The organism is Corynebacterium sp. HMSC064H12 (genome assembly GCF_001809925.1).
Lineage (GTDB): Bacteria > Actinomycetota > Actinomycetes > Mycobacteriales > Mycobacteriaceae > Corynebacterium > Corynebacterium jeikeium_D.
This window is the reverse complement of the sequence record NZ_KV799338.1, coordinates 1-45,047: the sequence shown is the minus strand read 5'-3', so window position 1 is coordinate 45,047 and position 45,047 is coordinate 1. Positions and strand designations below refer to the sequence as shown.

Here is a 45,047-nt window from a genome sequence, read left to right as displayed (position 1 = left end):
GATGCAATGACCGCCTGACCCTACCGCCCGAAAATTGGCTTGAAAGTGTCATAAACTCGCACAGTTTCATATGTGCAGCCCGTGTTCATATGTGCAGCCCGCGATTTTTGAGATCGCTGCGGAATCCGAAGTTGGGTAGGGGAGGGACAAAGGCAGGGCGGGGACACTGCGGCGCCTGGAATCGGTGCGGTCGGCTGCGGGGCGTCATGCAGTAATTGGTTTAACCAAAATCCACCGATAGTTGTTTTTCTACGATTTTCTAGAATTTTTAGCGTGAAATTACAAGGTTGTGGTGCGTCTGTGTACAACATCTTGTGCGCCAGAGATCTCCGAACAGGGAATACCATGGTTGTGAGTACTACATCTAGTATGACTAGAGTTTTCTAGGCACCAAGTGTAGTGTTTTCGATGTCGAGCCAAGGAGAGCTAAAAGGACCTGTCTGCCACCCGTACTCGGTTTCTCATGAACCCTGGGAGCTTTCGGTCATTCAACCAATCCGCTGATTCCTCGGCCGCTTCCGTTGTTTGTACGAAGTCGATCCGATTCATTGGTCTTACCCAAAGCCAGAAAGTTTGTGAGAGTCATGGTTACCGTTTACAGCAAGCCTGCATGTGTCCAGTGCCGCGCTACCACTCGTGCCCTCGATAAGGCTGGAATTGCCTACGATATCGTCGACATCACCATGGACGATGAGGCTCGGGACTACGTCATGGCTCTCGGTCACCTCCAGGCGCCGGTCGTTGACACTGGCACTGAGACCTGGTCGGGTTTCCGTCCGGATCGCATCAAGGCTCTCCAGGCAGCGTAAGAATCACACACCTCTCCGCAGATTTCGTTGACCACCCGGGAAGCGAAGATTGCGGGGGTTTGCGATGTAAAGGGTGAAGCTCTCATGCTGGTGGTGTATTTCTCCTCGGCGACGGGGAATACACACAAGTTTGTTGAAAAGCTAGGTATCAAAAATGCCCGCATTCCCATCCGTCGTAATGAGCCGGAGCTTATCGTCGATGAGCCCTATGTCCTCATTTGTCCGACTTATGGTGGTGGCGTTTCCATCAGCGGTGGTAACTCAAGGCCAGTTCCTCCGCAGGTCATCAAATTTCTTAATAATGAGCACAACCGCTCTTTCATCCGAGGTGTGATTGCTGCCGGCAATCTCAACTTCGGTGAGGACTTCTGTAAAGCAGGGGATGTCATCTCCTACAAGTGCAAGGTTCCATATCTATATCGCTTCGAGCTGATGGGAACCGACCACGATGTGCGGCGAGTCCGAGAAGGGCTAGAGGAGTTCTTCCACGCTAGAGCCAGCGCCTAAGTTGGCAAGCCTCAGTGTCGAGGGAAGGGGCACTGAGGACAACCGGATGGATACGCTCGCGGAAGCCGTCGTAAAGCGGTGTGCGAGGAAAATAGCTAGATTGGATTGCTCTGGGCAGTGTTGGAACAGACCCTGTGCAGGCAAATGAATATTAAAGGAGTCAACGTGTCGGAAATGGGCAAGCAGGTCGCGGAGCCGGTGGGTGAGGACAAGCTGGATTACCACGCGCTCAATGCGCTGCTGAATCTGTACGGTGAAGACGGCAAGATTCAGTTCGATAAGGACCGCATGGCTGCGCGACAGTTCTTCTTGCAGCATGTCAATCAGAACACTGTGTTCTTCCATAACTTGCGGGAGAAGCTCGATTACCTGGTAGAGAACCATTACTACGAGGCTGAGGTTCTGGAGAAGTACGAATTTGAGGACGTCAAGGCGCTGTTCAAGCAGGCCTACGCCCACAAGTTCCGTTTTCAGACTTTCCTGGGTGCTTACAAGTACTACACCTCGTACACGCTGAAGACTTTCGACGGCAAGCGTTACTTGGAGCGCTACGAAGACCGTGTGTGCATGGTTGCTCTTACGCTTGCCGACGGCGACTTGGGGCTCGCGCAGCACCTGGTTGATGAGATCATCGCCGGACGCTTCCAGCCTGCTACTCCTACATTCCTCAACTCCGGTAAGGCCCAGCGCGGCGAGCCGGTGAGCTGCTTCCTGCTGCGTATCGAGGACAACATGGAGTCCATTGGCCGCGCCATCAACTCCTCGCTGCAGCTGTCCAAGCGCGGCGGTGGTGTGGCGCTGCTGCTGAGCAACCTGCGTGAACAGGGCGCTCCGATTAAGCACATCGAGAATCAGTCTTCCGGTGTCATCCCGGTTATGAAGCTGCTGGAGGACTCCTTCTCCTACGCTAACCAGCTGGGTGCTCGCCAGGGAGCAGGCGCTGTCTACCTGCACGCGCACCACCCGGACATCATGCGCTTCCTGGATACCAAGCGTGAGAACGCGGACGAGAAGATTCGCATCAAGTCGCTGTCGCTCGGCGTTGTCATTCCGGACATCACGTTCGAGCTGGCCAAGCGTAACGACGACATGTACCTCTTCAGCCCGTACGATGTCGAGCGTGTCTACGGTAAGCCGTTCGCGGACATTAGCATCACCGAGAATTACGCGGATATGGTCGAGGACCCGCGTATTCGTAAGCAGAAGATCAACGCGCGTCAGTTCTTCCAGACCATCGCTGAGATTCAGTTTGAGTCCGGCTACCCGTACATCATGTTCGAGGACACGGTTAACCGCGCGAACCCGATTGAGGGCCGCATTAACATGTCGAACCTCTGCTCGGAGATTCTGCAGGTCAACACCCCGTCGACCTACAATGCGGACCTGTCCTACGAGCACGTGGGTGAGGACATTTCCTGTAACCTCGGTTCGCTGAATATTGCGATGACCATGGACTCGCCGGACTTTGGTCGCACTGTCGAGACTGCCATCCGTGGCCTGACTGCGGTCAGTGAGCAGACTTCTATTGACTCGGTGCCATCGATTCGCAAGGGCAACGACGGATCTCACGCCATCGGCCTGGGGCAGATGAACCTGCACGGCTACCTTGGCCGCGAGAAGATTATGTACGGCTCGGAAGAGGGCCTGGACTTCACCAACGCCTACTTCGCAGCAGTGCTCTACGCAGTCCTGCGCGCATCCAACAAGATTGCTCGCGAGCGCGGTCAGAAGTTCGTCAACTTTGAGAACTCTGACTACGCCAGCGGCAAGTACTTCGATAACTTCGATCCGGCAGAGTTCCAGCCGAAGACTCAGCACGTCAAGGAGATCTTCGAGAACTCCACCGCGCACATTCCGGACGCTGAGGACTGGGCGCAACTGAAGGCCGACGTCATGGAGTACGGCCTGTTCAACCGTAACCTGCAGGCAGTGCCGCCGACCGGTTCGATTTCCTACATCAACAACTCGACCTCGTCGATTCACCCGATTGCATCTCAGATTGAGATTCGCAAGGAGGGCAAGATCGGTCGCGTATACTATCCGGCTCCGCACTTGGACAATGACAACCGTGAGTACTTCCAGGACGCCTACGAAATCGGCTACGAGAAGATCATTGACACTTACGCGGTCGCTACCAAGTATGTTGACCAGGGACTGTCGCTGACCTTGTTCTTCAAGGACACGGTGAGCACTCGTGACCTCAACCGTGCGCAGATTTACGCATGGCGCAAGGGTATTAAGACTCTGTACTACATCCGCCTGCGTCAGGTTGCGCTGGAGGGTACTGAGGTCGAGGGTTGCGTATCCTGCATGCTTTAAGCAAGCGTGCTTGAGGGCTAGGCATCTAGTGCTTCAGTTGTAGCGCATTGAAGGCGCGAGAATTTCCCCGAGTTTTGCCGGGAGATTCTCGCGCCTTTTTCGTCACTCCACCCAATTGGGAACAAATGTAAATATCACTATTGACGGTTGTAATCCAGGTAATTAACCTGGGCAGTGGTACACCAATGTTCGCATAATTTTCACCCACGGCTAGTGGGGGAAGGGGCTGGAAGCCATGTCCGATACCACTGGTAAGAGCACTCCACACATCAACCCAAAGGGTGCGCCGATTGCAGAAACCATTTTGTTGCCAGGTGACCCGCTGCGTGCCAAGTTCATTGCGGAGACCTATTTGGACGATGTCGTTCAGTTCAACAAAGTTCGCAACATGTTGGGCTTTACCGGCACCTACCAGGGGCAGGAAGTGTCCGTCATGGGATCCGGTATGGGCATTCCGTCTATCTCGCTGTACTCCTGGGAACTTATCCATGTTTTCGGCTGCAAGAAGCTGATTCGCGTCGGTTCCTGCGGCGCGTTGCAGCCGGAGCTGGACCTGTATGACGTGGTTATCGGCCAGACGGCATCGACGGACTCCAATTTTCTATCGCAGTACAACTTGCCGGGAACGTTCGCCCCGTCCGCATCTTTCCGTCTGATTGAAGATGTTCGCGATCGTGCCCGCGAGCAGGGCATCACTACACACGTCGGCAACATCTTGTCCAGCGATATTTTCTACAACTTCCAGGATGATGTGAACGACCGTTGGGCACGCATGGGTGTGCTGGCGGTGGAGATGGAATCTGCTGGCCTTTATGCCACCGCCGCCGAGGCCGGTGTGGAGGCCATGGGAATCTTCACTGTGTCGGACAACATCGTCACCGGTGGAAAGACCACTCCGGAAGAACGTGAGAAGGCCTTCACGACGATGATGGAGCTGGCATTGCCGCTGGCTCGACTCTAGTGTCCTGGTCCGCAATCAATTGGCTTGAAGTGTGAAATAGGTACAGTGCGATGAGCAATCCCGCCAGCAATACCAGCTTGAACGTGAATCCCCGTGAAAGCGCAGCGTCCAAGGCTGCCGCGCCAAACCCTAAGGCCGCAGTCCCGGTCTTGCTGTTTTCCTTTGTATTCTGTTTGGTCTTGGACAATGGCTTTAAGTTCATGACCAAGCCGATTGCGGAATCTCTGGACCTCAGTGTCTCCACGGCCAGTCTGCAGGCGACACTCGCCGGTATCTTGATTGGCATTGGAGCGGTGGTGTACGCCGCATTGGCGGACAGCATCAGTATCCGCAAATTGATGATTGTCGGTATCGGCTTCGTCGCCGTGGGCTCTCTACTGGGTTATTTCTTCCAGGGAGTATGGCCAATCGTGCTTACTGCCCGCATTATTCAAACTGCCGGCCTGGCGGCGGCTGAGACACTCTACGTCATCTATGTCACCAAGTACCTAAGCCCAGAAGATCAGAAAACCTACCTCGGCTTTTCCACCGCGGCCTTCCAAGCCGCGCTGCTGATTGGAACGTTGACCTCGGGAATCGTGGCTACCTACATTTCCTGGCCGGCTATGTTCCTGATTTCGCTCATTCTGATAGTTGCCATTCCGTTCCTGATCAAGACAGTTCCGGAGGAGCAGCAGCAGAAGAGTCACCTGGATATCTTTGGCCTGTTCCTCATCGCGGTCATCGCCACTGCGGTGATGCTGTTCATGCAGCAGTTCCAATGGTGGTGGCTGGTTGCCGCTGCGCTGGGCGTCGCGCTCTTTGTCTGGCACATCCGGACACATGACAACGCCGTGGTCAGCCCGTCGTTCTTTACCAATGCTCGCTACGTTTGCGCGCTGATTGTTGTGCTCGTGGTTTACATGGTCCAGTTGGGGTATTCGGCCATTCTGTTGCCGTATATGGTCGACGAGCTCTATGGCATCAACCTCGACGGTGCTGCCTATATCCTCGCGCCGGGCTACCTCTGCGCTGTCATCGTCGGTGTAATGTCTGGCAAGGTTGCCAAGTTCCTGCCCTCGAAGCAGGCCATTGTCGCGGCTATCAGCATCATCATCGTGGCGTTGCTCATCCCCGCAGTGCTGCCGGGGGCCGGTGTTGCCACGGTTATCGTCTCCATGATTCTGTTCCCATCAGGGTTCGCGCTCATGTATGCGCCGTTGGTCGCGACCGCACTGCAGAACATTCCTGCCGCCAAGTCCGGTGTTGCAATCGGTTTCTACAATCTGACGATCAACATTGCCGTACCGGTTGGCATCGCGTTAACGGCCATGCTTGTTGATTCTCGACCGGCCTTCTTCAGCACCCTCTCCATCGCGCAGTCTGAAGCAGAAGGGGTCTCCGCTACCATCGCTTGGTTGCTCGCGCTCATGGCTGTCGTAGGTTTGCTGGTGTACGTCATCTCCGACCGCATCATCAACGACACGGCGGAAAACCGAGAGAAGGTTCACGCCTAGGTTCGCGCAACATCTTGCGCTTGGTGCTTGACGACGGACATTGCGTCGTCAAGCACCTTGTTCTTTGTGTGACGTGGGGTTAGGGGAGGGGCACCGGGAACAAGACTCGGCAAGTGGGGCGATTTCTTCTAGGCCGCGTGCTTAATAATGCGGGTGTGGGTAAGCTGCTAAGGGTAGTGGCTCCTTTCATCGGGAGCCTGACGTTTTGTAGTGGGACAAGGCTGGAATAGCCACCGCTGCAGTCGCTGTTTGAACTCGTAAAGAGTGAAGGACGTTCCTTATATATAAGGTGTGTTCGAAAAACGGCAATATCAATGAAAAAGGGAGAGGTTTCCACGTGAGTTTCGATGATTGCCCACCCTCGACTCCGGCCCACCGTGAGAAGAATCCAGAGTCGCGTGCATGCCCAGTTGCGGCTATTGACTGGAACACGATTCCTGATGATAAGGATCTCGAGGTTTGGGATCGTCTGACCGGTAACTTCTGGTTGCCGGAAAAGGTGCCGCTGTCGAATGACATCAAGAGCTGGAATACGCTCAACGCACTGGAGCAGCGCACCACGATGCGCGTGTTCACTGGTCTGACCATGCTGGACACCATCCAGGGCACGGTAGGTGCAGTATCACTCATTCCAGATGCGCTGACTCCGCACGAGGAAGCTGTGTACACCAATATCGCCTTCATGGAATCGGTGCACGCAAAGAGCTACTCGTCGATTTTCCAGACGCTGGCGTCGACTCCTGAGATTCAGGATGCGTTCCGTTGGGGCGAGGAGAATGAGTACCTGCAGAAGAAGGCCAAGATTATCCTCGACTACTACGAGGGCGATAATCCGCAGAAGAAGAAGGTTGCTTCCACTTTGCTGGAGTCCTTCCTGTTCTACTCGGGCTTCTACCTGCCGATGTACTGGTCCAGCCACGCCAAGCTGACCAACACCGCGGACATTATTCGCCTAATCATTCGTGATGAGGCAGTTCACGGTTACTACATCGGTTACAAGTACCAGCGCAACCTGGAGCGTCTGACCCAGGCCGAACGTGACGAGCTGAAGGATTACACCTTCGACCTCATGTTTGATCTCTACGACAACGAGATTCAGTACACCGAAGAGATGTACGACGAACTCGGTTGGACCGAGGATGTCAAGCGTTTCTTGCGTTACAACGGCAACAAGGCTCTGAACAACTTGGGCTATGAGGGTATGTTCCCGGCCGACGAGACTCGCGTTTCGCCGTCGATCCTGTCGGCCCTGTCGCCGAATGCTGACGAAAACCACGACTTCTTCTCGGGTTCCGGCTCTTCCTACGTCATGGGTAAGGCTGAAGTAACCGAGGATGAGGACTGGGACTTCTAAAAGCACAGGTGTAGGGAACATTCCGCATCGAGCCTCACTCTGGTGACAGCACACACACGGGGGTAGTAGTCCTAGCCTCGACGGTTCCTGCTAAATAGGCGTTAGCCCAGGTTAAGACAATTCTCAGGAAACTAATAGTGTGCTTAGCTGAGTGGGGAAGTGAGCCGGAAAATCCCTTAGCCTTAACTTTTTCCAAGGTTCAGACTAGAATCTGGCACATAGCGGTAGGTGGGTTCGCCGTCGCGTACTCGCCTGCACTATTCTCACAAGGACAAAACTTAAAATCCCTGTAGTGAGTTACAGGAAATCTTCGCGTAGTAAGGAGGAAGAATGACTGCAGTAGCGCCTCGTCCAGATCATGGCGTTGTAGCGCCGGAACGGCCGCAGCCGTTCGGACATGAGCGTAAGGGCAGCTGGGCGTGGGAAATGCTGACCACGACCGACCACAAGAAGCTGGGCATCATGTACATCATTATGTCCTTCTCGTTCTTCTTTGTCGGCGGTCTGATGGCTCTGCTTATCCGTGCTGAGCTCTTCGCCCCAGGACTTCAGTTCCTTTCTAACGAGCAGTTCAACCAGATGTTCACCATGCACGGCACGGTGATGCTGCTTCTGTTCGGTACCCCGATTGTTTGGGGTTTTGCTAACTACATTCTGCCACTTCAGATTGGTGCTCCGGACGTGGCTTTCCCGCGTCTGAACGCTTTCGGCTTCTGGCTGACCACCATTGGTGGCATTCTGATGCTGTCGGGCTTCCTGACCCCGGGTGGTGCTGCTGACTTCGGTTGGACCATGTACTCCCCGCTGTCTGACCCGATTCACTCTCCGGGTGTCGGTTCTGACCTGTGGATTGTCGGTGTCGGTGTTGGTGGTGTCGGTACCATCGCTTCCGCCATTAACATGACCACCACTGTCCTGTGCCTCCGTGCACCAGGCATGACCATGTTCCGTATGCCAATCTTCACCTGGAACATCCTGGTTACCTCGATCCTGGCTCTGCTGATCTTCCCGATTCTGACTGCAGCTGCTCTTGGTGTTTTGTACGACCGTAAGCTGGGCGGTCACATTTACGACCCGGCAAACGGTGGCGCAATGCTGTGGCAGCACCTGTTCTGGTTCTTCGGTCACCCAGAGGTCTACGTCCTGCTGTTGCCGTTCGTGGGCATCATCACCGAGGTCGTTCCGGTCTTTTCCCGTAAGCCGCTGTTCGGCTACGCAGGTATGGTCTTCGCAACCCTGTCTATTGCAGGTCTGTCCATGGCTGTGTGGGCACACCACATGTTCGTGACCGGTGGCGTTCTGCTTCCGTTCTTCTCGTTCATGACCTTCCTGATTTCGGTCCCGACCGGTGTTAAGTTCATCAACTGGATGGGCACCATGTGGCGTGGCCACATGACCTTCGAGGCTCCGATGACTTTCGCTCTCGGCTTCATCGTGACCTTCCTGTTCGGTGGTTTGACCGGTATTATGCTGGCTTCCCCACCGCTGGACTTCCACGTCTCTGATACTTACTTCGTCGTGGCGCACTTCCACTACACCCTGTTCGGTACCCTGGTCTTCGCTTCCTACTCGGGCGTTTACTTCTGGTTCCCGAAGATGACTGGTCGTATGCTCGACGAGAAGCTGGCAAAGGTTCACTTCTGGCTGACCTTCATCGGCTTCAACCTGACCTTCCTGGTCCAGCACTGGCTGGGTAACGAGGGTATGCCGCGTCGTTACGCCGACTACCTCGAGACTGACGGTTTCACCACCCTGAACATGATCTCCACCGTTGGTGCGTTCATCCTGGGTCTGTCTGTTATCCCGTTTGTCTGGAACGTCTTCAAGTCCTGGCGCTACGGTGAGGTCGTCACTGTTGATGACCCGTGGGGTTACGGTAACTCCCTCGAGTGGGCTACTTCTTGCCCGCCGCCGCGCCACAACTTCACCTCGATGCCGCGCATCCGCTCGGAGCGCCCGGCGTTCGAGCTGCACTACCCGCACATGGTTGAGCGTCAGCGCGCAGAGGCCCACGTTGGTCGTCAGCTCTAAGAGCTAGTGGCTACATGGCTGATGCAACTCTGAGTTAATAACTACGCGAAGCTAAGGCCCCATCACGGTTCTCCGTGATGGGGCCTTAGTCTTGTCTTTGAGAGTCTTTCCTAGGGAAGAGGCAGTAAGAGAGCGCAGTAAGAGCAGGGGGGGGCGCAGGGAGCGCCAGAAGGGCAAGAGAGCAAGGCGATGGCTAGCGCCTGTCGCTGGCCACCCACTGAAGTGCGGAATCCCGCAATGCGATGAGCACTCTGCCGGGGCTTCATGCGATACTGGATTGGTGAATGAACAGGTAATTACCTCTCCCAGTCAGTCCGCAGATACCGATGCCTTGTCGGTTTCGTTAGCACCGGGACTAGCTCCGGTGCTTATTACCGCTGTTGGCCGAGACCGCCCGGGTGTCTCGGCATCCTTCTTCCGTGTGCTCGCGGCCCACGGAGTTCAGATTCTTGATGTGGAGCAGTCGGTGTTCCGCTCTAATTTGAGTCTCGGTGCGCTTGTTGGCGTCACAGAAGAGAAGGTCGGCGTTCTGCGTGAGGGGCTCATTGAAACACTGAAGCCTCACGGCATGACAGTCAGTTTCCAGCTTGATGCCCCGATTGAGCGCAGCGATGGATCTACCCACGCACTTGTCGTATTGGGTAATCCGGTCAATGCTGAGGATATTTCCCGTATCGGCCGTACTCTCGCAGATTACGGTGCAAACATCGATTCCATTCGCGGTATTGCCGACTACCCAGTTACTGGCCTGGAGCTGCTTGTCTCTATTCCGGACCCGAAGCCGGGTGCGGGCATTCCGCTGCGTAAGGCGCTGGCCGAGCTTGCACAGGACCAGGACATTGACATCGCAATTGAACGCGCAGGTTTGCAGCGCCGATCCAAGCGCTTGATTTGCTTCGATGTGGACTCCACTTTGATTACCGGTGAGGTCATTGAGATGCTGGCCGCCCACGCTGGTCGCGAGGCGGAGGTTGCAGCGGTTACAGAGCGCGCTATGCGCGGTGAGCTGGACTTCGCCGAGTCACTGCATGAGCGAGTTAAGGCTCTGGCTGGCCTGCCGGTCAGCGTCCTAGAGGAAGTCACTAACTCCATCGAGCTGACTCCAGGCGCCCGCACCACGATCCGCACGCTGAAGCGCCTCGGTTACAAGTGTGGTGCTGTCTCCGGTGGCTTTATCCAGATCTTGGAGCCGCTGGCAAAGGATCTCGGTCTGGACTTTTACAAGGCGAATACCCTCGAGGTCGAGGACGGAAAGCTGACTGGACGCGTGGTCGGCGATGTCGTCGATAGGCAGGAGAAGGCCCGCAGCCTCAAGACGTTCGCCGCAGAGTCGGGATTTCAGATGCATCAGACCGTTGCGGTCGGCGATGGGGCCAATGACATCGATATGTTGTCGGTCGCAGGCCTTGGTATTGCTTTCAATGCCAAGCCGGCGCTAAAGGAAATCGCTGACACGTCCGTCAACGTTCCATTCATGGACTCGATTCTGTTCATGCTGGGCATTTCCCGCGATGAAATCGACGATGCCGACCGCGAAGATGGCACCTTCCGCCGCGTGCCGTTGGAGCAGTAGTGCAACGCGAGGATCACAAGAATCCAGCTGTCACGGACGCATCATCGGTACCGGAGTGGTTCCGTATCGCCCATAACCTCCTGCCGCAACCCGATAGGGAAGACCACGGCGAGGATGTGCCGTGGGCAATGGCTATTGTGCTTGAGGTTCCGAAGAAGGAACGCCCCTCGCGCACTGCGCTGCTCCGCGCTGCCGCGATGGCTGTTGTTGCTTGTTGCCTGGACGAACGCGCAGGCGATGACACTTCTGCCTATCAACAAGGTCTGGCGTCTTGGTACGGTGCGCGCATCCGCAAGCTCACACGTCGCGCTCGCAATATCGGCTGGCAACGCGCTCAGCTTGCACCGGGTGTCACCGTGGACGTCGACGGCGCGCAAGCTCGCGCACTAGTGCCAACTCCTGTCGACGAAACCTACCCGGAGATTGCCAAACTACAAATTTCCGGCACCGATTTGCCTTACGACGACCCGGAGAACACATCTCCCGGCGCCCCGGGCGACCATGAGAGCGCTGACACCTTTGCTCCGCCAGTGATTTGGGTGGACAAAAACCTGAATATGTCCGTAGGAAAGGTGGCCGCGCAAGTTGGACACGGCTCAATGCTCTATGCGGCCAGTCTGTCGGTCGAGGACGCTTGGGCGTGGGCGCAAAGTGGTTATGCGTTAGATGTGAAAGAAGTACCGCGGGAGCAGTGGCCAGCGCCAGAGCTCCGCGCGGTTGAGGTTCAGGATGCCGGGTTTACCGAGATTGCTCCCGGTTCAGTCACCGTGGCGGTGACCCCTGGGGCAGTAACTCACGACTGAGCGCGTGCTGCCTCCATGGCCTTGAGATCCTTGCGCAGAATCTTGCCCGTCGCCGACTTCGGGATTTCATCCATGAACTCGACTGCTCGCACCTTCTTGTACGGTGCGACGCGGTCGGCGACGTAGTCCATAATCTCGTCTTCAGTCACCTGCTCGCCCGCCTTGATGACGACGTAAGCCTTAGGAATCTCCTCGCCGTCGGAGCGAACGACACCACTGCAGGCGGCATCGGCAATATCCGGGTGGCTGAGCAGCACGGACTCGAGCTCGGCCGGCGGAACCTGGTAGCCCTTGTACTTAATCAGTTCCTTGAAGCGGTCGACGATGTACACATTCCCGTGTTCGTCGAGTTCCGCAACGTCGCCGGTACGCAGCCAACCGTCGACAAGCGTCTCTGCCGTCGCCTTCGGGTTGTTGAGGTAGCCCTTCATCACCTGTGGACCATGAATCCATAGCTCACCTGCCTCCGAGCGCCCCTCGGCGGGAACCGGGATTTCCTCAAAGCTGTCGGAGTCGAGGTTGACAATCTTGTACTGAGTGTTGGGGACTGCGCGACCGATCGAGTCCAGCGGACTATCGTGGCCGATGCGGATGTGGGCTGCTGGCGAGGACTCGGTCATGCCGAAGCCCTGTGCGACCACGCAGTCAAGGCGCTTTTCCACCTGTTCCGCGAGGTCAAGTTGGAGAGAAGCGGCACCCGAGAAGATTGTCTCCAGGCTGGACAAGTCAAAGGAATCGACAGCTGGGTGCTTGGCCAGGCCCACAGCTACAGGTGGTGCGATGAACGCGAACTTCACCTTGTGCTCGGCGATGATGGACAGGAAATCGACGAGGTCGAACTTGCCCATGGTGTACTGCGTCGTGCGGCGCCACAGGCACAGATTCAGCAGCGCAGTCAGGCCGTAGATGTGGAAAAACGGCAGGATAGTGACAGCCGGGGTGTCCTCGGTCAGCGCGTTGACTGTAGCTCCACCCGCCTGAGCGACGTTGGCCACCAAGTTGCGGTGAGTGAGCTGGACGCCCTTCGGTACACCGGTGGTTCCCGAGGAAAACGGAATCACGGCAACGTCATCGGGTGATACGTCGACGTCCGGGGCGCCGTGCCCCTCGGCAAGCAGCTCGCCCATGCCGTGGAGGCCCGTCAGGCCGATAATCATCTCTTCCGGCAGACCAGCAGCCTCAGCGCCGTGGGCGCCAGCCCAACCGATTGAGGAGGTCGTTAGCATCATCTTCGCGTCAGACATCCGGAGTTGGTTTTCAATGTCCTCCGCAGTTGCCAGCGATGCGACCGTCGTGCAGACAGCCCCCGCGCGTAGGACACCGTGAAGAGCGACCGCGAAGGTTGTCGAGTTGGGGCAGTGGAGAGCCACAACGTCGCCCTTCTTAATCCCACGTGCTGCCAGCGCACCCGCAAACTTCTCAATGCTGGCCTTCAGATCACCGAAGGTGACCTCGGAGCCTGAGTCAACGATTGCAAGCTTGTCCTGGTGACGTGGCTCAATTTCTCCGAAGAGGAACTCAAAGAGTGAGGTCTCCGGGATGTCGATGTCGGGGAGGTTGCTGGAAAGGGGCATGCAGGAAATCGCCTTTCTAATCTCGTGCACGGCTGCCAAGTGTCCTGCTTCATTAGCTCGGGCACTGTAGCAGTGCTGTGTTTCACATCACAATAATGTATTGGATAGAAAAGCGTGGGATTTTTTCCAGAAACTATGCCTAATCCAGCGTCACCTCGTGAGCCCAGACAGCCCCCTCTGAATCAGCTTTGGGTCAGCCGCTGCAACGCTCCAGCCGCAATATCCAGGTTGGTCGTCCGCCAGAAGTCAGGCATCGACGCGGCAATCCAGGAACCATAGCGTGCAGTAGCCAACCGTGAATCCAGTACCGCAACAACCCCGCGGTCATCGACTTGGCGTAGCAGACGACCAGAACCCTGCGCCATCAGCAGCGCTGCATGTGTCGCTGAGACCTCCATAAAACCGTTTCGGCCAGCGGCATTAGCCGCATCGGAGCGCGCGGACAAAAGCGGGTCGTCGGGGCGGGGGAACGGGATGCGATCGATGATGACACACGATAGCGATGGGCCAGGAACATCGACGCCTTGCCACAGCGTCAGCGTGCCAAACAAGCATGTCTGCGGATTAGCTGCGAAGCGATCAACCAGAGCACCGATAGAGTCATCGCCTTGGCACAGCACGTCGTAAGGCAGGCGCTTGCGCATTTCCTCCGCCGCTGCCTCGGCGCCTCGGCGAGAAGAAAACAGCCCGAGCGTTCGCCCACCAGCGGCGCGGATGAGGCGCTCCATGATCGCGAACTGCTCCGGTGTGGCGCCGTCGCGTCCAGGTCGTGGCAGGTCGCGTGCGACGTAGAGGATGCCAGATTTCTGCGGGTCAAAGGGCGTGCCGACGTCCAAGCCATCCCACCCACCGGAGGGAAGCCCCCAAGCGGCGGCCATGGCATCGAACTTGCCGCCAAGAGCAAGTGTTGCTGAGGTCAAAACGACGGTGGATTCGCCGAAGAGGCGTTCGCGAAGCAGTGCTGCGATGGACAGGGGAGCGACATAAACTGTCTTGTTCTCGCCAAGCCATACGACATCGTCGCTACTGAACTCTAGAATTCGCACGACTGTGTCGTGCATATTTTCCACGGCAGCGCGGACGGTCTGGCGCTCAGTGTTGTCAGAGTCAGAACTCGAACCACCGGAGCCCGACCCGCCAGAGCTGCCTGAACTAGAGGTGCCTAGCGTGGTCTGTAGTTGCCACAGGCTATCGCGGAGCGAAGTTAGCGCCGCTCCAAGCTCACCGGGAATTTCTTCGAGTGCGCCGCTGTAGGCGTCGGCAAGCAATGCGACGGTCTCGCCGAGTAGATCCGTGGCATCGGTGACATCATCCACCTGCTCTGCGGCTCCGAATTTGCGGGCGCGCCGGGCCATCATGGTGATACCGGCAGGGGAGAGCTCGTCGGTGGCAACAGAGGTGATTCGACCGTCGAGCTCGTGAGCCTCGTCAATGACAACGCAGTCGTGCTGCGGCAAAATCATGGCGTCGGAGAGCGCATCGATGGCCAACAGTGCGTGATTGGTGACAACGATGTCAACGTTGGAGGCCTCGCGGCGGGCTTGTTCGGCGAAACACTCCTCGCCGAAAGGGCAGGAAATGGCACCGACGCATTCGCGAGCCGTGACGGAGACCTGCCGCCAGGCTTCGTTGGAAACGCCCTTGTCCAGGCTGTCGCGGTCGCCGGTGTCGGTGTCATTGGCCCACTCGCGTAGCCGCATGACCTCGGCAGCGGTTCGGCTGAGCTGCGCTTCGCTGAGGAGGGCAGTGGGGCCAACGGCGTCACCTGAGCTGGCCTGCTCGGATTCATCACCGTCCATGACGGGATCTTTGATGACATTTCCGACCTTGGACTTGCACAGGTAGTTCGAGCGGCCCTTGAGGATTGCGAAGGTTGGCGTGCGGGACAAGTGTGGCTCTAGCGAACTGACTAGCCGCGGCAAGTCGCGTTCGACCAGCTGGCGTTGCAGCGCAATGGTCGCCGTGGAAACGATTACAGACTCGTCGGACTCCATTGCTTGCACAATGGCAGGCACCAGGTAGGCCAGCGACTTACCCGTACCGGTGCCTGCCTGTACCGCTAGGTGCCGCTCGCGCGCAAAGGCGGAGGCCACCGACCGGGACATTTTGACCTGATTCGGTCGAGTCGTTCCGCCGAGTCCCTTCACTGCCGCATCGAGAAGAGCTTCGATGCTATCCGCGTTATGGACGCTGGCTCTCGGTGAAGCTAGCTCGTCAACATCGTCAAAGTCCTCAAAGTCGTCCGATAGCTCAGCAAAATCTGCGTGCCCGATACTGTCCGACACAGTTCCCCCGCCGCCTAAACGCCGTGAAAACGGACGGACAGTACCGGCTCGTCACGGGAAAGTGCAAGTCCCTCCCACGGGAGGCTGACCAGCGCTTTAACCAAGTGATCGCGGGACTCCTCCAAGGTCGGTAGACCATCGACGACCTCGCCATCGCGCATCATCGGAATGGTCAGATCGCGGTAGTGCAGGTTGCCCACATCCAGGATTTCTGAGCCGAGCGGGAAAGCGATTTCCTCCACGGCGGTACCGGAACGACGGCAGGTACGAATAGCCGCCTTCACGCCACCGTGGCTTCGCTTGTCCAACGAGCGCTTGGCGACGGGCACCCCATCAACTTCGACCATCTTGTAGACCAGGCCCGCAGTCGGTGCGCCGGAGCCAGTGACTACAGAGGTGCCCACGCCGTAGACATCGACCGGCTCTGCCCTCAGCGCCGCAATGGCGAACTCGTCGAGGTCAGAGGACACTACGATGTTGGTGTTGTGCGCCCCCAGCGAGTCGAGCTGCTGACGCACCTGGCGAGCGAGAACTCCGAGGTCGCCGGAGTCAATACGTACACCGCCGAGTTCCGGACCCGCGACCTCAATAGCCGTATTGACGCCCTCGGTGATGTCGTAGGTATCCACCAACAAAGTGGTGTCGGTTCCCAGTGTGTCAATCTGAGCCTTGAAGGCCGCAGCCTCGTTCGTCGTGCCATCTGGGTTGGTGTGCAACAGAGTCCACGCGTGCGCAGCGGTACCGGAAGCTGGGATGTTGTACCGTGCCGCTGCCTCCAAGTTGGAGGTGGCGCTAAAACCTGCCAGGTAGGCGGCACGGGCAGCAGTCACAGCTGCTTCTTCATGAGTGCGACGCGAACCCATTTCAATAATCGGGCGCCCACCGGCAGCCGTGACCATTCGGGTTGCTGCCGAGGCGATGGCGGAGTCCGCATTGAGAATGGAGAGAATAACAGTCTCCAAAATGACGCACTCGGCGAAGGTGCCTCGCACCGTCAAAATGGGCGAGGCGGGGAAGTAGAGCTCTCCCTCGCGGTAGCCGTCGACTTGGCCACTGAAGGAATAGTTACGCAGGTAATCCAGCGTCCTGTCATCGAGGAAGTCCAGCGAAGCCAGCTGTTCCTCGGTGAAGCGGAAGTTGCGGATAGCATCCAACACACGCGCTGTACCAGCGACAACGCCATAGCGACGCTCATTCGGCAGGCGACGGCCAAACACCTCGAAGGCGACCTGGCGCTCGCCGGATCCGTCGGCAAGCGATGCCTGCAGCATCGTCAGCTCGTACTTATCGGTGAGAAGGGCGGTGGAGGAATGCTTATCAATCACGGTCAATAGTCTAGTCGGCTGAAGCGGGCCGGGGCAGTCGGTTCCGGCGAGCGCGCGCCACTCCGTACTATCCTGGTGCCTATGAGCATGCCAGCAGCAACACCGATGCCCACTATGGATGCCGATGTCGTGACGGAATCGAACCGACCCTGGCAGTGCATTGTGTGGGATGACCAGGTTAATTCGATGAGTTATGTCACCTACGTGTTTCAGATGCTCTTCGGCATGGACCGAAAGAAGGCGCACGCGCTAATGATGACGGTTCACACGGAGGGCAAGGCAATCGTGTCTTCCGGTGAGCGTGACAAGGTGGAGGCCGATGTGAAGAAGCTCCACAAGGCAGGCTTGTGGGCAACAATGGAGCAGGCTGACTAAGCCGATATTCGACAGCGGGAGAGAATTTACATGCGTCCTTGGAAGCGCAAGCGATCCCTTCTCGGCGGTGGCGTCAAGTACGTCACGGCTTTTGAAGGCACGGAGCGGGATTTGCTGCTGAATCTGGCTGCTACTGTGGCGGACTCGCTGATGGAGCGAGCCCGGTCGGCGCCGAAGGATGAGCTCGCGGAAATGACGGGAATGCCTGTCGGACACTCCGAAGCCCCATCCGATCCGAAGCTTGCGCGACTGTTGCCGGACTTCACCAAGCCGGGTGAGGAGAGCGTGGAGGGGGAAAACGCTTTCATGCGCCAGCTGCATGAATCGGAGATTGTAGAGAGCAAGCTCCATTCCCTGCGTGCGATTATCGATGCCCTGGAGCCCGCCGAGTCGGGGCAGGTATCCATTTCGGAAAGTGATGCCCATGCCTGGGTAGCGGGTATCAATGACTTACGTATTTACCTGCATGTTTCCATGGAGAACCTCAATGGCTCCATCGAACAGATTGAGCAGACCGACGCGATGTACCAGTGGCTGTCCTACAACCAAGAGTCACTGTTGGACCAGCTCATGGGTGAGTAGCGAATCCGAGCAAAACCCCGAAAAGATGCAGTAATCAACTGAGGTTAGCTGCCATGAACTGTGGTGAAAGGTGCCGTGGTCGACAATGAATTCTGAGATCTTCGCAATCAGCCCCACCGACATTCGACACCAAGCCAGCAGTGCTGCGCTGGGCACGAGCATCGACATCGGCGCAGGCTGTCTCGACTCCATCGACGGCATCTCCATCGGCCATGCTGCTGAGGGGGATACCGGAGTCACCGTCATCGCCGCTCCAGGCGGCGCTGTCGGCGCTGTCGATGTCCGCGGCGGCGGTCCGGGCACCCGCGAGACCGACCTGCTCGCACCGGAGAATACCGTCGAACGCGCCCACGCTGTCGTTTTGGCTGGCGGCTCCGCGTACGGCCTCGCAGCTGCCGACGGAGTTATGCGCGAACTGCGCGACCGCGGCATTGGCTTTGAGGTCACCCCAACTCGTCCGGATATCCTCGTGCCCATCGTTCCCGGTGCTGTCATCTTCGACTTGCTGTTGGGGGAGCCGACGCTGCCCACCGCTGCACTCGGGCGCGAGGCGTTGTCGCACGCGCTTGACGACGTCCCGGAGGGCACTCCCTCCGGCACAATAGGTGCCGGTGTTGGCGCTATGGCCGGGGCAATCAAGGGTGGTTTTGGACAAGCCCGTGTGACCTCCGCCGATGGTAAGTACTTTGTGGCTGCCGCAATGGTGGTCAACTCCTTTGGTGCGGTCATTGACCCGGAGGGACACCTTTACGGAATGCCCGCGGCTGCCGGTGCCAGCAAGGAGGCATTGGCCCAGCTGGACCAGGTTTTCGTCGGTAGAACCAAGATTCTCGCCGATGCGGCTGGCGACGGGGAATCGTCGGCAAGCACGCGAAACACAACGATTGGCACGTTGATAACCAATGCGCCGGTGACAACTGCGCAGTTGAAGCGGTTGGCGATGTGCGGTCATGATGGGCTGGCACGAGCGATTCGGCCGGCCCATGCGCCGATGGACGGTGACACGCTGTTTGCCCTCAGCTCGGCCGAGGCGGCGGATAGCGGAAACGCTGAACCCGTGGGCTCGGATGTGGTGGCCCTGTTGGCTGCGATGGCGGCCGATGCGGTGCAGATGGCTATTGTCGATGCCGTGATGAGTGCAACGGGACGCGCGGAAGTAGCCGCGCTGTCAGAGATGCTGGACAAGTAGTGAAGGAAGTTCGCCAATGAATCCGCAATGGAGCTCGGGACAACAGCAGAATTACCAGAACTATGCGCAGTACCCGATGGGCGGTCCCGTGCAGACGCGGCGGAATAATCAGATTGTTCCACAGGATCGCGACGGCGGGCTCGGGGCGGCCATCAGTACGGCTATTGGGTACCTGGCACTTATCTGGACGGTCTTTCTTGTCAACGAATTCATCTTTGGTGGGGCGCTGAACAACTTCGGTGTGCGCCCACGCGAAACCTCGACGCTGTGGGGAATTTTGACCGCACCGCTGCTGCACGCAGATTACGGGCACATTGTGGCGAACTCTCTGCCCGGGGCGTTGTTCGCCGGTTTGATTGCAATGTCGTCGAAGCGGCTATTTTGGCAGGTCACACTCTTGATTACGGTCGTTGGTGGCGGTCTGACATGGCTGGTCGGCGGTGTAAATACCGTCCACATCGGTGCGTCCGGCCTGATTTACGGCTGGCTGGCGTTTTTGGTGGTACGCGGTTTCGTGAATCGTCGGGTGATGCAGATTATTTTGGGCGTAATTCTGGCATCGATGTATTCGGGTCTTATCTGGGGAGTGCTGCCAACACAGATGGCTGTTAGTTGGCAGATGCACCTCTTCGGCGGGCTTGCGGGCATCTGGGCTGCGGTGATGTTTAAGCGTGGTCGTGCGCGTGGCTAAGAGTGCACGTGGTTAAGAGCCCGAGGTACGTGGCATCAGCTCCTGGCGGAATCGGCCTAGAATAGGAGCTTCGGTGTTTGACCAACGATATGAGGAGTCCAGATAGCGGTGGGAGCAGGAGCAGAAACTCAGGTAGTCAATCAGCTGACAGCGCAGGATAGCGGCTTCCCCGACCGAACAGCGCCGATTGGCATCTTCGACTCCGGCGTCGGTGGGCTGACAGTGGCACGTGCCATCATGGATCAGCTTCCGCACGAGTCGATTATGTACATCGGCGATACTGCCAACGGCCCTTACGGCCCGTTGCGCATCGCCGAGGTTCGTCAGCACGCGGAAGCGATTGCCGATGAACTGGTTGCACGCGGCTGCAAGATGATTGTCATTGCCTGCAACACTGCTTCGGCCGCATTTTTGCGTGATGCCCGCGAGCGCTACCCAGTCCCAGTAGTCGAGGTTATTCTGCCTGCTGTGCGCCGTGCGGTCTCGACCACCAGGAACGGAAAAGTCGGCGTAATCGGTACCTCCGCCACAATTCGCTCTCGTGCCTACCAAGATCTCTTTGATGCAGTGCCCGGCGTGGATGTCTCCGCGGTCGACTGCCCGCGATTCGTGGACTTTGTCGAGCGAGGAATCACCTCTGGTCGCCAGATTCTCGGACTTGCAGAGGGCTACCTCGCGCCATTGCAGGCCGATGGTGTAGACACCCTCGTTCTGGGCTGCACCCATTATCCGCTGCTGTCTGGTGTGATTCAGCTGGCTATGGGGGAGGACGTCGCCCTAGTGTCGTCGGCGGAGGAGACGTCGAAGGATGTTCTGCGCATCCTCACAAAGACCGACATGCTCGCTGACCCGGAGAGTAATCCGAACCCTGTGCGCACATTCGAATCCACTGGAGATCCGCAAGTTTTTGCATCCCTGGCAAAGCGCTTCCTTGGGCCGGGTATTAGCCAGGTCACTATGCATTCCCAAATGTGACCTTTCTTATTAAATCCAGACACTCCATTGGTTTTTTGCTCGTTTTTGATCAATTACATGGCAAGCTTGAAGTATGCGATTGAAGGTTCTGGGATGTACAGGCAGCATGGGTGGCCCATCGGCGCCAGCATCTGGCTACCTCATTGAGCTGGATAACGGTCGAACCTTTGTCATTGATTTGGGTCCCGGTGTCCTCGCCGAATTGCAGAAGATCTCTGATCCTGCAGCTTGTGATTTGTTACTAACTCATGTGCACCCAGACCACACTGCAGACATTCCAGGGCTGCTCGTCTGGCGTCGCTTCCACCCGACAGCCCCGGCGAGTTCCCGGAATCTCCTGGTTGGCCCCGGAGACATTCACGACCGGATAGGCACCATGTGCAAAGCACTGGGAAGTGAAGAAGATGCCAACCTGGAAGACACTTTTGATCAGGTTGTGAGTAACCCCGGTGAGCCACTGTTAGTCGGTGGGGACGAAGCGGACGGAGGCGCCGTCGTCACGCCGTATAACATGGTCCACCCGGTGCCAGCTGTTGGATATCGCATTGAAGCAGATGGTCTGACCATTGCGTACACCGGAGATACTGCGTGGACCGATGAATTGGTGGAGCTGGCGCGGGATGCGGATATCTTCATCTGCGAAGCCACATGGTGCAGCAACGAAGAGGGCACCCCACCGGACATGCACCTGACAGGCTTTGAGGCCGGAAAGGCAGCGACGCTGGCGGGGGTTAAGAAGCTGGTGCTGACTCACATTCCGCCATACGCCGACGGTGAAGAAGCACTACGTGCTGCGAAGAGTACCTTTGCCGGTGACGTTGAATTGGCCTACCTGGGCATGGAGCTAGGCGGCTAGTCACAGCGACTATCGGGTTTCCGTACAGCTGTCGCACCGCTTCCGCGCCGGGCGGTAGGGTAGTTGGCATGACTACAGCTAATTCCGATTTTCGCCGTGCCGATGGACGCGCGGTTGATGAAATGCGCAAGGTGACCATCACTCGCGGCTTCACCGACAATCCGGCCGGTTCTGTGCTGGTTACTTTCGGTAATACGCGTGTAATGTGCACCGCTTCCGTCGAACAGTCGGTGCCACGATTCAAGCGTGACTCCGGCGAGGGCTGGTTGACCGCTGAGTACTCCATGCTGCCGGCCTCTACCCACGAGCGCATGCCCCGCGAGTCAATGCGCGGCAAGGTCAAGGGTCGCACTCACGAGATTTCCCGTCTGATCGGTCGCTCCTTGCGAGCTGCTATCGACTTGAAGGAACTCGGTGAGAACACCATCAACATCGACTGTGATGTTCTGCAGGCGGATGGTGGTACCCGAACCGCTTCCATCACCGGTGCGTACGTCGCGCTGGCTGATGCCCTGACCTACCTGCATGCAGCGGGTGCAGTTCCGGGCACCCCGCTGAAGGCACCAGTCGCAGCTGTTTCGGTTGGCATTATTGATGGCCGTGTCTGCCTGGATCTGCCTTACGAGGAGGACTCTCGCGCTGAGGTCGACCTCAACGTGGTGATGACCGCAGAGGGTAAGTTCGTCGAAATCCAGGGCACTGGCGAGGAAGGCACCTTTGACCGAGGTCAGCTGAATGACATGCTCGACTCGGCGGAAAAGGGTCTGCGTGAGCTCGTTGCCCTGCAGCAGGAAGTTCTGCGTGCGCCGTACCCGGGTGAGCTGCCGTGAAGCTCCTCGTCGCTACCCGAAATTCTAAAAAACTAGTCGAGCTCGACCGCATCCTGCGTGCGGCGGGTATTGATTCGGTGGAACTTCTTTCGCTTAGCGACGTCCCGGAGTACCCAGAGCGCCCCGAAACCGGTCGCACTTTTGCGGACAACGCCTACATCAAGGCTTTCGATGGTGCGACACACACCGGCTACGCGTGCTTGGCAGACGATTCGGGGCTCAGCGTCGATGAGCTAAACGGCATGCCGGGTGTGCTCTCGGCGCGCTGGTCCGGCACTCACGGCGACGATGTCGCTAACTACGAGCTGCTGCTCGCCCAGATGGGGGACTGCCCAGATGAGCGTCGTACGGCGTCCTTCCGTACCGCCTGCGCGTTGGTCGTCCCCGGTGTCAAGGAGGTGCCGTCCGCGCTTGCCGACGGCGGTTTCCCAGCCGTCCTCGATGAAGCCGGTAATCTGCTGCTGGTTGTAGAGGGCCGCTGGCCTGGCGCCATTCTGCGCGAGCCTGTTGGGGACAATGGGTTCGGCTACGATCCGGTGTTCGCGCCCGCAGTTGGGGAGGGCAACGAAGCTGAGGGGGCCTTGTCTGCGGCACAAATGAGCGCCGAAGACAAGGACGCTTTTAGCCACAGGGGGCGTGCACTGCGTGCCTTGACTCCGGCGCTGAAAATTCTGGCTGAGGTTGAGGCTAAGGGGTAGCCCTCGGGCTGCCGAGAGCCCGCTACTTCAGCTGGAAAGCGGTCTCGACTTCCTCACGACGCTTCTTCTCGACGAAGAAGGAGAGGAACGGGACCACGCCACCGAGCGCGGTGATAATCCACTTTGCTGGTTCCCAGCGGGCCTTGGTACCCAGGTTTACGGTGGCAATGAGGAATGCCATGTAGCCGAAGCCGTGAATCTGGGCGGTGTAGAAGAACCACCGCGGCGCGTCGGCGGAGTTGTCGAGGATGAGGTACTTGTAAATCATCTCGGCACACAGCAAGAGCAGCATCACACCCGTGAAGTAGGCGGTGACGGAGAAGTACGTCAGTGCCTTCCTTACGCGCTCTTGACGATCTGGATTGATGTTGGTCACTAAAAGTCCTTTTCTCGAATAAGCAGTTATCGCCTAGGCGTTGGTGCCAGAATCCGTCGATTGTGTCTCATCCACACGCTGCACCTTTCGCGAGCCATCTGGGTTGGTCGGCAGGAATTCGTCTGGAATTTCCGTCATGACATCGTCTTTAGCCTCAAATGCGGCCTCGCTATTGCCGCTCAGGCGTTCGCGTTCGTACTCCATGTATTTGCGGTAGGCCCAAATAAAGAACAGGCCGAAAGCTGGCCACTGCAGTGCGTAGCCCAGGTTTTGGAATGAGCTGGTTGTGTTCCACCTGCTGAGCTGCCAGTAGGCGAGTGCAAGAGTGGCGCCGACTGCAAGAGCCAAGAAGATTAGTTGCACCACGCGGGTACGAGTGGGAATCTTCGCTGGCTTGTCAGTGGTATTGGAATGCTGTGAAGTGGACACATAACCACCATAGCTAGTCCGTGACCTGCCAAGCTAGCGCGCTCGCTGGATAGGCAGGGGATGGGACATTAGGAAATCTGCGGCAAACCCGTTAAAGTGTGTACAGTCCAAATGAGCTGTGAAAGTTCGTTGTGCCTGTAGGTGGCTAATAGGTAGTCCATGCTTACGGGGACTGTACGTAACTGTCACGGATTCGCGACGGGCGCCTGTGGCGGAATTGGCAGACGCGCTGGATTTAGGTTCCAGTGCCTTAGGGCGTGGGAGTTCAAGTCTCCCCAGGCGCACACATAAATACCCCGTGACTATGCAGGTCACGGGGTGTTTTCGTTCTCCAGCCCGCCAGATTTTTCGCCCTCATTACGCTGCGTGCCCAAAATCTGCCCCATTTCCCGCCCGAAGCTATTCCAAGGTCGCTAATCTCCCGTGCACGGTGTAGAACCATGACTATGAAAATTGTTGTCTGCGTCGTTTATCCCCGCTATCCGGATAACACTGAACCTCTCGGCGGGTTCGTCGAGTCCGAGGAGACCGCCCGCAAGATAGACGACTGGTGGCGTGCACAACCTGGCGACATGATTGGTACCTGGGAAGATTTCGAGGTCGAGGTCGAAAGCCGCGACCAGATTCTCTACGGGGTATTTAGTGGTACGCCCGCCCACAAGATTGACGAGCCAGACTACTACGACCCTATATGTCACGGGGTGTACACCGACCGTAAGGTGGCTGAACACGCAGCTAAGCCGGAGACAATGTGGGAGGCCAACAACTGCCCTCCTAAGTTTGTGCTTCCGTTCCGCCTGGGCTGGAAGTTTGACCGGTATTTCCCCGATGGAAAACCCTGGCCGCCAGACCGGTCGTAGACCTGCGACAGTATTCGCATCGATAAGGGGAACGCAAGACGGGGCAGCCGCACAGCGCGCGTGAGTACCATTCTGGGAAACCTCTGTCCGCTCATTCCACTGCGTAGGGCAATCGAATCTGTCGATACAATGACGCTGATCGAATCGTATCTTGAATCGTAAGGTGGAAGCAGGGAGGCAACATGAGCATCTCGATGCATCTGGATGAGTACATGGCGCGTCGTGGCATAGTTCCCGACGACACTGTGGTCAACGATGATCCCTGCGCAATCTTCGACGGCAAGGTCGAGCGCGATGGTAAGTCGCAGCAGGACCTTGAAGAGTCAGAGCGGCGCTTAGAAGAAGCGGAGTCCACAATTCTGGATATGCTAGGCGATTAATCGAGGAAAGATTGAGCGTTCTCGGCGCCCATTGACACGCATTCCGGGTGTGATGTTCATCACCGATTGGGCATAAATTGGCTCAGTCTTCCGGGCTTCATTTTCCACTGCCGGTGCTGACAGAGTGGTGAAGTGCAAGCAATTTCTCGACAGGGGAACACTGTTTTCTACCTGCGAAGTTCTTTCATTTTAGAAGCGTTGTACTCGCTGATTTCGCAGCCGTGTTCGGCCTCTCGTTTTGGGGTTGCAAATTATCTTCGCGTTGATGGCATCACAAAACCGCACGAGAAAAACATGATGGATTCCTCATGATTTATGGCATAGTGTCCTGGCAAGGATTTGGAAACAAAAGATGTTTTCATTTCGTACTCCACAAGACAAGGACCTCAGCCACGTGAAATACGAAAAACTCGCCACTTTGCAGACCAATGTCGTAACTGCTCCAGACCTGGGTACTTTTGCAGTCACTTTCGCCGGTCAATCGCAACCATGGCTGGACACTCTCTCCAGCGTCATGGCCAGTGGCAACTCAAAGAAACTACGGGAAGTTTTCACTCGCGCTGAGGAACTGCTCGCACCGCTTGACGACGATCTCATCGGCCAGCTTCCCGCAGGTTTCGACCCCTTCGGCTGGGCAATCTCACTCGTTACAGACGAGCCATTTACCGGAGATACAACCAACCCTGCGGTCAGCGTCCCGGGCATCGTCTTGGCACAGTTGGGCATTGTCGAGTTGCTGGAAAAGCAGGGAATTAATATCACCGAAGCGGTAGCGGTAACCGGTCATTCGCAAGGTGTTCTTGCCGCTGAGATTGTCGCTCGCCCAGAGAAGGCAGCAGAGCTTCTGGCGCTAGCTCGCCTCATCGGTGTGGCGTGTGCGCGCGGAAGCCGAGTAGCCGGATTTGGGCGCGCGCCGATGATGAGTATCTCTGGCCTGACGGTCGAGGAGTTGGAGCCTTTCCTCCCCCAGGGCTGTGTCATCGGTCTGAAGAATACGCAGACTACCAGCGTAGTTATCGGCAAGCAGGATGAACTAGACCAGCTGGCAGAGCAGCTCACAACGCAGCAGCCGAAGGGTCGGAAAGTCGAATGTACAGTTCTGCCAGTTAGTGGCGCATTCCATCACCCAGCGCTGGTACCTGCTGTGGCATGGGTAGTGGAGCGAGCTGAGCGCATTGGGCTAGATGCGGAAACGGCGGACCGGCTTGCGCGTGCAATCTTGGTTGACCCCAGTGACTGGAGCGCCGAGGTACGGGGGCTCATCGACCAAGGAGCAACCACCATTTTGGATTTGGGGCCGAACACAGGCGTCGTCAAGCTGACAGAACGTAACGCTGAAGGCTATGGCGTGGCGGTGATTCCTGCGGCGACAGCTGCGGGTAGGGGCGTCCTGTCTGAGAGCGACATTGAGCATCCGACATCGTGGCTGGAGTTTGCGCCGCGTCTGGTCACTGGAGACAAGCCCCGTGTCGAGACGAAGTTCACCAAGTTGACCGGGCGCTCGCCAATTCTGCTCGGCGGTATGACCCCGACAACCGTTGACCCTGAGATCGTGGCGGCTGCTGCGAATGCGGGGTTCTGGGCGGAGCTGGCCGGTGGCGGCCAAGTCACGCCGGAAATCTTCGAGGCTAATGTGGCGCGACTCTCCGATCTGCTCGAGGAGGGGCGCAGTGCACAGTTCAACACCATGTTTTTGGATCCGTACCTGTGGGGTTTGCACATTGGAAGCCGCCGTTTGCTCCCGCGCGCAGTGGCAGCGGGGCGACCGATTGATGGAGTCACCATCTCCGCGGGAATCCCCGAGGTGGACGAGGCAGTTGAGCTAGTAAAGCAGCTGCGTGAGGGCGGGATTCCGCATATCTCCTTCAAACCGGGCACAATCGCACAAATCGAGTCGGTGCTCGAAATTGCAGACACCTTGGCGCAGCAGGGCACACCGTATCCAATCATCATGCAGGTTGAAGGTGGGCGTGCCGGCGGCCACCATTCCTGGGAAGACCTCGATGACCTGCTAATTAACACCTACGCAAAGATCCGCAAGCGAGATGTGGTGCTTGCTGTTGGCGGCGGTATCGGCAAGCCAGAACAGGCCCGTGATTATCTGATGGGCACGTGGTCGACACGGTACGGATTGGCGCCGATGCCGGTCGATGCTGTCATCATCGGCACAGCTGCGATGGCAGCCAAGGAGTCGACCGCCTCTGAGTCCGTGAAACAGATGCTGGTCGACACCGTCGGCACTGACAACTGGATCCCCGCTGGTAGCGCCATGGATGGCATGGCGTCGGGACGCAGCCAGTTGGGCGCTGATATCCACGAAATTGATAACGCCGCAGCACGCGCAGGCAGATTGCTTGACGAAGTCGCAGGTGACCTCACTAAGGTCACCGAACGACGCGCAGAGATCATCGAGGCAATTAACGCCACCGCGAAGCCGTACTTCGGGGATGTCGTCACCATGACGTATGCCGAGGTGCTGAATCGCTATCTCGAATTGTGTGCGCCCGAAGGGACGTTCCTCGATCCAACGTGGTCGACGCGCTTTGTCGCACTCGTCGATCGCGTAGAGGCACGATTGAATGCAGTCGACGCGGGCACGTTTGACGCGCTTGCCGACGGCGACAGCTTGCGCACTCAGCCGCAGAATGAAATCTCGCGACTATCCGGCCTGCTGGATCTGGATACCCAGCTCCACCCAGCAGATGTCACCTTCTTTATCTCTGAGCTCTGCCGCACACCTGGCAAACCTGTGCCATTCGTTCCGGTTATCGATGATGAGGTTCGTCGCTGGTGGCGGTCGGACTCCCTATGGCAGGCGCATGACTCTCGCTACGATGCGGATCAAGTCTGCATCATCCCAGGGCCGCAGGCTGTTTCGGGCATTACCCGCGCGAATGAGCCAGTAGCGGAGATTCTGGGTCGGTTTGAAAAAGCTACTGCACAGGCATTGATGGATATCGGCTACCTGCCGGAGGCACCTGTTGACGCCCTCAGCCGGATGCTCGCAGCACCTGTGATTTGGTGGGCTGGTCGACAGCAGCCGAATCCGGCGCTGGCACTTGGCGCGGAACATGAGTGGGTATGTGTATCTGACGCAAGTGATGTCTCTCGTTCACAACGCCTGGAGCACCCAGGTACTGGTGCCATTTTGGAGACCATTGGAGTTGATGGCAGCAATGATGAGGGCGGGGAGGAGCTCGTCTGGGCACAGCTGACCGTTCCGCTGCCCGATGCTGCGGGGGAGAATACGCAACTGCGAATTCGCCTGTGCCAGAGTGCAGCGGTGGGCGCAGTGCCCGTCGTCAAGCATGAGGATGCGGCAGCCGCGATGCGGGAGCTGACGCGAATCGCGGCTGGCGGTGAGCTTGCAAACATCGTCGATGGGGTCGCGGAGTGGGAATCCGAGTGGGATCCGATGGCGATGGCTGACTACGATGCGGTCACTATTGCAGCTGCCGGCGATGAGTCGCAGGCGACGGTGCCGGACGCGTTGGTCGGGCATGCTTGGCCAGCGATTTTTGCGGCAGTCGCGCAGGCGCGTACTGAGACCGGCATTGATGTTGTTGAGGGCATGCTCGCGCTTGTTCACCTTGAGCATCACATTCGTATGATTGGGGCTCTGCCGCAGGAAACCACAACGTTGCGGATTAGCGCGCGTGTCGATGAGGTCGTTGATACGGACTTAGGGCGACTAGTTGTGGTGCGCGCGGAGGTTCGTGATGGCGATACGCTGCTCGCCACCTTGAGCGAACGGTTTGCCATTCGTGGCCGAAACGGCGGCGAGACAGCACGGACCAATACTGTGCCATTTCCAACGGTCACGGACACGCCACGGAGTTTCCGCGGTGCGTTGACCGTGGAAGCGCCTAAGGCGATGGAGCCATTTAGCTGTGTCACAGGCGATCGCAATCCTATCCACGTCGATTCCCGCGCGGCAGCGCTAGCTGGTCTACCAGGGGTTATTGTCCATGGAATGTGGCTGTCTGCAATGGCCGAGCATGCGGCTGTTGCCACGTCGGATGCCGGCATTGGCAATCGGGTGATTGAGTTCACGGCTACTATGCTGAGTCCGGTTCTACCTGGTCAGGAAGTGAAATTCTCTGTCGAACGCCGTGGTTTTGATGACCGTCCAGGCGCCGGTGAAGTCCGTGAAGTCACGGCCACAGTAGAGGGCGAGCTGGTACTGACTGCCACTGCTGTAATTGCCGCACCGACGACTGCATATGTCTTCCCTGGCCAGGGAATTCAATCACAGGGGATGGGGCTGTCTGCCCGGACTCGCAGCGTAGCGGCCCGCCGCGTGTGGGACCAGGCGGATGCGATGACCCGAGAGAAGCTTGGCTTTTCCGTACTGGCTATTGTTCGGGACAACCCGGTAGAGGTGGTTGTGGATGGTGTGCGCTATTTCCACCCAGAAGGTGTCCTGAATCTGACTCAGTTCACCCAGGTTGCGATGGCGACGTTGGGGCTGGCGCAGGTTGCGGAGCTCCGTGAAGCAGGGCTGCTGGATGAAACAGCTCACTTTGCGGGACACTCTGTCGGTGAGTACAACGCGCTGGCGGCTTTCGCTGGTGCGCTTGACGCAGATGCCGCGTTGGAGGTTGTCTACCGCCGCGGTTTGACCATGCATGAACTGGTCGAACGTGATGAGCAGGGGAGGTCCAACTATGGTTTGTGCGCCCTGCGTCCGGACAAGATCGGCGTACGCGAGGACGAGGTCACTGAGTTTGTTAATCGGTTGTCGCAGGAAACCGGTGAGTTCCTCGAAGTCGTAAATCTCAACCTGGCAGGCAAGCAGTACGCCGTCGCCGGCACCGTCGCGGGTCTTGCGGCACTGGCTGAACAGTGCGAGCGCCGCAGCTCGGACGGCAAGGGATACGTGCGTATCCCAGGTATTGATGTGCCATTCCACTCCAGTGTCCTACGCGACGGTGTGGATTCCTTCCGTAAACACTTGGAGCGGCTGCTGCCAGCGGAAATCACTCCAGAGCGCCTGGTGGGACGCTATATCCCGAATCTCACCGCGACCTCTTTTGAGCTGACTGAGAAGTTCGTCCGCCAGATGGCTGCAGTCGTCGACTCAGACATTTTGGAACACATCCTTGCCGACTTTGATACTGCCGCTGAAAACCCGGCGCGCCTGGCCCGCATGTTGCTGGTCGAGTTACTGGCCTGGCAATTCTGCTCACCGGTGAGGTGGATCGAAACGCAGGATCTGCTGCTTGAGGATCTCGGCGTCAGCCGCATTATTGAAGTTGGTGTAGGTACAGCGCCCACACTGGCAAACCTGGCTGCCCGCACCTGCCAGTTGCCCCGTCACCGAAGCCGTGACATTCGAGTACTCAATCTCGAACGTGATGCTGATGCAGTGTTTATGCGCGACCAAATTCAGCCGGAAAAGACTGAGCTCGAGTCGGAGGTGACACCGGAGCAGGACACGGCGCAGGCTCTATCTGGAGCAGCGGGAGAAACAGGAGCAGCAGGAGCAGCGGAGCCGGCAGTATCTGTCGACCAACTCGCGGCGACCGAACAGGCAACCACGATCACGAGTGCTGCCACTCCGGCTGCCGAAGTTGCTGATATCGCAGTCAGCCCGGCAGAAGCGTTGGAAGTTCTTATTTGCCAATGGACGAAGGTACGTCCCGACCAGCTCGGTGCCGCCGACTCCATTGAGACTCTGGTCGATGGAGTCTCATCTCGACGCAATCAACTGCTGCTCGATCTCGGAGTCGAATTCGACCTCGGTTCAATCGAAGGGGCCGCAGATGCGGAACTGGCTGATCTAAAGGACAAGATTGATAGCTTGGCCAGTGGATATTCCGCATTCGGCCCGATTCTCTCCGAAGCCATTGCCGACAGTATTCGCCGGATTACCGGTCCTGCCGGTGCAGGCGCGAATTACATCGATGACTATGTGGCCGATGAATGGCAGCTCGGCAAGGGGTGGGCAACCGCAGTTAGCGCCGAGATGATGCTCGGTACTCGCGAGGGCGCATCCCTGCGCGGCGGTGATCTTGCGCATCTGGCACCGGCCGCCCCAACCAGTACTGCTGAACTCAACCAGCTGATCGATGAAGCAATCCTCGCGGTCGCCTCGCAGCGAGGTGTATCTGTCGCTAAGCCGTCGGCAAGCGACAGTAGTGCTGGGATGGTCGACTCGGCTGCACTCACTGAGTTTGCAGATAAACTGACTGGTCAACGAGGAATTCTTGCCACCGCTGCACGCACGATTCTGGAGCAACTCGGCCACGAGATTACCGGTGCCATTGACTTCGATGCCGAAGACGCCGACAGCAACCTGGTAAATCTCGTCACTGCTGAACTCGGTGCGGACTGGCCGAAGCTGGTCACCCCGACGTTTACGCCCACCAAGGCAGTGCTTCTCGACGACCGCTGGGCCACCTCCCGCGATGACCTAGCACGCCTCTGGGCAGCCACTGATGAAGACGTGGCTGACACCGCGCCGGGCAGTATCCACGAAACCGCAGTCGAGCAGGCACAGTGGTGGGCTGCCAAGGCAGACGAGGCAGGGCGGGCACAGTTGGCGAGTATCTACCGACAGCTGTCGGATGAGGCCATCACGAATGTGGATGAACTGCCGATGAATGCCGACATCGCTGTTGTTACCGGTGCATCGCCAAATTCGATTGGCTCCGCCGTAACTGCACAGTTGTTGTCTCAGGGCGCAACCGTTGTTGTCACTACCTCACGCCTGGGACATGAGCGCCTGAGCTTCTACAAGCAGCTCTACCGTATGCATGCGCAGGGCGAGGCGAAGCTGTGGGTGGTACCGGCGAACCTGTCCAGCTTCCAGGACCTGGATTCCCTTATCGACTGGATCGGAACCGAGCAGACTACGACGATTGGTGCGGAAGTGGTTGTGACCAAGCCCGCGCTGTCACCGACGCTGCTATTCCCGTTCGCGGCGCCTACGGTCTCAGGTTCGCTTGCCGACGCCGGTCCTGCGTCCGAGACCCAAATGCGTCTGCTTCTGTGGTCGGTGGAACGACTCATCGCAGGGATATCAGCACTTGGCGGGGACAATAATCTGGACCATCGTTTGCATGTGGTGCTGCCGGGTTCACCGAACCGTGGTCGCTTCGGCGGTGATGGTGCCTATGGTGAAGCCAAGGCCGCACTCGATGCAGTGGTGGCGCGCTGGAATGTGGAGGACGCTTGGCGCACCCGCGCCACTCTGGCTCATGCACAGATTGGTTGGGTTCGAGGCACCAACCTGATGGGTGGAAACGATCCGCTGGTTGCTGCAGTGGAAACAAAGGGAGTTCGCACCTTCTCCACCGAAGAAATGGCAGCTGAACTCATTGAGCTCGCGAGCTCGGAGGCTCGGAAGAAGGCACAAACCCGCCCGATTCAGGCCGATCTCACCGGCGGATTGGGTGACGTCGACCTCAACATTGCGCAATTGGCGCAGGAGGCTGCGCAGGCGGCTGGCCCAACAGCTCAAAGCTCCGAGGTCGCTAGCGGGGCGCGTTCGCAGGAGCCGTCGTCAAGCCGTGTTCTGAGCGGTCTGCCAAGCCCACGCCGACCAATTGCGCAGACAACACCGACCTTTGGTGACATCGCAGCGGCTCCGGAGGACATGGTGGTCATTGTGGGCGCCGGTGAGCTTGGGCCGTACGGTTCTTCCCGGACGCGCTTTGAGGCTGAAGTCGATGATATTTCTGCAGCAGGAATTGTGGAATTAGCCTGGTCAATGGGGCTGATTTCCTATGAGGGTGGCTGGCGCGATGCCGACGGGCAACCGTTGGCAGAAAGCGACATTGCTACGCGCTACCGCGATGAAGTACTGGCGCGAGTTGGTGTGCGTCGTTACGCCGATGATGGCGATTTGGTTGACAATACGATGACTGAGCTGACCACGGTCTACCTGGATCGTGCGTTGAGCTTTGCTGTGCGTGACCGCGCGGCAGCGGAGACTTTTGTCAGTTCCAACCCGGACAACACCACTGCGAGCTTCGATGCCGAGACAGGGCAGTGGCTTGTGACACGGGCCGCTGGCACGCCAGTTCAGGTTCCACGCCGAATGGCGATGAGCCGCTATGTTGGCGGTCAAATTCCGCAGGGCTTTGACCCGGCACGCTACGGTATTCCGGCAGACATGATGGACAATCTGGACCGCGTGAGCTTGTGGAACATTGTCTGTACTGTCGATGCCTTCTTGTCATCGGGCTTCAGCCCAGCGCAGCTGCTGGAAGCGGTCAACCCGGCGCGAGTGTCGTCGACACAGGGCACAGGTATTGGTGCGATGGAGTCGCTGCGCAGTCTTTACATCGACGGTCTGCTGGGGCAACCGCGAGCCAATGACGTCCTGCAAGAGGCATTGCCAAATGTTATTGCCGCCCACGTTATGCAGTCGTATGTCGGTGGCTACGGGCAGATGATTCACCCTGTGGCAGCCTGTGCGACGGCAGCGGTGTCGGTGGAGGAGGGCGTCGACAAGATTGCCCTGGGTAAGGCAGATTTTGTTGTCGCGGGTGGCTTTGATGACCTATCCACAGAGGGAATCACAGGTTTCGGCGACATGGCCGCCACAGCTGACTCCGCCACCATGGAAAACAAAGGCATCGAGCATGAGTACTTCTCCAGGCCGAACGATCGTCGACGCGGAGGTTTTGTGGAATCGCAAGGCGGTGGCACGGTGCTGTTGGCTCGCGGAGACATCGCCCGTGACATGGGGCTCCCCGTGCTCGGTGTCGTCGCATACGCCCAGTCCTTCGCCGACGGCGCGCACACATCCATTCCGGCGCCGGGTTTGGGCGCGCTAGCGGCCGCTCAGGGCGGCGAGAAGTCTCGGTTGGCTCGCGCCCTTGCAGCACTCGATGTCACTGCGGATCAGGTCGCGGTGTTGTCCAAGCACGACACCTCGACCAATGCCAACGACCCAAATGAGTCCGAACTGCATGAACGCATTGCAGATGAACTCGGTCGCGAGCGCTCTAACCCGCTGTTGGTGGTCTCTCAGAAATCGCTGACGGGACACGCTAAGGGTGGTGCTGCAGCGTTCCAGATCATTGGTCTGACCCAGGTGTTGCGCAGCGGCATTGTGCCAGGTAATCGATCGCTGGACTGCGTCGATCCCGCATTGGCTGAGCATTCGCGTCTGGTATGGCCAACGAAGGCAGTCAATTTCGGCAATACGTTGCCGCTGAAGGCTGGCTTTGTTACCTCGCTCGGGTTCGGACATGTCTCGGCACTGGTGGCAGTCGTGCATCCGGAAGCTTTCTACCAAGCGATAGTGCAGCACGATGGCGCTGAGGCTGCGGAGCGTTGGCGGTCCGCGGCGTACAACCGCGAAGCGGCTGGTCTGCGTCGCATTGATGAGGCTATTTACGGTGGAGAAGCCCTCTACGAGCGTCCACGCGAGCGAAACCTGGCGGACGGTGGTCGGTTCGGTTCACCCGCTGCATTGGAAAAGGCAGTTCTGCTTTCCGACGGCGCCCGTCTGATCGATGGTGTCCTCCAGCCATGATTGGCGTAGACCTCGTCTATATTCCGGGCTTCGAAGAGCAGCTGAATATGCCAGGAAGTCAGTTCGCGCAGGCTGTTTTCACACCTGCGGAGCTACTGGTAGCTAGGCGCCGCGGAGCAGTCGGCGGCGCGCTGGCGCGTCACTTAGCGGGCCGCTGGGCTGCGAAGGAAGCCTTCATCAAGGCCTGGTCGCAGACCCTCTTCGGCAGCCAACCGCCGATTGCGCGCGATCAGCTGGACTGGCGGGAAATAGAGGTGCAGCCGGATGCCTACGGTCGCGTGAGCATCAGTCTCCACGGTGCTGTGAGCCGCCATTTCCACGATCAGGAGTGGCAGCTGGGGCCGTCGTTAAGCATCTCGCACGACGGCGACTACGCAATCGCCGTCGTACGCCTGGACTAGTCCGGCACCGCGCTAATCGACGGACTTCTGACGGCGACCGACCAGGATGCCGGCACTGAAGATTAGCGCGCCCAGGATTGCGCCGGTTCCGGCGACTGCGGCGGTTTGGAGCGGGGAGTTGGTCGCGGCCTGCTGAGTCTGCACATCAACTTCGTCGAGGCCATTGCCGGAAGCGTTGGACTTTGCGGAAACCTTGCCAGATGCCTTGGAGGAGCCGCTGGCCTTGGACTCTCCGGTCTTGGAGGCACCGGTCTTCACAGCTTCTTCGCGTTCCTTGGCGGAGCCGCCGACGCTGAGGTCCGTGGCCGTGTCCTGGCTGCGGTCGGAGGAACCGTGAGCAGCAAAGGTGTAGAGCGCGCAGTCATTTTCGACGCAGTTGGCGGCCGAGGTGACGGCCTCGACATTGAGCGTTGTAGAGAAGCTGCCGTCGGAGGACATCTGGGAGGTGCGGACAAACTCAGCGGCGGAGAAAGCATCAGCGTTGGTGGTGGAGAACTTGTTCTTCTCAGCCACTGCGACGTAGATGCCGTTGCCGCTGGTCTTGAATCCGGTGCCGGAGACGGTAATTGCGGTGCTGCCCGACGGGTTCAGTTCCGTGGTGGACAGGCTTACCGACGGGGTGCCGGTCGAGGAGCTGCTGCCGTTGGAGCTGCTAGAGCCGCTGGAACCGGTGGTGCTACTCGTTCCACTAGACCCAGTGCTGCCACTGGTGCCGGAGCTTGCGCTGCCTGCGGACTGTGAGGAGCCACCGCCGGAGGGCAGGGTAGCGTCCTGCTTGGCAGCTCCGCCGGCAAACGATACCGCGGTCGCCGTGTCCTGGCTGCGGTCGGAGGAACCGTGAGCAGCAATGGTGTAGACCGAGCAAGCGTTCTGCATGCAGTCTGCCGTGCCGAACTTCGCGCTGACCGGAAGGTCCACGCTGAAGCTGCCGTCGGACTTCAGGTTGCCGCGGGAGGTAGACACAAACTTGGTATCCGGGCCGAAGGAATCGGCGTTGGTCACATCCATCTGGTCATTTTGCGCGATACCGACGTAGATGCCCGGTCCAGAGGTCTTGAATCCCTTGCCTTCGACTCGAATGGTGTCGCCGCTCGGGTTCAAGTCTGAGGTCTTGGACAGGCTCACCGATGCGTTACCCCGTGACTGCGAGCCCGACTGTGACTGGGAGCCCGAACCAGTGCTCTGGCCACCGCTCGGTGCCGCGCTGGTGGAACCCTGTGATTGAGCAGCCTGGGAAGTAGCACCCGCCTTGAAGGTGATGGGGACCCACTGGTCATTGCTGCGGTCAGAAAGATTAGGGAACGCAGTAAAGGAGGCTACGTAGCACTGGGTGGAGGTGCAGTCGACATCGCCAAAGCTGGTCGCGACCTTCATCTCCTGCGTAAAACTTCCGTCAGCGCCGACTGTCACCTTGGCCGCTTCGCCGTAGGTCGAAGGGTAGCCCGACTTTGGCTTCTCGATTGTCTGGGCCAGGTAAATATTTGCGTTAGCGGGGTAGCCGACTCCCTTGATGGTCACGGTGGCGCCGTCGGACAGATCGGTGGCAGGGGTCACAGAGAGCTGGCGCTCAGACTGATCGGTGCTACCGCCGAGAAGGTCGCCGATGCCGGGGAGCGAACCGCCGAGCTGTCCAATCGATGGCAGTGACTGTGCCGATGCGGGGACTGCGGGTAGGAACCCCGTACTCACTACGATTGCCGAAGCTAGAACAATAGAGCGGGGAAGCAGGCTCCGTCGGAAAGCGCCCTGCGTCGTGGACATGTGAACCTCTGATTCTGTTTGGGAGTTCCGGCGCAGGCGCGGCGAAAAACAGGGAACCCCACCGCGCTGACCAGAGTAAAGCTATAACTAAGGCAAGCCTACCCTCCGTGTATTGGTAAGGGCAATAAATGCCCCTGCCGAGGTGGGCGAGGGGCGCTCTCTAGTCTGTTGCCTCTGCGACGCTCATGAGATAAGAGATTGTCATGCGTTTGATTTCCTGCACCGTCAGCTCGTAATGAGCTTCCCGCTCAGCATCGCTTCCTGGATGGTCCACCGCATAATTCAGCAGGGCGTACGTGGCGTTAATCATGAGGTCGGAGATGAAGTTCAGTTCCGCATCGCTTGACGACGGCACCAGCGGGCGCAGCACCTTTGAAATCTCGGTGACCAGGCGTGACTTCGTATCTTCTGCAGTCGCGCGTGTGGCGGGCGTTGATTGAACAGCCAGCCATACGGCTCTTCTAGAAACGTCCTCGCGCCAGAGCTTTGCCAGGTGATCGATGAACTCCGAGAGAAACTCCGGCCATTTCAGGGTCGGGACTCTTTCTCCGAAACGTGAGACTTCCTCGATGACGGCCTCAGTGTCCTGGCGGTCGAGCTCGCAGATCATCACATACTTGTTCGCGAAAAACTGGTAGAGCGTGCCAATGGGGATATCTGCGATGCGAGCGACTTCGTCGAAAGTGAAAGACTCAAACCCGTGCTCGATGAGCACTGTGCGTGCCGAGCTGAGCATGCGTGCGTACCGCTCTCGGCTGCGTTGCTGAGCCGGAGTGCGACGGGGACGAAGAATGGTCGGTGCGTCCTGGGATTGAGTCACTACTACGAAACCGTCTAATCGGGATGATGTGGGAGGAGAGTTTGGGGCCAGGGGCAGAGTAGGCCTTGCGGCTAGTTAGCTTTCGGAAGCCTGTGATTCTACACCCAAGTCACGCAGTACGCGCTGGACGTGCCCCTTGGCGCGAACGTTGTACCAGGCCTTTTCAATTTCTCCTTCGGCATTAACCAGGAAAGTCGAGCGGATGACGCCCTGGACAATCTTGCCGTAGTTTTTCTTCTCGCCGAAAGCGCCGAACGCGGTCATGGTTTCCTTGTCCGGATCGGACAGGAGGGTGAAGTTCAAGCCGTGGTCCTCACGGAACTTTGCGAGTTTCGCCGGCTTGTCCGGAGAAATGCCTACGACAGGAATGCCGGCATTGTTCAGGGCTGCGGATTCATCGCGGAAGTCGCATGCCTCAGTGGTGCAGCCTGGAGTGTTGGCCCGCGGGTAGAAGTAAATCAGCACGGGCTTGCCCGCGTAGTCCGACAGAGAAACCTGCTCTTCGGCGTCGTTGAGAAGAGTAAACGCTGGGGCAGGGTCGCCAGCTTCCAAACGGATGTTGTTCTGGCCGTATTCTTTGTCGCTGGAGGAAGAAGTAGTCATGGCTTAATCGTATCGACTCTGGAGCGGTGCGTGGCGACTCTGAAGCAATGCGTTGAGTTTTTCCCCGTGCTCGCCCACGTTGCTGTAGTGGAAGTGTTAGTCTTTTAGGCGAACAATCACTTTAGATATTCAACTTTTTAGGGAGTTTACGTGGCTCGCAGCATTGAAGATATCCAGCGCGATATTGAGCGTAACCGTAACCAGCTCGCCCGTACTCTGGATGAGCTAACCGTGCGAACGAATCCGAAGAACGTTGCGGATGACGCAAAGACCCGCGTTCTCGATGCTCTGAATGAGCCGAAGGTGCAGGCAGCACTGGGTGTCGTTGCCGCACTTGTTGTTGGCGGCATCGCAATGGGCATTCGTCGCAACCGTAACCGCAGCAAGGAAATCGACCGCATTCGCGAGATGATTGAGACTGCTGCTAAGTAGTTTTTCGGTAGTTAGCGCACGCGCTTCGGGTAGTTACCTGGGGCCGTGCGCTTTTGCGTATCTAACCCTTGTTTGAGTCAGGCGTGGGGTGCGAGCGAGGGCTGCAAGTTGGCACCTGCGCTTGTTGTGCAACAAAAAGACCGGGAGGGTATTTCTACCTTCCCGGTCTGTATTGTGCGCCATCAGGGACTCGAACCCCGAACCCGCTGATTAAGAGTCAGCTGCTCTGCCAGTTGAGCTAATGGCGCTTACTGTTTCCTGCTTGGTGCTCTCTGTGTGAGCTCCTCGCCGGCAACGAGAAGATATATAACCAGGTTTCTGATTGTTTGTAAAATCGGCTGGTCAGGCCCTGTTTTTTGGTCGGTGTTTTTGCATGTTTTTTGAAAGGTTTTGCGCAACCGTTTGAAAAAAGTTCAAAAAAAGTTTGGAAATCCTCAAAGTGGGGTAGGACCTGTATCAATGCCATCGACGTTGGGAGTGTGCATAGATGTCGGAGTTACGTTCGACAGTGTTCAGTAACGTCCGGAAGCGTCCGGTGGCACTTTTGAATAGCGAACTGATTACTTTTCGGTAACGCAGCTTCAAGGGGGCGCTGTTTTCCCAGGTCGGTTGAAGTGCCCCGGTTTTTTGGGGTTGCACAGCAATTTTCCAGAGGGTTAACTGTAGGAACCGTTGGGCTACTTTGCGTGCTGCGCCCTGTGAGGGGTTGATGACTGCGATTGGGCAGTCAATAAGGCTTTTCAGTTAGGGCGAGCGTTTTATCGGTGGCTAGTGCTGCTGCAGGGTAGTCTGACCTTTTTCGAGGGCGCACCAGGGGCTGTAGCAGGACTCCGCTGTGTGTCGCAGTGTGTCCCCGGGACTTACTACTTAATAATTGCACTGTTGGAGTGAAGCACGATCATGCGGCAATCTTTTAAGCGCCTGTCGATGGCGGTGGTGACATTTGCGACCACCATCTCGCTAGCTGCTTGTACCGTCGGCGGAGATAATGCCGAGCAGCAAGAGGCGGAGAAGCCAGACGTTGGTCTTGTCGCCAGTGTGAAGGACGACGCCACCGATGTTTCGGTGGTTGACCCGATTTCGGTTCAGGTGGAAGAGGGACATCGCCTGGACAAGGTTGTTATGACCAACCCTGAGGGCAAAGAGGTCAAGGGCAAGCTCGACTCCAGTGGTACCAAGTGGACCACTGCAGAACCCCTGGGCTACTCAAAGACCTATGAGATTAACGCCACCTCGGGCACAGAAAAGCTGGCTACTTCTTTCACCACCGTCGAGCCGACTTCTCAGGTAAATGGTTATCTGTCCCCGCTGGATGGTTCCACCGTGGGTGTCGGTCAGACTATTGCTGTGAAGTTCAGCGCGAGTATTTCGGACCGCAAGGCTGCTGAGGAAGCAATTAAGGTGACCACCGAGCCTAAGGTGGAAGGCGCTTTCTACTGGCTGAATAACAGTGAGGTGCGCTGGCGTCCAAAGGAGTACTGGAAGCCGGGGACCAAGGTTACCGTGAAGTCCGATATTTACGGCACGGATCTTGGTGACGATATGTACGGTGCGGAGTCCGCCGAAACCAGCTTCACTATCGGTGATGAAGTCATTGCTATCGCTGATGATGCGACGAAGACCATGGTCATTAAGAAGAACGGTGAAGTCGTAAACTCCATGCCTATCTCTATGGGGTCGAATGTTCACCCGACTCCGAATGGCCAGTACATCATCGGTGATCGCAACGAGACCATGGTGATGGACTCCCGTACCTACGGCCTGTCTCTGGAAAACGGTGGCTACGTCACGCCGGTTAACTACGCAACGCAGATGTCCTACTCCGGTATCTACGTCCACGGTGCACCGTGGTCAACGTGGGCACAGGGCAGCGTCAACCAGTCTCACGGTTGCATCAACGTCACTGACGCCAACGCTAAGTGGTTCCTGGACAACACTAAGCGCGGTGACATCGTGATTGTGAAGAATACGATTGGTGAGACGCTCTCCGGTGTTGATGGACTAGGTGACTGGAACATCCCGTGGGAGACCTGGAAGAAGGGCAACGCCGACGAGACCAGCTCCTGGTAGCTCATGTCCTATTAGTGAGGCCATCACTTAAACCATACGGGTTAGTCCGTTTCCTAATCACCCAACATTCCCAGCTCCTGCGCCCGAGCAACAGCCGCGGTGCGGGAGCTGACGTCTAGCTTGGTGAAAATATGTACCAGATGCGATTTCACGGTCGCTTCGGTGAGCACCAGCTGTTCTGCAATTTTTCTATTCGACATACCCCGCGCGACCAACTCGAGCACTTCGAGTTCGCGCGGGGTTAGTGCTGTATTGGGGTTGCGCATCCGACCCATCAAGCGCCCGGCCACTTGTGTGTTCAGCACGGTCTCGCCGCGAACGGCACGACGGATACCATCGATGAGCTCCTCCGGAGCGGCATCCTTCAGCAGATAACCAACTGCGCCTGCGGTGACAGCGCCGAGCACATCGGAGTCCGAAGAATAATTGGTCACCACCAACACTTCTGGAGCCTTTGCGCCGCGCCCGGCCAGTGCGCGGATGGCTGCGGTGGCATCAACTCCGCCTGCGCGGGTAGCAGTGCCAGGGGCCTCACCAAAGCGAAGGTCCATGAGTACCAGATCGATGTGGTCGCAAGAGTCGTCGTCAAGCGATGCGCGCACTTTCTCGACCGCCTCGTCACCGCTGGCCGCCTCGCCAACCACGACGATATCCGGCGCCGATTCAACGACTGCGCGAAGACCAGCGCGGACGATGGGGTGATCGTCGGCGATGAGGACTCCGATGGGCTTGGTCACCTGGCTAACTCCTCGGGTGATGTGAATGGTCGTTTCCTACCTGCATACCAGGCGCGGGACTTTAAGAGGCGAGCTCGTGCGGGATGCTGACGCTGACACCGCAGCCACGCCCCGGTTCCGACTCGATGGTGAAGGTGCCGCCGAGCTTCTCCACGCGTCGGCGCGCGTTGGCGATCCCCACGCTGTCGTCGTTAGTTGGTGCGGTGGGGTCGAAGCCGATGCCGTTGTCGACGCAGTCGAGCAGAATCTCGTCGGGCTGGTAGGTCAGGGTGACACGGCAGCGGGTGGCGTGTGCATGCTTGACGACGTTCGCCAAGCTCGCCTGGGCCACCCTGATGATGGTTGCTTCGACGGTGGCCGGCAGCCGCGTGGGTGTGCCGTCGACGCAGAAGCTGACAGCATCGCCCAGCACCGTGGAGGAGCAGACTTTCTCCAACGCACCGGATAGGTCTGCGCCTTCGAGGGGAGCCGGCTGAAGTGCTGCGATGATGCGCCGGGTCTCGGCGAGATTGTCGGCCGCAACCTTGCGGGCGAGCTGTAGCGAATCCACCGAGGTCTGGTCATGCTGAGTGGGAGCACTTTTCATGCGGGACTCCACCGAATGCAGCAGCAGCTGGATGGAGGAAAGCCCCTGCGCCACGGTGTCATGAATATCGGCTGCGAGGCGTGCGCGTTCGTCCAGCTCACCGGCACGACGGGACAGTGCTTCCGAGTGGGCGCGGGCAGCAGAGAGCTCCTCCAGCGCCTTGGTCTTTTCGATAGTCTCCTTCTGCAGGAGCCGGAATCCCAGCCCCACCGTGAGTACAAACGTCCCACCCAGAATGGGGCCGAGGACACCACCAAATGTCAGCGGAGTATGGATAGCGATGGCGCCAATTGCCGTCGCAGTTGTCGCCGCCACCATGATTACGGCCATAAGGCCGCCGGTTACCTGCAAAATTACGAAAAATAGTGGGAAAACCAGGAACGAGGCGTCCAGCGTTGCAAACGCCAACGCCGCCCAGCACAGCAGCAGAATCACAAGCCAGCCCAACAGCAGGCCACGCGGCTTAGTCAGCGCGACCTCGTTGGCTACGTTGCCATGCCGAGCCCGACCAATCGGCCCGACCGAACCTGCGATGTACACCGCTAGAAAGCACGCCGCATAGGTGATGATTCGCCACTGCGGATCCGGAACCACGCATACCGCCAGCAGCACCAGCACCAAAACATCCAGGGCAAACCGCAGTAATTGCCAGCTGCGGTTCAGGGTCTCAGGAGTATCCACGCTCTCGAGCTTAGGGCAGTTCCGCCTGCCAAAACACCGCTGACGAGCCGGAATTGTCAACATCAACCGAAAGTTGGAGACGAAGTTCAACCTCCATGGCGATTAAATCCGCCTTTGAATCCACGACCATAATGAGTATGTACCAGTCAATGAAAGAACTTCGAGCCGCTCCAGGCCGTGCCGCACTGATCACCATCACCGTCGGGATGATTGCTGTGATGGTCACGTTCCTCTCGGCTTTGGCCGCCGGCCTGTCCGCACAGTCCGTCTCCGCACTTGACGAGGTCTACAGCAAAAACGATGCCGTCGTCGTCTCCGAGGGGGCTACGTCGTTGTCGTCGTCAAGCATCGGCGAGACGGCGCGAAAGAGCGTCCAGACATGGGCGAGCGACAACGGCGCAAATGTCCGCGATGTCTACGTCAGTCGTGCGCGCGTCGATGAAACGCCCGTCACCGTCATCTCCGACTTTTCGCTTAACGACGACCAGGTGGCCGTCACCGACGGCGTCAGTGAAACCGCCATTGCGGAAGGTGACTCGCTGACCCTGTCTGGCGCGATGGGCGAGCACGAGGCCACCGTTGCGCGCGTGGCGGGAGATAAGTGGTTGGACCACCAAGCGGTCATTTATGCCGGGCGCGGCGTGATGGAAGACCTGACGCCGGGGCAGATGGTGCCAGCGGCGATGGTTGTCGACGAGTCCGCGGCGCAGCTGCCGAATGTCTCGGGAGGAACCATTCTGCGCGACGGCGAGCGCAATAACCTGTCGGCTTCCTACCAGGGTGAGCAGACCTCGCTGAACGCGATGACCTCGATGCTGTATGTGATTTCTGCGCTGGTGGTAGGCGCGTTCTTCACCGTGTGGACCGTTCAACGACTGCGTGGTGTGGCCATTTCCTCGGCGCTCGGTGCGTCCCGCTCCGTGCTGGTGGCTGACTCTCTGGCGCAGGTCCTGGCCGTGCTGGCAATCGGAGTCGGTGGCGGTGTTGCGGTGACTGCAGCGGCGGGCTGGGCTCTGCAGAGCGGCGACGTCATGCCAATTGTGGTCGATGCTTCCACGACCGTCGTGCCGGGGCTCATTCTGGCCGTGACCGGCGTAGTTGGTGCGCTGCTGGCACTGGTGCCGGTATTCCGCGTCGATCCGACCACCGCATTGGCGAATGCGTAGTGGCTCGTTAGTACGGCCTAGCACGGCGGCTTCCCACAGAACACTCACATCGCGTTAATCATGCACAACCTTCAACTGAGGAATTGAGGAATTCAGGACAAAATGACTACCTACATCGACAACCAGGCTCCCGTGGCACTCGCTCTGAAGAACATTTCGCTGACCGTCCAAGATGGCGACAACAAACGCACCATTTTGGATGACATCTCGCTGAAGATCCGGGCAGGCGAGGTAGTGGGACTGGTCGGACCATCGGGTTCCGGCAAGTCGACTCTGTTGACCATCGCAGGTTGTTTGAAGAGTGCCGATACCGGACATGTCACGCTGTACTCCAACAAGCAGGACGCGAACGGTGCAGGCGCGGACGAGAGTGCGGAAAGGAAGGCCATTGATCTGAGCGCTCGCGGCGCGGATGCTGCCAAGATTCGTCGCGAACACATCGGCATCGTTTTCCAGCAGCCGAATCTTCTGCCAGCGCTGACGGTCAAGCAGCAGCTCATCGCAATGCGGCGATTGGGCCGTGTTTTCGGGTGGCCCGCGGGTGGCCGTCGTGAAGCGGAGAAGCGCGCAGATGAATTGCTCGAGGCAGTCGGACTGGCTGGGCTGGGAGAACGTCGCGTGAGCCAGCTTTCCGGTGGTCAGCAGGCACGCGTCAATGTTGCGCGCGCACTGATGAATGAGCCGGAAGTGCTGCTAGTCGACGAACCGACCGCGGCTTTGGATCAGAAGAGTGCAGGGGCGGTGACGCGACTGATTATGGATGTGACGCGGAAGATGGGTGTGGCCACCCTGTACATCACCCACGACCTGGGGCAGCTCCACGGTGCCGACCGAATCGTGGAGATGGTTGACGGCAAGCTGCAGTCCGCGGATGCAGGCTTGGTGGCTACTCGGTAGTGACTATGGGGGAGGAGGCGGCATCGAAAAGGCTGGGTCAGATAACCACGCCGCCGGAAAGGCTCACATTTTTGGCCTTTAACCCCAGAAATTACGGGCTGCAAATGTGAAACTGTGTGAGTTTA

General features: G+C 58.2%; 35 protein-coding genes and 2 tRNA genes. 26 read left to right on the top strand and 11 right to left on the bottom strand.

Annotated features, from left to right (window positions below; all coding sequences use genetic code 11):
• Positions 1-584 precede the first annotated feature (584 nt).
• The 9 genes from nrdH (at position 585) to HMPREF2681_RS04890 (ending at position 11,853) form a co-directional block, all read left to right on the top strand.
• Positions 585-809, top strand: a complete 225-nt coding sequence (nrdH, locus tag HMPREF2681_RS04930; protein WP_005511161.1) for a glutaredoxin-like protein NrdH — start codon at positions 585-587, stop codon at positions 807-809.
• Positions 810-893: 84 nt separating this feature from the next.
• A complete protein-coding gene (gene nrdI / locus HMPREF2681_RS04925) occupies positions 894-1,316 on the top strand; it encodes a class Ib ribonucleoside-diphosphate reductase assembly flavoprotein NrdI (protein WP_070546277.1) in 423 nt (140 codons plus the stop codon).
• A gap of 174 nt (positions 1,317-1,490) precedes the next feature.
• Entirely contained in the window at positions 1,491-3,635 is a 2,145-nt protein-coding gene (gene nrdE / locus HMPREF2681_RS04920; protein ID WP_172620253.1) for a class 1b ribonucleoside-diphosphate reductase subunit alpha, read from the top strand.
• A gap of 235 nt (positions 3,636-3,870) precedes the next feature.
• Positions 3,871-4,596: a purine-nucleoside phosphorylase gene (deoD, locus tag HMPREF2681_RS04915; protein WP_016422251.1), complete on the top strand. Its 726-nt coding sequence runs from the start codon at positions 3,871-3,873 to the stop codon at positions 4,594-4,596.
• A gap of 50 nt (positions 4,597-4,646) precedes the next feature.
• Positions 4,647-6,092, top strand: coding sequence for an MFS transporter (locus tag HMPREF2681_RS04910; protein ID WP_016422252.1), 1,446 nt, complete (start codon positions 4,647-4,649; stop codon positions 6,090-6,092).
• A gap of 337 nt (positions 6,093-6,429) precedes the next feature.
• Positions 6,430-7,446, top strand: a complete 1,017-nt coding sequence (nrdF, locus tag HMPREF2681_RS04905; protein ID WP_016422253.1) for a class 1b ribonucleoside-diphosphate reductase subunit beta — start codon at positions 6,430-6,432, stop codon at positions 7,444-7,446.
• Positions 7,447-7,776: 330 nt separating this feature from the next.
• Positions 7,777-9,477, top strand: coding sequence for an aa3-type cytochrome oxidase subunit I (gene ctaD, locus HMPREF2681_RS04900; protein ID WP_005511131.1), 1,701 nt, complete (start codon positions 7,777-7,779; stop codon positions 9,475-9,477).
• Between the two features lie 280 nt (positions 9,478-9,757).
• The gene (serB, locus tag HMPREF2681_RS04895; protein WP_070546267.1) at positions 9,758-11,050 is read left to right on the top strand and encodes a phosphoserine phosphatase SerB; all 1,293 of its coding nucleotides are present in this window, start codon (positions 9,758-9,760) and stop codon (positions 11,048-11,050) included.
• Positions 11,050-11,853: an aminoacyl-tRNA hydrolase gene (locus HMPREF2681_RS04890; RefSeq protein WP_016422256.1), complete on the top strand. Its 804-nt coding sequence runs from the start codon at positions 11,050-11,052 to the stop codon at positions 11,851-11,853. The genes serB and HMPREF2681_RS04890 overlap by 1 nt, the downstream gene beginning before the upstream one ends.
• Here HMPREF2681_RS04890 and HMPREF2681_RS04885 read toward each other — a convergent pair.
• From HMPREF2681_RS04885 to HMPREF2681_RS04875, 3 genes are all read right to left on the bottom strand, one after another.
• Positions 11,844-13,427, bottom strand: coding sequence for an AMP-binding protein (locus HMPREF2681_RS04885; protein ID WP_069359083.1), 1,584 nt, complete (start codon positions 13,425-13,427; stop codon positions 11,844-11,846). The genes HMPREF2681_RS04890 and HMPREF2681_RS04885 overlap by 10 nt on opposite strands.
• Positions 13,428-13,609: 182 nt before the next feature.
• A complete protein-coding gene (locus tag HMPREF2681_RS04880; RefSeq protein ID WP_187400024.1) occupies positions 13,610-15,598 on the bottom strand; it encodes an ATP-dependent DNA helicase in 1,989 nt (662 codons plus the stop codon).
• Between the two features lie 128 nt (positions 15,599-15,726).
• Positions 15,727-17,037 (bottom strand): nicotinate phosphoribosyltransferase, encoded by a 1,311-nt coding sequence (locus tag HMPREF2681_RS04875; RefSeq protein ID WP_070546275.1) that lies wholly within the window; start codon positions 17,035-17,037, stop codon positions 15,727-15,729.
• 81 nt (positions 17,038-17,118) lie between these two features.
• Here HMPREF2681_RS04875 and clpS point away from each other — a divergent pair, with 81 nt between their 5' ends.
• From clpS to HMPREF2681_RS04835, 8 genes are all read left to right on the top strand, one after another.
• Positions 17,119-17,412 (top strand): ATP-dependent Clp protease adapter ClpS, encoded by a 294-nt coding sequence (gene clpS / locus HMPREF2681_RS04870; RefSeq protein ID WP_005511165.1) that lies wholly within the window; start codon positions 17,119-17,121, stop codon positions 17,410-17,412.
• 30 nt (positions 17,413-17,442) lie between these two features.
• On the top strand, positions 17,443-17,994 hold the full coding sequence (locus tag HMPREF2681_RS04865) for a DUF2017 domain-containing protein (protein ID WP_070546264.1): 552 nt from the start codon (positions 17,443-17,445) through the stop codon (positions 17,992-17,994).
• An 85-nt stretch (positions 17,995-18,079) separates the two neighbouring features.
• Positions 18,080-19,183, top strand: a complete 1,104-nt coding sequence (locus HMPREF2681_RS04860) for a P1 family peptidase (RefSeq protein WP_070546262.1) — start codon at positions 18,080-18,082, stop codon at positions 19,181-19,183.
• Positions 19,184-19,199: 16 nt separating this feature from the next.
• Positions 19,200-19,874, top strand: coding sequence for a rhomboid family intramembrane serine protease (locus HMPREF2681_RS04855; protein ID WP_016422263.1), 675 nt, complete (start codon positions 19,200-19,202; stop codon positions 19,872-19,874).
• Between the two features lie 108 nt (positions 19,875-19,982).
• Positions 19,983-20,849 carry a glutamate racemase gene (murI, locus tag HMPREF2681_RS04850; protein WP_370546129.1) on the top strand — a complete coding sequence of 289 codons (867 nt, stop codon included), beginning with the start codon at positions 19,983-19,985 and terminating at the stop codon, positions 20,847-20,849.
• 73 nt (positions 20,850-20,922) lie between these two features.
• Complete coding sequence (locus HMPREF2681_RS04845; protein WP_049193335.1) at positions 20,923-21,705, top strand: MBL fold metallo-hydrolase; 783 nt, start codon at positions 20,923-20,925, stop codon at positions 21,703-21,705.
• 68 nt (positions 21,706-21,773) lie between these two features.
• The gene (gene rph, locus HMPREF2681_RS04840) at positions 21,774-22,535 is read left to right on the top strand and encodes a ribonuclease PH (protein WP_049193334.1); all 762 of its coding nucleotides are present in this window, start codon (positions 21,774-21,776) and stop codon (positions 22,533-22,535) included.
• The gene (locus HMPREF2681_RS04835; protein WP_016422267.1) at positions 22,532-23,233 is read left to right on the top strand and encodes a non-canonical purine NTP pyrophosphatase; all 702 of its coding nucleotides are present in this window, start codon (positions 22,532-22,534) and stop codon (positions 23,231-23,233) included. Before rph ends, HMPREF2681_RS04835 begins: the two co-directional genes overlap by 4 nt.
• A 22-nt stretch (positions 23,234-23,255) precedes the next feature.
• Here HMPREF2681_RS04835 and HMPREF2681_RS04830 read toward each other — a convergent pair whose 3' ends face one another.
• On the bottom strand, positions 23,256-23,609 hold the full coding sequence (locus HMPREF2681_RS04830) for a DUF3817 domain-containing protein (RefSeq protein WP_005511118.1): 354 nt from the start codon (positions 23,607-23,609) through the stop codon (positions 23,256-23,258).
• Positions 23,610-23,642: 33 nt separating this feature from the next.
• Positions 23,643-24,038 (bottom strand): hypothetical protein, encoded by a 396-nt coding sequence (locus HMPREF2681_RS04825; RefSeq protein WP_016422268.1) that lies wholly within the window; start codon positions 24,036-24,038, stop codon positions 23,643-23,645.
• Positions 24,039-24,240: 202 nt separating this feature from the next.
• On the opposite strand from HMPREF2681_RS04825, the gene HMPREF2681_RS04820 reads away from it, so the two are divergent.
• The 5 genes from HMPREF2681_RS04820 (at position 24,241) to HMPREF2681_RS04800 (ending at position 35,169) form a co-directional block, all read left to right on the top strand.
• Positions 24,241-24,322 (top strand) — tRNA-Leu (locus tag HMPREF2681_RS04820).
• Between the two features lie 156 nt (positions 24,323-24,478).
• A complete protein-coding gene (locus tag HMPREF2681_RS04815; protein WP_070546260.1) occupies positions 24,479-24,898 on the top strand; it encodes a hypothetical protein in 420 nt (139 codons plus the stop codon).
• A 182-nt stretch (positions 24,899-25,080) separates the two neighbouring features.
• Positions 25,081-25,278, top strand: a complete 198-nt coding sequence (locus HMPREF2681_RS04810; protein WP_016422270.1) for a hypothetical protein — start codon at positions 25,081-25,083, stop codon at positions 25,276-25,278.
• 352 nt (positions 25,279-25,630) lie between these two features.
• Positions 25,631-34,768: a type I polyketide synthase gene (locus HMPREF2681_RS04805; RefSeq protein WP_246815987.1), complete on the top strand. Its 9,138-nt coding sequence runs from the start codon at positions 25,631-25,633 to the stop codon at positions 34,766-34,768.
• Positions 34,765-35,169 (top strand): holo-ACP synthase AcpS, encoded by a 405-nt coding sequence (locus tag HMPREF2681_RS04800; RefSeq protein ID WP_016422272.1) that lies wholly within the window; start codon positions 34,765-34,767, stop codon positions 35,167-35,169. Before HMPREF2681_RS04805 ends, HMPREF2681_RS04800 begins: the two co-directional genes overlap by 4 nt.
• Before the next feature lie 12 nt (positions 35,170-35,181).
• On the opposite strand, the gene HMPREF2681_RS04795 is transcribed toward HMPREF2681_RS04800, so the two are convergent.
• From HMPREF2681_RS04795 to bcp, 3 genes are all read right to left on the bottom strand, one after another.
• Positions 35,182-36,930: a neocarzinostatin apoprotein domain-containing protein gene (locus HMPREF2681_RS04795; RefSeq protein ID WP_083301594.1), complete on the bottom strand. Its 1,749-nt coding sequence runs from the start codon at positions 36,928-36,930 to the stop codon at positions 35,182-35,184.
• Positions 36,931-37,090: 160 nt separating this feature from the next.
• Positions 37,091-37,750, bottom strand: coding sequence for a TetR/AcrR family transcriptional regulator (locus HMPREF2681_RS04790; RefSeq protein WP_070546256.1), 660 nt, complete (start codon positions 37,748-37,750; stop codon positions 37,091-37,093).
• A gap of 75 nt (positions 37,751-37,825) precedes the next feature.
• A complete protein-coding gene (gene bcp, locus HMPREF2681_RS04785; protein WP_070546254.1) occupies positions 37,826-38,353 on the bottom strand; it encodes a thioredoxin-dependent thiol peroxidase in 528 nt (175 codons plus the stop codon).
• A 150-nt stretch (positions 38,354-38,503) separates the two neighbouring features.
• Here bcp and HMPREF2681_RS04780 point away from each other — a divergent pair, with 150 nt between their 5' ends.
• Complete coding sequence (locus tag HMPREF2681_RS04780) at positions 38,504-38,785, top strand: DUF3618 domain-containing protein (protein ID WP_005511166.1); 282 nt, start codon at positions 38,504-38,506, stop codon at positions 38,783-38,785.
• 175 nt (positions 38,786-38,960) lie between these two features.
• Here HMPREF2681_RS04780 and HMPREF2681_RS04775 read toward each other — a convergent pair.
• Positions 38,961-39,033, bottom strand: a tRNA-Lys gene (locus tag HMPREF2681_RS04775).
• A gap of 652 nt (positions 39,034-39,685) precedes the next feature.
• On the opposite strand from HMPREF2681_RS04775, the gene HMPREF2681_RS04770 reads away from it, so the two are divergent.
• Complete coding sequence (locus tag HMPREF2681_RS04770) at positions 39,686-40,855, top strand: L,D-transpeptidase (protein ID WP_016422276.1); 1,170 nt, start codon at positions 39,686-39,688, stop codon at positions 40,853-40,855.
• A gap of 53 nt (positions 40,856-40,908) precedes the next feature.
• Here the strand turns inward: HMPREF2681_RS04770 and HMPREF2681_RS04765 are convergent, their stop codons facing one another.
• Together HMPREF2681_RS04765 and HMPREF2681_RS04760 are read right to left on the bottom strand one after the other, a co-directional pair.
• Entirely contained in the window at positions 40,909-41,592 is a 684-nt protein-coding gene (locus HMPREF2681_RS04765) for a LuxR C-terminal-related transcriptional regulator (RefSeq protein WP_080969579.1), read from the bottom strand.
• Positions 41,593-41,653: 61 nt separating this feature from the next.
• Positions 41,654-42,859: a sensor histidine kinase gene (locus HMPREF2681_RS04760; RefSeq protein WP_070546252.1), complete on the bottom strand. Its 1,206-nt coding sequence runs from the start codon at positions 42,857-42,859 to the stop codon at positions 41,654-41,656.
• A 149-nt stretch (positions 42,860-43,008) separates the two neighbouring features.
• On the opposite strand from HMPREF2681_RS04760, the gene HMPREF2681_RS04755 reads away from it, so the two are divergent.
• Positions 43,009-44,025, top strand: a complete 1,017-nt coding sequence (locus HMPREF2681_RS04755) for an FtsX-like permease family protein (protein WP_246815988.1) — start codon at positions 43,009-43,011, stop codon at positions 44,023-44,025.
• A gap of 102 nt (positions 44,026-44,127) precedes the next feature.
• Entirely contained in the window at positions 44,128-44,922 is a 795-nt protein-coding gene (locus HMPREF2681_RS04750; protein ID WP_049172923.1) for an ABC transporter ATP-binding protein, read from the top strand.
• Positions 44,923-45,047 lie beyond the last annotated feature (125 nt).

Coding starts and splice junctions, on each gene's coding strand:
- nrdI (WP_070546277.1), top strand. CDS start 894: ATGCTGGTGGTGTATTTCTCCTCGGCGACGGGGAATACACACAAGTTT.
- nrdH (WP_005511161.1), top strand. CDS start 585: ATGGTTACCGTTTACAGCAAGCCTGCATGTGTCCAGTGCCGCGCTACC.
- HMPREF2681_RS04770 (WP_016422276.1), top strand. CDS start 39,686: ATGCGGCAATCTTTTAAGCGCCTGTCGATGGCGGTGGTGACATTTGCG.
- rph (WP_049193334.1), top strand. CDS start 21,774: ATGACTACAGCTAATTCCGATTTTCGCCGTGCCGATGGACGCGCGGTT.
- bcp (WP_070546254.1), bottom strand. CDS start 38,353: ATGACTACTTCTTCCTCCAGCGACAAAGAATACGGCCAGAACAACATC.
- HMPREF2681_RS04860 (WP_070546262.1), top strand. CDS start 18,080: ATGAATTCTGAGATCTTCGCAATCAGCCCCACCGACATTCGACACCAA.
- HMPREF2681_RS04865 (WP_070546264.1), top strand. CDS start 17,443: ATGCGTCCTTGGAAGCGCAAGCGATCCCTTCTCGGCGGTGGCGTCAAG.
- HMPREF2681_RS04910 (WP_016422252.1), top strand. CDS start 4,647: ATGAGCAATCCCGCCAGCAATACCAGCTTGAACGTGAATCCCCGTGAA.
- HMPREF2681_RS04805 (WP_246815987.1), top strand. CDS start 25,631: ATGTTTTCATTTCGTACTCCACAAGACAAGGACCTCAGCCACGTGAAA.
- HMPREF2681_RS04755 (WP_246815988.1), top strand. CDS start 43,009: ATGAAAGAACTTCGAGCCGCTCCAGGCCGTGCCGCACTGATCACCATC.
- HMPREF2681_RS04750 (WP_049172923.1), top strand. CDS start 44,128: ATGACTACCTACATCGACAACCAGGCTCCCGTGGCACTCGCTCTGAAG.
- ctaD (WP_005511131.1), top strand. CDS start 7,777: ATGACTGCAGTAGCGCCTCGTCCAGATCATGGCGTTGTAGCGCCGGAA.
- HMPREF2681_RS04795 (WP_083301594.1), bottom strand. CDS start 36,930: ATGTCCACGACGCAGGGCGCTTTCCGACGGAGCCTGCTTCCCCGCTCT.
- HMPREF2681_RS04855 (WP_016422263.1), top strand. CDS start 19,200: ATGAATCCGCAATGGAGCTCGGGACAACAGCAGAATTACCAGAACTAT.
- HMPREF2681_RS04885 (WP_069359083.1), bottom strand. CDS start 13,427: ATGCCCCTTTCCAGCAACCTCCCCGACATCGACATCCCGGAGACCTCA.
- deoD (WP_016422251.1), top strand. CDS start 3,871: ATGTCCGATACCACTGGTAAGAGCACTCCACACATCAACCCAAAGGGT.
- nrdE (WP_172620253.1), top strand. CDS start 1,491: ATGGGCAAGCAGGTCGCGGAGCCGGTGGGTGAGGACAAGCTGGATTAC.
- HMPREF2681_RS04815 (WP_070546260.1), top strand. CDS start 24,479: ATGACTATGAAAATTGTTGTCTGCGTCGTTTATCCCCGCTATCCGGAT.
- HMPREF2681_RS04845 (WP_049193335.1), top strand. CDS start 20,923: ATGCGATTGAAGGTTCTGGGATGTACAGGCAGCATGGGTGGCCCATCG.
- HMPREF2681_RS04800 (WP_016422272.1), top strand. CDS start 34,765: ATGATTGGCGTAGACCTCGTCTATATTCCGGGCTTCGAAGAGCAGCTG.
- clpS (WP_005511165.1), top strand. CDS start 17,119: ATGAGCATGCCAGCAGCAACACCGATGCCCACTATGGATGCCGATGTC.
- HMPREF2681_RS04810 (WP_016422270.1), top strand. CDS start 25,081: ATGAGCATCTCGATGCATCTGGATGAGTACATGGCGCGTCGTGGCATA.